At 71.2% G+C, this 56,159-nt stretch carries 52 protein-coding genes (1 of these 52 running past the window's edge); 33 read left to right on the forward strand and 19 right to left on the reverse strand.

The window, feature by feature from the left end; all coding sequences use genetic code 11:
- Window positions 1-323 (reverse strand): helix-turn-helix domain-containing protein (locus ACIREI_RS27565; protein WP_403338051.1); only part of this gene is annotated, 323 nt, incomplete at its 3' end.
- Between the two features lie 441 nt (window positions 324-764).
- Complete coding sequence (locus ACIREI_RS27570; protein ID WP_403338053.1) at window positions 765-1,127, reverse strand: DUF1304 domain-containing protein; 363 nt, start codon at window positions 1,125-1,127, stop codon at window positions 765-767.
- Between the two features lie 222 nt (window positions 1,128-1,349).
- Here ACIREI_RS27570 and ACIREI_RS27575 point away from each other — a divergent pair, with 222 nt between their 5' ends.
- Window positions 1,350-2,657, forward strand: a complete 1,308-nt coding sequence (locus tag ACIREI_RS27575) for a glycosyltransferase 87 family protein (protein ID WP_403338056.1) — start codon at window positions 1,350-1,352, stop codon at window positions 2,655-2,657.
- A 456-nt stretch (window positions 2,658-3,113) separates the two neighbouring features.
- On the opposite strand, the gene ACIREI_RS27580 is transcribed toward ACIREI_RS27575, so the two are convergent.
- Window positions 3,114-3,764, reverse strand: coding sequence for an FMN-dependent NADH-azoreductase (locus ACIREI_RS27580; protein ID WP_403338057.1), 651 nt, complete (start codon window positions 3,762-3,764; stop codon window positions 3,114-3,116).
- Window positions 3,765-3,895: 131 nt separating this feature from the next.
- Between ACIREI_RS27580 and ACIREI_RS27585 the strand changes: the two genes are divergently transcribed.
- From ACIREI_RS27585 to ACIREI_RS27600, 4 genes are all read left to right on the forward strand, one after another.
- The gene (locus tag ACIREI_RS27585) at window positions 3,896-4,258 is read left to right on the forward strand and encodes a winged helix-turn-helix transcriptional regulator (protein WP_403338060.1); all 363 of its coding nucleotides are present in this window, start codon (window positions 3,896-3,898) and stop codon (window positions 4,256-4,258) included.
- Window positions 4,259-4,514: 256 nt separating this feature from the next.
- A complete protein-coding gene (locus tag ACIREI_RS27590; protein WP_403338061.1) occupies window positions 4,515-5,990 on the forward strand; it encodes a DUF2252 domain-containing protein in 1,476 nt (491 codons plus the stop codon).
- A gap of 244 nt (window positions 5,991-6,234) precedes the next feature.
- Window positions 6,235-7,137, forward strand: coding sequence for a hypothetical protein (locus ACIREI_RS27595; RefSeq protein WP_403338064.1), 903 nt, complete (start codon window positions 6,235-6,237; stop codon window positions 7,135-7,137).
- Between the two features lie 153 nt (window positions 7,138-7,290).
- Entirely contained in the window at window positions 7,291-7,638 is a 348-nt protein-coding gene (locus ACIREI_RS27600; RefSeq protein ID WP_403338066.1) for a rhodanese-like domain-containing protein, read from the forward strand.
- 19 nt (window positions 7,639-7,657) lie between these two features.
- On the opposite strand, the gene ACIREI_RS27605 is transcribed toward ACIREI_RS27600, so the two are convergent.
- Window positions 7,658-8,791 (reverse strand): acyl-CoA dehydrogenase family protein, encoded by a 1,134-nt coding sequence (locus tag ACIREI_RS27605; RefSeq protein ID WP_403338069.1) that lies wholly within the window; start codon window positions 8,789-8,791, stop codon window positions 7,658-7,660.
- Between the two features lie 234 nt (window positions 8,792-9,025).
- On the opposite strand from ACIREI_RS27605, the gene ACIREI_RS27610 reads away from it, so the two are divergent.
- The 3 genes from ACIREI_RS27610 to ACIREI_RS27620 are packed head-to-tail and all read left to right on the forward strand — an operon-like array spanning window position 9,026 to window position 11,774.
- Entirely contained in the window at window positions 9,026-9,808 is a 783-nt protein-coding gene (locus ACIREI_RS27610) for a DUF5819 family protein (RefSeq protein ID WP_403338071.1), read from the forward strand.
- On the forward strand, window positions 9,805-11,031 hold the full coding sequence (locus tag ACIREI_RS27615) for an HTTM domain-containing protein (RefSeq protein ID WP_403338074.1): 1,227 nt from the start codon (window positions 9,805-9,807) through the stop codon (window positions 11,029-11,031). Before ACIREI_RS27610 ends, ACIREI_RS27615 begins: the two co-directional genes overlap by 4 nt.
- Entirely contained in the window at window positions 11,028-11,774 is a 747-nt protein-coding gene (locus ACIREI_RS27620; protein WP_403338077.1) for a TrmH family RNA methyltransferase, read from the forward strand. Before ACIREI_RS27615 ends, ACIREI_RS27620 begins: the two co-directional genes overlap by 4 nt.
- On the opposite strand, the gene paaN is transcribed toward ACIREI_RS27620, so the two are convergent.
- Entirely contained in the window at window positions 11,771-13,462 is a 1,692-nt protein-coding gene (gene paaN, locus ACIREI_RS27625; protein WP_403338080.1) for a phenylacetic acid degradation protein PaaN, read from the reverse strand. The two genes, ACIREI_RS27620 and paaN, sit on opposite strands and share 4 nt — an antisense overlap.
- A 160-nt stretch (window positions 13,463-13,622) precedes the next feature.
- On the opposite strand from paaN, the gene ACIREI_RS27630 reads away from it, so the two are divergent.
- The 3 genes from ACIREI_RS27630 (at window position 13,623) to ACIREI_RS27640 (ending at window position 16,158) form a co-directional block, all read left to right on the forward strand.
- Window positions 13,623-15,140: a 3-hydroxyacyl-CoA dehydrogenase gene (locus ACIREI_RS27630; RefSeq protein WP_403338083.1), complete on the forward strand. Its 1,518-nt coding sequence runs from the start codon at window positions 13,623-13,625 to the stop codon at window positions 15,138-15,140.
- Complete coding sequence (locus tag ACIREI_RS27635; protein ID WP_403338086.1) at window positions 15,137-15,727, forward strand: TetR/AcrR family transcriptional regulator; 591 nt, start codon at window positions 15,137-15,139, stop codon at window positions 15,725-15,727. The genes ACIREI_RS27630 and ACIREI_RS27635 overlap by 4 nt, the downstream gene beginning before the upstream one ends.
- A 125-nt stretch (window positions 15,728-15,852) precedes the next feature.
- Window positions 15,853-16,158, forward strand: coding sequence for a hypothetical protein (locus tag ACIREI_RS27640; protein ID WP_403338088.1), 306 nt, complete (start codon window positions 15,853-15,855; stop codon window positions 16,156-16,158).
- A gap of 17 nt (window positions 16,159-16,175) precedes the next feature.
- Here the strand turns inward: ACIREI_RS27640 and ACIREI_RS27645 are convergent, their stop codons facing one another.
- Window positions 16,176-16,676, reverse strand: coding sequence for an Lrp/AsnC family transcriptional regulator (locus ACIREI_RS27645; protein WP_403338091.1), 501 nt, complete (start codon window positions 16,674-16,676; stop codon window positions 16,176-16,178).
- A gap of 175 nt (window positions 16,677-16,851) precedes the next feature.
- Here ACIREI_RS27645 and pdhA (ACIREI_RS27650) point away from each other — a divergent pair, with 175 nt between their 5' ends.
- From pdhA (ACIREI_RS27650) to ACIREI_RS27675, 6 genes are all read left to right on the forward strand, one after another.
- On the forward strand, window positions 16,852-17,988 hold the full coding sequence (gene pdhA, locus ACIREI_RS27650; protein WP_403338094.1) for a pyruvate dehydrogenase (acetyl-transferring) E1 component subunit alpha: 1,137 nt from the start codon (window positions 16,852-16,854) through the stop codon (window positions 17,986-17,988).
- On the forward strand, window positions 17,985-18,989 hold the full coding sequence (locus ACIREI_RS27655) for an alpha-ketoacid dehydrogenase subunit beta (protein ID WP_403338097.1): 1,005 nt from the start codon (window positions 17,985-17,987) through the stop codon (window positions 18,987-18,989). Before pdhA (ACIREI_RS27650) ends, ACIREI_RS27655 begins: the two co-directional genes overlap by 4 nt.
- A complete protein-coding gene (locus tag ACIREI_RS27660; protein WP_403338100.1) occupies window positions 18,989-20,440 on the forward strand; it encodes a dihydrolipoamide acetyltransferase family protein in 1,452 nt (483 codons plus the stop codon). The genes ACIREI_RS27655 and ACIREI_RS27660 overlap by 1 nt, the downstream gene beginning before the upstream one ends.
- Before the next feature lie 67 nt (window positions 20,441-20,507).
- Window positions 20,508-21,491 carry an NTP transferase domain-containing protein gene (locus tag ACIREI_RS27665; protein WP_403338103.1) on the forward strand — a complete coding sequence of 328 codons (984 nt, stop codon included), beginning with the start codon at window positions 20,508-20,510 and terminating at the stop codon, window positions 21,489-21,491.
- The gene (locus ACIREI_RS27670; protein WP_403338106.1) at window positions 21,488-22,861 is read left to right on the forward strand and encodes a molybdopterin molybdotransferase MoeA; all 1,374 of its coding nucleotides are present in this window, start codon (window positions 21,488-21,490) and stop codon (window positions 22,859-22,861) included. Before ACIREI_RS27665 ends, ACIREI_RS27670 begins: the two co-directional genes overlap by 4 nt.
- Window positions 22,858-23,967 (forward strand): potassium channel family protein, encoded by a 1,110-nt coding sequence (locus ACIREI_RS27675; protein ID WP_403338109.1) that lies wholly within the window; start codon window positions 22,858-22,860, stop codon window positions 23,965-23,967. The genes ACIREI_RS27670 and ACIREI_RS27675 overlap by 4 nt, the downstream gene beginning before the upstream one ends.
- 13 nt (window positions 23,968-23,980) lie before the next feature.
- Here the strand turns inward: ACIREI_RS27675 and ACIREI_RS27680 are convergent, their stop codons facing one another.
- Both ACIREI_RS27680 and ACIREI_RS27685 read right to left on the reverse strand, forming a co-directional pair.
- Complete coding sequence (locus ACIREI_RS27680) at window positions 23,981-24,829, reverse strand: ABC transporter permease (protein WP_403338112.1); 849 nt, start codon at window positions 24,827-24,829, stop codon at window positions 23,981-23,983.
- A complete protein-coding gene (locus ACIREI_RS27685) occupies window positions 24,826-25,845 on the reverse strand; it encodes an ATP-binding cassette domain-containing protein (protein ID WP_403338114.1) in 1,020 nt (339 codons plus the stop codon). Before ACIREI_RS27685 ends, ACIREI_RS27680 begins: the two co-directional genes overlap by 4 nt.
- 160 nt (window positions 25,846-26,005) lie before the next feature.
- On the opposite strand from ACIREI_RS27685, the gene ACIREI_RS27690 reads away from it, so the two are divergent.
- A complete protein-coding gene (locus ACIREI_RS27690) occupies window positions 26,006-26,986 on the forward strand; it encodes an NAD(P)H-quinone oxidoreductase (protein ID WP_403338117.1) in 981 nt (326 codons plus the stop codon).
- Window positions 26,987-27,030: 44 nt separating this feature from the next.
- Here the strand turns inward: ACIREI_RS27690 and ACIREI_RS27695 are convergent, their stop codons facing one another.
- Window positions 27,031-27,654 carry a hypothetical protein gene (locus ACIREI_RS27695; RefSeq protein ID WP_403338120.1) on the reverse strand — a complete coding sequence of 208 codons (624 nt, stop codon included), beginning with the start codon at window positions 27,652-27,654 and terminating at the stop codon, window positions 27,031-27,033.
- A gap of 613 nt (window positions 27,655-28,267) precedes the next feature.
- Here ACIREI_RS27695 and ACIREI_RS27700 point away from each other — a divergent pair.
- The gene (locus ACIREI_RS27700; RefSeq protein WP_403338123.1) at window positions 28,268-28,810 is read left to right on the forward strand and encodes a bacterial proteasome activator family protein; all 543 of its coding nucleotides are present in this window, start codon (window positions 28,268-28,270) and stop codon (window positions 28,808-28,810) included.
- Window positions 28,811-28,870: 60 nt separating this feature from the next.
- On the opposite strand, the gene ACIREI_RS27705 is transcribed toward ACIREI_RS27700, so the two are convergent.
- Window positions 28,871-30,508, reverse strand: coding sequence for a protein kinase (locus ACIREI_RS27705; RefSeq protein WP_403338126.1), 1,638 nt, complete (start codon window positions 30,506-30,508; stop codon window positions 28,871-28,873).
- A gap of 374 nt (window positions 30,509-30,882) precedes the next feature.
- On the opposite strand from ACIREI_RS27705, the gene ACIREI_RS27710 reads away from it, so the two are divergent.
- The 4 genes from ACIREI_RS27710 to ACIREI_RS27725 all read left to right on the forward strand — a co-directional run bounded on the left by ACIREI_RS27710 (window position 30,883) and on the right by ACIREI_RS27725 (window position 36,509).
- A complete protein-coding gene (locus tag ACIREI_RS27710; RefSeq protein ID WP_403338128.1) occupies window positions 30,883-32,439 on the forward strand; it encodes a protein kinase in 1,557 nt (518 codons plus the stop codon).
- Between the two features lie 483 nt (window positions 32,440-32,922).
- Entirely contained in the window at window positions 32,923-34,104 is a 1,182-nt protein-coding gene (pdhA, locus tag ACIREI_RS27715) for a pyruvate dehydrogenase (acetyl-transferring) E1 component subunit alpha (protein ID WP_403338130.1), read from the forward strand.
- Window position 34,105: 1 nt separating this feature from the next.
- Entirely contained in the window at window positions 34,106-35,083 is a 978-nt protein-coding gene (locus ACIREI_RS27720) for an alpha-ketoacid dehydrogenase subunit beta (RefSeq protein WP_403338132.1), read from the forward strand.
- Between the two features lie 10 nt (window positions 35,084-35,093).
- Window positions 35,094-36,509, forward strand: coding sequence for a dihydrolipoamide acetyltransferase family protein (locus ACIREI_RS27725; protein ID WP_403338135.1), 1,416 nt, complete (start codon window positions 35,094-35,096; stop codon window positions 36,507-36,509).
- Window positions 36,510-36,598: 89 nt separating this feature from the next.
- Here the strand turns inward: ACIREI_RS27725 and ACIREI_RS27730 are convergent, their stop codons facing one another.
- Window positions 36,599-37,498 (reverse strand): D-alanyl-D-alanine carboxypeptidase family protein, encoded by a 900-nt coding sequence (locus ACIREI_RS27730; protein ID WP_403338138.1) that lies wholly within the window; start codon window positions 37,496-37,498, stop codon window positions 36,599-36,601.
- 206 nt (window positions 37,499-37,704) lie between these two features.
- On the opposite strand from ACIREI_RS27730, the gene ACIREI_RS27735 reads away from it, so the two are divergent.
- Both ACIREI_RS27735 and ACIREI_RS27740 read left to right on the forward strand, forming a co-directional pair.
- Complete coding sequence (locus ACIREI_RS27735; protein ID WP_403338141.1) at window positions 37,705-38,382, forward strand: GntR family transcriptional regulator; 678 nt, start codon at window positions 37,705-37,707, stop codon at window positions 38,380-38,382.
- Window positions 38,379-39,671 carry a nitrate/nitrite transporter gene (locus ACIREI_RS27740; RefSeq protein WP_403338143.1) on the forward strand — a complete coding sequence of 431 codons (1,293 nt, stop codon included), beginning with the start codon at window positions 38,379-38,381 and terminating at the stop codon, window positions 39,669-39,671. The genes ACIREI_RS27735 and ACIREI_RS27740 overlap by 4 nt, the downstream gene beginning before the upstream one ends.
- 49 nt (window positions 39,672-39,720) lie before the next feature.
- On the opposite strand, the gene ACIREI_RS27745 is transcribed toward ACIREI_RS27740, so the two are convergent.
- Window positions 39,721-40,494: an SAM-dependent methyltransferase gene (locus tag ACIREI_RS27745; RefSeq protein WP_403338145.1), complete on the reverse strand. Its 774-nt coding sequence runs from the start codon at window positions 40,492-40,494 to the stop codon at window positions 39,721-39,723.
- A 394-nt stretch (window positions 40,495-40,888) separates the two neighbouring features.
- The gene (locus tag ACIREI_RS27750; protein WP_403338148.1) at window positions 40,889-41,713 is read right to left on the reverse strand and encodes a maleylpyruvate isomerase family mycothiol-dependent enzyme; all 825 of its coding nucleotides are present in this window, start codon (window positions 41,711-41,713) and stop codon (window positions 40,889-40,891) included.
- 202 nt (window positions 41,714-41,915) lie between these two features.
- Here ACIREI_RS27750 and ACIREI_RS27755 point away from each other — a divergent pair, with 202 nt between their 5' ends.
- Complete coding sequence (locus ACIREI_RS27755; RefSeq protein ID WP_403338150.1) at window positions 41,916-42,710, forward strand: carbon-nitrogen family hydrolase; 795 nt, start codon at window positions 41,916-41,918, stop codon at window positions 42,708-42,710.
- A 115-nt stretch (window positions 42,711-42,825) separates the two neighbouring features.
- Here ACIREI_RS27755 and ACIREI_RS27760 read toward each other — a convergent pair whose 3' ends face one another.
- Window positions 42,826-43,323 carry an LURP-one-related/scramblase family protein gene (locus ACIREI_RS27760; RefSeq protein WP_403338153.1) on the reverse strand — a complete coding sequence of 166 codons (498 nt, stop codon included), beginning with the start codon at window positions 43,321-43,323 and terminating at the stop codon, window positions 42,826-42,828.
- Window positions 43,324-43,451: 128 nt separating this feature from the next.
- On the opposite strand from ACIREI_RS27760, the gene ACIREI_RS27765 reads away from it, so the two are divergent.
- Window positions 43,452-43,958, forward strand: a complete 507-nt coding sequence (locus ACIREI_RS27765; protein WP_403338156.1) for a hypothetical protein — start codon at window positions 43,452-43,454, stop codon at window positions 43,956-43,958.
- A gap of 35 nt (window positions 43,959-43,993) precedes the next feature.
- Here the strand turns inward: ACIREI_RS27765 and ACIREI_RS27770 are convergent, their stop codons facing one another.
- On the reverse strand, window positions 43,994-44,980 hold the full coding sequence (locus ACIREI_RS27770; RefSeq protein ID WP_403338158.1) for a GlxA family transcriptional regulator: 987 nt from the start codon (window positions 44,978-44,980) through the stop codon (window positions 43,994-43,996).
- 53 nt (window positions 44,981-45,033) lie between these two features.
- Between ACIREI_RS27770 and ACIREI_RS27775 the strand changes: the two genes are divergently transcribed.
- Together ACIREI_RS27775 and ACIREI_RS27780 are read left to right on the forward strand one after the other, a co-directional pair.
- Window positions 45,034-45,426, forward strand: a complete 393-nt coding sequence (locus ACIREI_RS27775; RefSeq protein ID WP_403338160.1) for a cupin domain-containing protein — start codon at window positions 45,034-45,036, stop codon at window positions 45,424-45,426.
- Between the two features lie 29 nt (window positions 45,427-45,455).
- Window positions 45,456-47,294, forward strand: a complete 1,839-nt coding sequence (locus ACIREI_RS27780; protein WP_403338163.1) for a thioredoxin-like domain-containing protein — start codon at window positions 45,456-45,458, stop codon at window positions 47,292-47,294.
- Here the strand turns inward: ACIREI_RS27780 and ACIREI_RS27785 are convergent.
- The 4 genes from ACIREI_RS27785 to ACIREI_RS27800 form a co-directional block, all read right to left on the reverse strand.
- Window positions 47,282-47,533, reverse strand: coding sequence for a DUF6458 family protein (locus ACIREI_RS27785; protein WP_403338165.1), 252 nt, complete (start codon window positions 47,531-47,533; stop codon window positions 47,282-47,284). The genes ACIREI_RS27780 and ACIREI_RS27785 overlap by 13 nt on opposite strands.
- Before the next feature lie 60 nt (window positions 47,534-47,593).
- On the reverse strand, window positions 47,594-48,892 hold the full coding sequence (locus ACIREI_RS27790) for a M18 family aminopeptidase (RefSeq protein WP_403338167.1): 1,299 nt from the start codon (window positions 48,890-48,892) through the stop codon (window positions 47,594-47,596).
- A 113-nt stretch (window positions 48,893-49,005) separates the two neighbouring features.
- Entirely contained in the window at window positions 49,006-50,832 is a 1,827-nt protein-coding gene (locus ACIREI_RS27795; RefSeq protein WP_403338170.1) for an acyl-CoA dehydrogenase, read from the reverse strand.
- 135 nt (window positions 50,833-50,967) lie between these two features.
- Window positions 50,968-51,807: an intradiol ring-cleavage dioxygenase gene (locus ACIREI_RS27800; protein WP_403338172.1), complete on the reverse strand. Its 840-nt coding sequence runs from the start codon at window positions 51,805-51,807 to the stop codon at window positions 50,968-50,970.
- Between the two features lie 121 nt (window positions 51,808-51,928).
- Here ACIREI_RS27800 and ACIREI_RS27805 point away from each other — a divergent pair, with 121 nt between their 5' ends.
- From ACIREI_RS27805 to ACIREI_RS27820, 4 genes are all read left to right on the forward strand, one after another.
- On the forward strand, window positions 51,929-52,402 hold the full coding sequence (locus ACIREI_RS27805; RefSeq protein WP_031483212.1) for an SseB family protein: 474 nt from the start codon (window positions 51,929-51,931) through the stop codon (window positions 52,400-52,402).
- A gap of 182 nt (window positions 52,403-52,584) precedes the next feature.
- Window positions 52,585-54,528: an Ig-like domain repeat protein gene (locus ACIREI_RS27810; RefSeq protein ID WP_403338175.1), complete on the forward strand. Its 1,944-nt coding sequence runs from the start codon at window positions 52,585-52,587 to the stop codon at window positions 54,526-54,528.
- 113 nt (window positions 54,529-54,641) lie between these two features.
- A complete protein-coding gene (locus ACIREI_RS27815; protein ID WP_403338178.1) occupies window positions 54,642-55,619 on the forward strand; it encodes a pirin family protein in 978 nt (325 codons plus the stop codon).
- Window positions 55,620-55,874: 255 nt separating this feature from the next.
- A protein-coding gene (locus tag ACIREI_RS27820) for an AI-2E family transporter (protein WP_403338739.1) crosses the window boundary here: on the forward strand, window positions 55,875-56,159 show its 5' portion. Its footprint extends 747 nt past the window's final position; the window shows 285 of its 1,032 coding nt (coding positions 1-285); it begins with the start codon at window positions 55,875-55,877; its stop codon lies beyond the right edge, outside the window.

A 56,159-nucleotide genomic window follows, 5' to 3' on the forward strand; every position in this document is an offset into this window, starting at 1 on the left:
AAACGCGCGAGGCCACGGTAGGGCGGGGCGGCCTCGGCCTCCTCCTGCCTCTCCTCCCCGGCCAGCGCCTCGGCCTCCGCCCACCGTGCCTCCCAGGGGGCGGGGTCCTCCCCGCATGCCTGGACGTACGCCCGGAGCACGGCCAACGACGGCAGTCGCTCGCCGCTCGCCGCCTTCGCCAGGGTCGTCACCGAGAAGCCGGCCTTCTTCGCCATGGCCCGGTACGACACGCCACCCGCCGAGCGGCGCAGCTCCCGAAGATCGTGGGCGAGTCGCTGCACGGGACCGGCCGCCGGATCGACCGGTCGTTCGGGACGCCCCATCGCGAAGCCTCTTTCGCACACAAGAAGAAAAAGCTGATCAGCAGCACAAGGTACTTTTCGCCTCCGTCGGGCGAGAACACTTTCCGACTGTGATGTCCGCCGGACAAGTCGTTCGTACCAGCGGTGTCGAGTTTGTTTTCCCTGATGAGAGGGAGGATGAGGGGCAACTCCCGGGTTGCCGGGCTCGGTGCCGCCTTGGCGCTCTCATCGCAGAAAGCAAACGATCCCGCGGAGTCCAGGTCGTTCTCTCCGAGGGCCAGTCCATCTGCGGTGCCGCGCCACCATCGAGGAGTTCGCCCGGATCATGAGCAGATCCCGGCTCACGATGCCGCCTCTTCTGTTGTGCCCGGGGTGCTGTGTTGCGTTCGACACGTGGTGCTTCGGTACGGCGTCCTCGGCGGCCGTGACCTATGACGAAGCTCTCAGGTCACGGCCCGGGAGTCAGCCGGCGGCGATGACCGTGGCGAGGGTCACGGCGGCGGGCAGGGCCTGGGCGAAGAGGATGCGGCGGTTGGCGGTGACAGCGCCGTAGACGCCCGCGACGACGATGCAGGACAGGAAGAAGATCTGGACGCGGTAGCCGGTCGGGTCGTCGGCGATGAGGCCCCAGACCAGGCCCGCGGCCAGGAAACCGTTGTAGAGGCCCTGGTTGGCCGCCAGCGCCGCGGTGGAACGGGCCATCTCGGCGTCGAAGCCGGAGAAGCGGCGGCCCGGGCCGCGCTGCCACAGGAACATTTCCAGGACCAGGATGTAGGCGTGCAGCAGCGCCATGAGGGCGACGAGGACGACAGAGATCAGATGCATGCGGTGATTGTGCCGGTGCGGTGTCTGTGGCCGGTCGGCCGGGCGTCGGGTCCTTCGGTCGCCGGCTCGGTCTTTCGGTTCCGCCGGCCGGTCTCTCGGTCTCCGGGTCGGTCGTTCGGCTGAGCTGCCCGTCGCGTAGGCGGTGAACGGTGGCCGTTCGGCCGAGGTGGCCGCTGGGGCCTCGGCGCGAGATTGGAGCTCCCCTTCCCCAGGAGCCCACCGATGCCGCCCGAGTCACTCGCCTTCGTCGCCGGAGTCAGGCCCGGCGTTGCCCCGCCTGCCCCCGGCCGCGCCCCTGCCCGGCGGGCGTCCCTCCAAGGCCGCCGTAAGCCGTCCGGCAGGACTCCCCGTGTGCGCCGGGACGTGCTGTTCTGGCTCGGCTGCGCGGGCTTCGCGCTGTCGCTCGCCCTGGTCACGACCCTCACCCCGCACCGGATCTGGGGTGCCTGCGCCGCCGTCGGATACGTCGCCGCGGCGGAGCTCGCACGCCGGACGCCGCGTCCCTGGGGCGGGCGCAGTGCGGTCGCGGCGCTGCTCGGAGCCGTCGTGGTCCCGCTGGCCTTCATGATCGTCGTGGGCGCCGCGCAGTCGGAGGTGCGGGTCGTCGAGCACTCGGGCGGTCTGCTGCTGCACTCGGGAAGCCCGTACCTGCCGCATCCGGGCGGCGTCGACGACTACAACCCCTACCTGCCCGGCATGGCGCTGTTCGGGATACCCCACGCCCTGTTCGGGGGCACTCCGTTCGCGGACGCCCGGGTGTGGTTCTGTGCGGCGTTCCTGGCGAGCATGCTCGTCGCCGCCCGGAGTTCAGGGCGCGACTCCCTGGGGGCGGACGGGGACTCGAGGGCGCGCGCCGCCGTTCTCCTCCTCGCGGCCTTCCCGGCCGTGGCGCTGCCTCTGGCTGTCGGTGGCGTCGACCTTCCGGTGATCGGGCTGATGTGCCTGGGGCTGGCGCTCGCCGGCCGGGGCGGTTCCGGTACGGCGGCCGGGCTCGCGATGGGGGCCGCGGCCGCGCTGAAGTGGACGGCTTGGCCGCTGCTGCCGGTGGGGCTGGTGCTGCTCGCGGCGACGGCAGGGCGACGGGCCGCGGTACGGGCCGGTGTGGTCGCCGTGCTGGTGGCCGCGGTCGCGGTGGTGCCGGTGGCCCTGGCCGACCCGCATGCCTTCGTCGAGCACGTGGTGCTCTTCCCACTCGGCGAGGGCGGGGCGCGCTCGCCGGCGGCCAGCCCGTTGCCGGGGTACCTGCTGGCCACGTACGTCCCCGGCGGTTCCGTCCTCGCCATGGCAGCCCTCGCGGCCGCTGCCGTCGGCGTGGCGGTGTCGCTGGCGGTACGGCCGCCCCGGACCGTCGTCGCGGCGGCGGACCGGTTGGCGGTCGGCTTGGGGCTGGCGATGTGCCTGATCCCGGCGACGCGGTTCGGGTACCTGGTCTATCCCCTGGTGCTGGCCACCTGGTTCCGGCGTACGGAACTGGTGGCGGCCGCTCGTCGGGTCGGGTGGTTGGTGTGGGCGCGTGTCGGGCGTGGGTGAGGTGCGGGGCGCCCGTCCGTGGGGAGTGGTGGAGCGCCGGGGCGGGCGTTCGTGGGAAGTGGCGGAGCGCCGAGGCGCGTATTTGGCGCGGGTCACCGTGCTCGCGGTGGTCGGGTTGGTCGTGGCGCTGTGCCTGCCGTCGGTGGGGCAGTACCCGGCGGGGGACTCGCCGGGGAGCCGGGTGGGGACCACGCCGGGCTACTCAACCGGTGTGTCGGTGCGGGGAGTCGATGATGCTCGGTGAAGCGTCGTGGCCGACGCCGACGCCGACGCCGACGCCGACGCCAACTCCAGCTCTGATTCCGGATTCGGCTTCCGGCGCCCCGCTCGGACTGCCCGCCACGCGCGCGTAGGGACGCCTCGGACCCGCACCGCCGGAACGGGCCCCTACGCGCGCGTGCGGCCTGCGACCGTGCCGCGCCGCGAACCTGAGTTACTCCGGCCTCGCGCCGGCGGCTACGCCGCGAGCCGCTGGGCCAGCTGCTTGGCCTTCGCGGCGGCCTCGTCGAGGGCGCGCTCGCGGGAGGCCTCGAAGAGGGGGACCAGGTCGGCCATCTCCGGGTTGACCGGGGCCATCGTGAGCTCCGGGACGATGAAGTCGACGTCGGCGCCGAGGAAGTCGGCCAGGATCGCCGACAGGTAGTTCTGCACGTACTCGTAGCCCTCACGCGGCGTGCCCGGCCCGTAGGCGCCGCCGCGGCTCGCGATGACGGTGACCGGGGTGCCCTTGACCGACTGGGCGTCGCCGGCCGTACGGCCGAACAGGACCACGTTGTCCAGCCAGGCCTTCAGCGTCGACGGGATCGTCAGGTTGTACATCGGGGCGCCGATCAGCACCGCGTCCGCACGCTCCAGCTCCTCGATCAGCCGCACGCGCTCGGCGAAGGCCGCGGCCTGCTCGGGAGTGTGCGTGGCCGGATCGGTGAAGCCGGCTGTGTGGGCGTGGGCGGAGATGTGCGGCACGGGGTTCATGGCGAGGTCGCGGTGGATCACCGTGCCTTCGGGGTGCTGTTCCTGCCAGGTGCGGCGGAAGGCGTCGGTGACGGCGCGGGAGGCGGAGGCGTCGGTGGGGAAGACCGAGGAGTCGATGTGCAGGAGCGTTGCCATGAGGGTCTCCGAGAGGGCGGAAGCGGGCCGGGACTCCGGCCACACACGGGCTGAGAATTCGTACTCGACTATGAATAACACAGTCACTTACTTTTTTTCATCCCCGTACGCCAGGGCAGTACCCTGAAGGCATGGCGGCTGAGCAGAGTCACGACGTAGCGGCGTGCAAGCAGGTCGACGACGGCATCACCCGCGTCTTCCAACTGCTCGGCAAGCGCTGGACCGGCCCGATCGTGTCCGTCCTGCTCACGGGGCCCGCGTACTTCGTCTCCTTGCGCCGGGCGATTCCCGGCATCAGCGAGCGCATGCTCTCCGACCGGCTCACCGAGCTGGCCGCCGCCGGACTCGTCGTGCGCGAGGTCTACGAGGGGCCGCCGCTGCGGGTGGTGTACCGGTTGACGGAGGCGGGTGCCGCGCTGGAGCCGGCGCTGACCGAACTGGGCGGCTGGGCGAAGAAGTATCTGGCGGACGGGGCGGGGCCCGAGGGCTGCTGAGGTCGGTGATTTCGGCGGGGATTCCCCGCGAGTCTCTGCCAGTACGAAGCCGTCGTCGGCGCGGAGCCCCTGCCGGTACGGGCGTTTTCCACAGGCCAGGCCCGCCGAGTCACGTTTTCCACAAGCTGTGGAGTCGTGGACAGTCGTCGAGTTGTCCACAGCCGTGGAGTTGTCCACAGGGTGTGACGCGTTTCGGCCACCGGCTGTACCGTCGGCACGAGTTGATGTTCGTGCGTGAGCGGGGGAGGCGGTCGGTATGACCGAGGTCGGTGGCGGGGCTACGGCGGAGGCGGCCGCAGGGGTCTCCGAATCGGCGCCGGAATCCGCGACGTCGTCGCAATCCGGGGCGCGTCGGCTCCCCCCGGTGCGTGGTTTCGCGCAGTGGCCCGGCGGTGGGTCGCCCAAGGAGGACGGCAAGGCGTTGCGCAGGCGGGTGCCGCGCGGTGAGCACGCGCTCTTCGACCTCGATGCCGCCCGCCCCGACGCCGTGGCGGCCGTCGAGGAGTCCAACCTCGGCCGGCTCCCCGATCTCACCCCGATAAGGGTGGGCCGGATGGCGGCGACGCCCTTCGCGTTCCTGCGCGGCTCGGCGGGACTCATGGCGTACGACCTCGCCCGCACTCCCATGACCCGGATCCGCGCACAGATCTGCGGCGACGCACACGCGGCGAACTTCGGTCTGTACGGGGACGCGCGCGGCGGTCTGGTCATCGATCTGAACGACTTCGACGAGACGCTGTACGGCCCCTGGGAGTGGGACCTCAAGCGGCTCGCCGCCTCGCTCGTGCTGGCAGGCCGGGAGGCGGGCGCGGACGAGGACGCGTGCCGCAAGGCGGCGCACGACACGGTCGGTGCCTACCGCCGCACCATGCGGCTGCTGGCCAAGCTCCCGGTGCTCGACGCGTGGAACGCGATCGCGGACGAGGAACTCGTCTCCCACACCGACGCCCATGACCTGCTCGGCACGCTGGAGCGGGTCGCGGAGAAGGCGCGGGCCAACACCAGCGGGCGCTTCGCGGCGAAGTCGACGGAGCCGACCGAGGACGGCGGCCGCCGCTTCGTCGACGCCCCGCCGGTACTGCGCCGGGTACCGGACGTGGAGGCCGCGGCGGTGGCGGCGTCGCTGGAGGGCTGGGTCACCACGCTCTCCGAGGACCGCCATCCCCTCGTCTCCCGCCACTCGGTGCACGACGTGGCGCTCCGCGTGGTGGGCACGGGCAGCGTGGGCACACGCTCGTACGTCGTTCTCCTCCTGGACCACCGTGGCGAGCCCCTGGTCCTCCAGGTGAAGGAGGCCCGCCCCTCGGCTCTCGTTCCGCACCTGGTGACGGCCGGCTTCGAGGCGCCGGAGGCGGGGCACGAGGGACGGCGCGTGGTCCTCGGGCAGAAGCGGATGCAGGTGGTCAGCGACATACTGCTGGGCTGGACGACGGTCGACGGACTGCCCTTCCAGGTGCGCCAGTTCCGCAACCGCAAGGGCAGCGTCGACCCGGCCGCCCTGGCCGCCGACCAGATAGACGACTACGCCCGCATGACCGGCGCGCTCCTGGCCCGCGCGCACTCCCACAGCGCCGACCCCCGCCTGATCTCCGGCTACTGCGGCAAGAACGAGGAACTGGACGAGGCGATCGCCACGTTCGCCGTCACCTACGCCGACCGCACGGAGGCGGACCACGCGGCACTGGTGACGGCGGTGCGGGCGGGGCGGATCGCGGCGGAGGCGGGGGTGTGACGTAGGGCGGGTGCGGGTGCATCGGCCTGGGCGGGGGCCTGGATGCCTGCGGTGGCCTCTGCGGCGCCGGAGGTACGCGCGGCGCCTATAAGGGGGCGCGGCGCCTACGGGTGGGGTGGGTGCGGCCGGCACCCCGTCGGCCCCAGCCCCAGCAGGGCCTGCGACAACGACGGTGTCTTGCGGGCGGCGGTGCCCGGGAGCTCGGCTCAGCCGACGCGGTCACGGCGTGGCCTAGGCTGGTCGGGTGACGACGCCGGAAGCTGAGCAGTCCCAGGCCGAGCCCGCTGGTGCGGGGACGCGGGGCGGTGCCGAGGTGCCCGCCGGTGGAGCTGAGCAGGGTGGTGAGGCGCAGGTGACCGCCGAGGACGGTGCGGGGCGACCCGAGGAGCGGCTGGAGCGGGCCGTGCGGGCCGCCGAGCAGGCGTTGATCGAGTACGAGATCGCGGTGGAGACGTTCCGCGTCGAGGTGGAGAACTTCTCCCGCCTGCACCACCAGAAGCTCGGCCCCATGTACGCCCGTCTCGACGAGCTGGACGCCCGGATCGCGGAGGCCACGGCCGCCCGCACCGGCGATCCCGAGGACATCCGCAAGGCCGACGAGGCACGTGCCCGGGTGATGCCGATGCCCGGCGTCGAGGAACTGTTCCACGGCTGGATGGACGGCGGGGGGCTGTTCCCGGAGGCCGTCGCGATGCTCACGGACCAGCCCGTCCGGCCCCCGGAGCGGGTGCGTCCCAGCGACGAGGCCCGCAAGCTCTACCGCGAGCTGGCCCGCAAGGCCCACCCCGATCTGGCCCAGGAGGAGGCCGAGCGGTCCCGGCGTGAGGAGTTCATCACCCGCGTCAACGCCGCCTACGCCCGTGGCGACGAGGCGCTGCTGCGGGAGCTGGCCGAGGAATGGGCCGCGGGACCGGCGCCCAAGGAACAGGGCCCGACCCCCGCGGAGGAGCTCTACGCCCGCCTCGAATGGCTCGCCCAGCGCAAGGAGATGCTCGCCCTCGTCGCGAAGGAGCTGGAGGAGAGCGCGATCGGCGCGATGCTCCGCCTGGCCCCGGACGACCCGGACCGCCTCCTGGACGAGATCGCCGATCAGCTCCTGGCCCAGGTCGCGGAGCGCGAGGCGGAGCTGGCAGCACTGCTTGGATAGGCAGGGCGTAAACCGACCTTCAGGATCGATATGCGGCTCCGCCGCGTGGGCGCGACAAGCCACGACGAGACCCGCGCCCTCCAGACGGCCGACCCACCCTCCCCCTTGGGAGCCCCCGACGCCCCCCACACCCGGTCAGGTAGCGTCGAAGTCATGAACTTCGGATCCTCCGTACCCACAGTCGAGGTCACCGACCTCAAGGAAGACGACTTCCTCCTGGACGTCCGCGAGGACGACGAGTGGCAGGCGGGTCACGCCGAGGGCGCCCTGCACATCCCGATCAGCGAGTTCGTAGCCCGCTACGGCGAGCTGACCGAGGCCGCCCCGCAGGACGGCCGCGTCCATGTGATCTGCCGCTCCGGTGGCCGCTCGGCGCAGGTCACGATGTACCTCGTCCAGCAGGGCGTCGACGCCGTGAACGTCGACGGCGGCATGCAGGTGTGGGCAGCGGTGGGACGTCCCGTGGTGAACGACGAGGGGCAGTCCGGGTACGTGCTGTAGGGCACCCGGCGTCCGCTGCTCACCCCAGCGGATGCGCCGCCAGCAGGTCCCCCAGCGCCTCCTCGTGCGCCGCCGCCGGGCCGAGTGCCAGCTCCAGGTACTTGGCCCAGGCGTGGTACCGATGCAGCGGATAGTCGACGTCCGCGCCGAAGCCGCCGTGCAGATGCTGGGCCGTCTGCACGATCCGCCGTACGCCCTCCGAGGCCCAGATCTTGGCCACGGCCACGTCTCCGGAAGCGGGCAGCGCCCCGGGTGCCCCTGATGTGATCCGCCAGGCGGCCTGCCACAGCGCGGCCTCCATCGCGCGCAGGTCGATGTAGCGGTCGGCGGACTGCACGGCGACCGCCTGGAACGTGGCGATCGGATGCCCGAACTGCTCCCGCTTGCCCGCGTACTCCGAGGTCATCCCCAGCACCCGCTCGCCCAGCCCGAGGGCCAGCGCACACGTCCCGGTGGCCAGCAGCTCCCGCAGCCACTCCCACGCCCCCTCCGCGTCGATGACGTCCCCCGCCGCGAGCCGTACCGACTCCAGCCGCAGTTCCCCCAGCCGCTCCCCGCTGGTCGAGAACTGCTCGGCGAGCGTGACCCCCTCCGCGTCGCGCCGCACCAGCGCGAGGACGGTCCGGTCGGCGGCCGTACGGGCCGGAACGAGGACGAGATCGGCGTCGTACGCCCAGGGCACCGCCGTCTGCACCCCGTCCAGCACCCACCCCGGACCGTCCTGCCGCGCGGTCACCGCGAGCTCCGCCGGGTCGTGGCCGGTGCGGCCGTGCGCCGCGACCGTCAGCACCACCTCGCCGCGCCCCGCCCGGGCGAGCAGCTCGGCCTTCAGCTCCGGGCCGCCGTATGCCTGGACCGCCGCCATCGCCGCACTGCTCTCCAGCAGCGGCACCCGGGCCAGTACCTTCGCCGACTCGCGCAGCACCAGGCACAGCGCGATGGCGTCGAGGCCCGCGCCGCCGTACTCCTCGGCGAGCAGCAGGCTCAGCAGGTCCGCGTCCGCGAGGCGGCCCCACAGCGGGCGGTCGAAGCCGTCGGCGACGGCGCCCGGGGTGAGCGCGGGAGAGGGCACCGCGTCCGGCGCGACCCCGGCGAACACTCCGCGCGCCGCCTCGGCCGCCGCCTGCTGCTCCTCGGTGAAAGTGAAGTCCACGATGCCTGCCCTTCCACAGTCACGCACACTCACGGCGATCTGACGGAGCGTCAAGATAGAACAGGTTCTAGAAGAAGGGAATGGTCCTCGTCGGACCCCCGTAAGGTCTCGTAGGACCCCCGTAAGGTGTGGGCAACGGCGGCCCGGCAGGGGCTGTGCCCGGCGGGTGGGCCTGAGTACCGTTCCCGTGCGAGCGGTGAGGGAAGACGAACCGGAATCAGGGAACGGGGCAGAATGGACGCCTACGACGCAGGCTCGGCCGCCCGTCACGGGCCGGACGAGGAGCCGCAGGACGCCCCGACCGCCGTCGCGGCCCCGCCGTCCCCGGAACCCCGCACCGGCGTGGCCGCCCTCTCCCTGCGGTACCAGATCGGCGCCGCGCTCGCGCTCGCGGTCGTGGCGATCGCCGTCTGTGTCCACATAGGCATGGTCTTCCTGCACGTCGCGCCGTCGAACACGGTCACCAAGCAGCACGGCAAGGCGATCGACGACTGGATATACCCGGAGTTCGAGCAGAACTGGAAGCTGTTCGCCCCCAACCCGTTGCAGCAGAACATCGCCGTGCAGGTCCGTGCCCAGGTCTCCGCGGCCGACGGCGGCACCCGCACCACCGGCTGGTACGACCTGTCCGCCCAGGACGGCCGGGCCATCGACGGCAATCTCCTGCCCAGCCACACCCAGCAGAACGAGCTGCGCCGGGCCTGGGACTTCTTCCTCGCCACGCATGACGCCCAGAACCGTCCCGTGGGCCTGCGCGGCGCCCTGTCCGAGACGTATCTGCGGCACATCGTGCAGCTGCGCCTCGACCGTGCGAACGCGGCCGGCGACGGCGGCGTCGTCGAACGCGTCCAGGTCCGCTCCCGCACCACCAATGTGAGTCCGCCGCAGTGGAGCGAGGAGCAGGTCTCGGACAAGCCGACCTACCGCGTGCTGCCGTGGTGGTGGGTGCCGAAGGACGGGACCGGCGGCCCGGGCGTGACCGATGCCGCGGCCGTCGCCGAGGGAGGCGCCCGGTGAACCGCTTCACCCTCGCGATCTCCTCGGGCATCGCCCGCGTCACCGAGTCAGCCCTCGGCCCGTACCAGACGGCCGTGATCCGCATCGGCTTCACCGCGACCTGGCTGCTGTTCCTGCTGCGCGAGTTCCCCCACCGCCAGGAGCTGTACGGCCCGGACGGTCCCTGGGACTTCGACCTCGCGCAGCAGCTGATCGGGACGAACGGCTCGTTCACCGCGCTGATGTGGTCGAGCAGCCGGTTCTGGTTCGAGTCCGTGTACGCCCTCGCCGTCCTGGCCAGCGTGCTGCTGCTGCTCGGCTGGCGCACCCGGACGATGTCCGTGCTGTTCATGGTCGGCGTGCTCTCGCTGCAGAACCGCTCCATCTTCATGGGCGACGGCGGCGACAACGTGCTGCACCTGATGTGCCTCTACCTCGTGTTCACCCGCTGCGGCCAGGTCTGGTCGCTGGACGAGCGCCGGGCGCGGCTCACGGGTGAGGCACACGCGCGTGGCGAGCGGACCGGGCCCGACCGGGTGGGGCCGGCCCTGTGGGGCGTGCTCGGGTTCGCGCTGGTCGCGGTGACCGCGGCGGGCCGCCTCGACGGCGACCTGACGGTGCCGGTGATCCTGTGGGGGGTCTGGCTGGGGCAGGCCGTGTGGTGGATCGTCGGCCGCCGTGCCCGGACCGACGAGCCGCGCATCCTGCTCGACGTCGTCGGCAACATCGTGCACAACGGCGCCCTGCTCGTGATCATGGCCGAGGCCTGCCTCATCTACGCGACGGCCGGCTGGTACAAGATCCAGGGCTCCCGCTGGCAGGACGGCACGGCGGTCTACTACCCGCTGCACCTCGACTACTTCTCGCCCTGGCCCGCCCTCGCCGATGCGCTCTCGTCCAGCGGCACGATGGTGATGCTCATCACCTACGGCACGGTCGTCGTGCAGGTCGCCTTCCCGTTCACGCTGTTCAACCGGCGGGTCAAGAACGTCCTCCTCGCCGCGATGATCACCGAGCATGCCGTGATCGCGGTCGTCCTCGGCCTGCCGTTCTTCTCGCTGGCGATGATCGCGGCGGACGCGGTCTTCCTGCCGACGTCGTTCCTGCGCCGCCTGGGCGAGTGGGCGGCACGCGCGCGTGGACGGCTGTCCCGCCTGGCCCGGCGCGGTGACGACCGCAAGGCGCTCCCCGAGCCGCGCGCCCCGGAGAACCCCGAGCACGCGCACGTAGGCTTCACGGCATGACCGTGACCTCCTGGAACCGGCTCGCCGGCACCTCGGTGCTGCTCGACGGCTTCCACGCCCTCAAGCACGCCGTGCGCTTCGGCGCCGAGGTCCCGGTGGCGGTCACCGTCGACCGGGAAGCCGCACTCGCCCTCGCCGAGGAGCTGGCGCCGGACGTCCGGGACGCCCTGGACGCACTCCTGACCCAGGTCCCGGAGTCGACGTACACGTCCCTCGTGCCGCGCCCGCATCCGACCGCCGTCGCGGGCCTGGCCGTACGGCCGTCCCGGGCCGCCAACATCGAGAAGCTGGCGCACACCCCGCGCACCGCCCCGGTCGTGGTCCTCGACCACCCGCGCAACCTCGGCAACGCGGGCGCCGTGATCCGCCTGGCCGCCGGTTTCGGCGCGACGGGCGTGGTCACGACCGGCACCCTCGACCCGTGGCATCCGACCGTCGTACGAGGCGGGGCCGGCCTGCATTTCGCGACGGCGGTGGAGCGGCTGGACGTGGACGAGCTGCCACCGGGGCCGGTCTTCGCGCTGGACCCGGAGGGCGACGACATCCGGGGCATCAAACTCCCGGACGACGCCGTCCTCGCCTTCGGATCGGAGCGAAGCGGCCTATCGGCCGGACTACGCGCGCGTGCCGACCATTTGGTGTCCTTGCCGATGCGCCCTCAGGTCTCCAGCTACAACCTGGCGACGAGCGTGGCGATGACCCTGTACCACTGGAGCCTCACCGGGGGCGCTTTCCGGGCCTAGGCCTCCCGACGCACCTCGACGACCCGGAACCGGTTGGCGACGAACGCCCCGTCGCACAGCGCCGAGTTGGCCGCCGGGTTGCCGCCCGACCCGTGGAAGTCGGAGAACGCGGCCGTCTGGTTGACGTACACCCCGCCCGTCAGGTTCAGGGAGAGCTGGGCCGCCTCCTCCAGGCAGGCCTCCTGTACGGCCTGCTCGACCTCCTCGTCGGTGGTGTACGCGCCGACCGTCATCGCGCCCTTCTCCCGCACCGTCCGCCGCAGCAACTCCACCGCCTGCGACGCCGAGTCGACCGCGACGGCGAACGAGACCGGCCCGAAGCACTCGCTCATGTAGGCGGCCTCGTCGTCCGGCTTGGCCCCGTCCAGCTTGACGATCACCGGCGTACGGACCACCGCGTCCGGGAACTCCGGGTTGCCGATCTCGCGGGAGGCGAGGGCGACTTCGCCCAGGCCCGCCGCGGCCTCCAGGCGGGCCTTGACGTCGGGGTTGACGATCGCGCCGAGCAGGGCGTTCGCGCGGGCGTCGTCGCCGAGGAGGCCGTCGACCGAGCGGGCGAGGTCGGCGACGACCTCGTCGAAGGTCCGGGGGCCCTCCTCGGTGCGGATGCCGTCGCGGGGGATGAGCAGGTTCTGCGGGGTGGTGCACATCTGGCCGCTGTACAGGGAGAGGGAGAAGGCCAGGTTGGACAGCATCCCCTTGTAGTTGTCCGTCGAGTCGACGATCACCGTGTTGACGCCGGCCTTCTCCGTGTAGACCTGCGCCTGGCGGGCGTTGGCCTCCAGCCAGTCGCCGAACACGGTCGAGCCGGTGTAGTCGATGATCCGGATCTCGGGGCGCAGAGCCAGCGTCTTGGCGATGCCCTCGCCGGGTCGCTCGGCCGCCAGCGCCACCAGGTTCGGGTCGAAGCCGGCCTCGGTCAGCACCTGCCGCGCGACCTGCACGGTGAGCGCGAGCGGCAGCACCGCGCGCGGGTGCGGCTTCACGAGGACCGCGTTGCCGGTGGCGAGGGAGGCGAACAGGCCCGGGTAGCCGTTCCAGGTGGGGAAGGTGTTGCAGCCGATGACCATGGCGATCCCGCGCGGCACCGGCGTGAACTGCTTGTTCAGGGCGAGCGGATCGCGCTTGCCCTGCGGCTTGGTCCACTCCGCCGTGTCGGGGGTGCGGACCTGCTCGACGTAGGCGTAGGCCACCGCCTCCATGCCGCGGTCCTGCGCGTGCGGGCCGCCCGCCTGGAACGCCATCATGAAGGCCTGACCGGAGGTGTGCATGACCGCGTGCGCGAACTCGTGCGTCCGGTCGCTGATCCGCTTGAGGATCTCCAGACAGACCACCGCGCGCATCTCCGCGCCCGCGTCCCGCCACTCACGCATGCCGGACCGCATGGCCGGCAACAGCTGGTCGATGTCCGCGTGCGGGTACTCGACGCCCAACTCGATGCCGTACGGGGAGACTTCACCGCCCACCCAGTCGTCCGTGCCGGCCTGGCCGAGGTCGAGCCGGTTGCCGAGGAGGGCGTCGAAGGCTGCCTTGCCCGCCGCCGCGTCCAGGCTGCCGTTCTCGCCGTAGGCCTTGGGGTGCTCCGGGTGCGGGGACCAGTACGCGCGCGTGCGGATCGCCTCCAGCGCCTGGTCGAGGGTGGGCCGGTGCTTGGCGATCAGCTCGTGGGCGGTCAGTTCGGCGGCCATGCGGGACCAACTCCTCGTTTCCAGAGCTCTCCGTTGAGCTCATGACCTGGGCGCAGACATGGGCAGGAACAGGCAGTCAGAGTTAGAGTAACCGAACGATCGGTCGGTTCAAGGGGGTCCGCCGCATCTGTGGAAAACCCCGTGCGGGAGGATCGCGCACATGACAGCACTCGACCTCAGCAGCCCCGTGGCCGTCGTCGGCACCGGCACCATGGGCCAGGGCATCGCCCAGGTCGCGTTGGTCGCCGGCCATCCTGTACGGCTGTACGACGCCGCTCCCGGGCGCGCCCAGGCAGCGGCCGACGCGATCGGCGCGCGCCTCGACCGGCTCGTCGAGAAGGACCGCCTCACCGGCGCCGACCGCGACGCGGCCCGTGCCCGGCTGCTGCCCGCCGAGTCGCTCGCCGACCTCGCGGACTGCGCCCTGGTCGTCGAGGCCGTCCTGGAGCGCCTGGACGTCAAGCAGGAGCTGTTCCGGGAGCTGGAGGGCATCGTCGGCGAGGACTGTCTGCTCGCCACCAACACCTCGTCCCTGTCCGTAACGGCCATCGGCGGCGCCCTCGCCAACCCGGGCCGCTTCGTCGGGCTGCACTTCTTCAACCCGGCGCCGCTGCTGCCGCTGGTCGAGGTGGTCTCCGGGTTCGCCACCGACGTCACGTCGGCCACGCGCGCGTACGAGACGGCACGCGCCTGGGGCAAGACGCCGGTCGCCTGCGCCGACACCCCCGGATTCATCGTCAACCGCATCGCCCGGCCCTTCTACGCCGAGGCCTTCGCCGTCTACGAGGCGCAGGGCGCGGACCCGGCCACCATCGACGCGGTCCTGCGTGAATGCGGCGGCTTCAAGATGGGCGCCTTCGAACTCACCGACCTCATCGGCCAGGACGTCAACGAGTCCGTCACGCACTCCGTGTGGCAGTCCTTCTTCCAGGACGTCCGCTTCACGCCCTCGCTCGCCCAGCGGCGCCTGGTGGAGTCCGGCCGCCTCGGCCGCAAGAGCGGGCACGGCTGGTACGACTACGCCGAGGAGGCCGAGCGCGACGAGCCGCACACCGCGGAGAAGGGCCGGACGCCCGCCTACGTCGTCGCCGAGGGCGACCTGGGTCCGGCCTCCGAGCTGCTCGCGCTGATCCGCGAGGCGGGCATCCTGGTGCGCGAGGAGGACGAGGACCACGGCACCCGCCTGGTGCTGCCGAGCGGCGGCCAGCTCGCCCTCGCCGACGGGCAGACTTCGGTGGAGTTCCGGGACGTCGTCTACTTCGATCTCGCCCTCGACTACCGCCGGGCCACCCGGATCGCCCTGTCCGCCTCCCAGGACACCTCGCCGCAGACCCTCGCCGAGGCCACCGGCCTCTTCCAGGCGCTCGGCAAGGACGTCAGCGTCATCGGCGACGTCCCCGGCATGATCGTCGCCCGCACGGTCGCCCGGATCGTCGACCTCGCGCACGATGCCGTCGCCAAGGGCGTGGCCACCGAGGAGGACATCGACACCGCGATGCGTCTCGGCGTGAACTACCCGCTCGGCCCCTTCGAGTGGAGCCGTCGGCTCGGCCGCAACTGGGCGTACGCCCTGCTCGACGATCTGCACCTGCGCGACCCCTCGGGGCGCTACGCGCCGTCCCTCGCGCTGTACCGCCACGCGTACGCCTCCGACAAGCGGGAGGGCAACACCTCATGACCACAGCCAAGCGCGACACGTACACGCCGGAGACACTGCTCTCCGTCGCCGTGCAGATCTTCAACGAGCGCGGCTACGACGGCACCTCCATGGAGCACCTCTCCAAGGCGGCCGGCATCTCCAAGTCGTCGATCTACCACCACGTCACGGGCAAGGAGGAGCTGCTGCGCCGCGCCGTCAGCCGGGCGCTGGAAGGGCTCTTCGGGATCCTCGACGAGGAGCACGCGCGCGTGGGGCACGCCGCCGACCGCCTGGAGTACGTCGTACGGCGCATGGTCGAGGTGCTCATAGGCGACCTGCCCTATGTGACGCTGCTGCTGCGCGTGCGCGGCAACACCGACACCGAGCGGTGGGCCCTGGACCGGCGCCGCGACTTCGACCACCAGGTCGCCGAACTGCTCAAGGCGGCCGCCGCCGACGGGGAGGTGCGCGCCGACGTGGAGGTGCGGTTGGCCACGCGGCTCGTCTTCGGGATGATCAACTCGATCGTGGAGTGGTACCGGCCGGACGGCCGCGGCATGAACGAGCGCGAGGTCGCCGACACGGTGGTGCGGTTGGTCTTCGGGGGACTGCGGCAGGCGGGCTGACCACCTCTGGTGCGGCGGCGGGCTGTGTCCACCTCTGGTGTGGACGCGGGCTGAGTACGCGCGCGTGGACGGGTGAGTACGCCGCCCGATGTCCGCGGGTGGCCCCGGCTGGTGAGGTGTGACGCATGATCGAGAACGATGCGCAGCCCACCGCCGCCGACCCGACCTGGCGGACGGCGCCTCTCGTGGCCACGCTGCTCGGACTGCCGCTCCTCGCGTGGGAGTACAGCATGTACGGCGACGACAGCTACATCAGCGCCCCCGAAGTGCTGCTCTGCGGGGGATTCGTCCTGCTCGCGATCGCCTGGGCGCTGCCGCGCCGCCGGTCGGCGCGGATGCTGCGGATCACGGCGGCCTGTTGCGGTCTCCTGTGCGCGGTCCTTCCGCTGGTGTTCCTGGTGACGATGGCAGTGGTCATGGCCTCCGGCTGACGGCCGGGGCGCCCGGCTCAGCCCTGCGGCTCCAGGTCCTCCTCCTCGAACACCAGCAGCGTGCGCGAGCTGAGCACCTCGGGGATCGCCTGGAGCCGGGTGAGGACCAGCTCGCGCAGCGCCCTGTTGTCGGGGGTGTGGACCAGCAGCAGCACATCGAAATCGCCCCCGACGAGGGCGATGTGAGAAGCGCCCGGCAGCTGTCTGAGCTGTTCGCGCACCGTGCGCCAGGAGTTCTGGACGATCTTCAGGGTGATGTACGCCGAGGTGCCCTGGCCTGCGCGTTCGTGGTTGACGCGGGCGCCGAAACCGCGGATGACGCCGTCCTCGATGAGGCGGTTGATACGCGCGTAGGCGTTGGCGCGCGAGACATGGACCCGCTCGGCGACCGACCGTATCGAGGCGCGGCCGTCCGCCTGGAGCATCTGGAGGATGTCCTGATCGATGGCGTCGAGCGGACGCGGGGGCGGCAGGAGGGTGCCGCTCTCCGGGCTCTCGGCCATTTGTTCAGGCGCCATGTCCCCCCACCTTCCTGCCGTGGACGTACTGCGTTCATTGGAGGCTGTGGAGAACCGTTTGTCCACAGCCTGAGGGTGCCTGTAGCCAAAATGTGCCGACGACCGAACAATCGGTAGGTGAGGCGCGTCACTGAAGCCGCGCCTCCCGTAGCCGCTCCCACGAGGAGGTGCCGTCATGACGGTCATGGAGCAGCGAGGCGCGTACCGGCCATCGCCGCCGCCCGCCTGGCAGCCCCGCATGGACCCCGCGCCGCTGCTGCCCGACGCGGAGCCATACCGCGTCCTCGGCACCGAGGCCGCCGCGAAGGCCGACCCGGACCTGCTGCGCCGGCTCTACGCCGAGCTGGTGCGGGGCCGTCGGTACAACGCGCAGGCGACCGCGCTCACGAAGCAGGGCCGCCTCGCCGTGTACCCGTCCACCACCGGCCAGGAGGCCTGCGAGGTCGCCGCCGCGCTGGCCCTTGAGGACCGCGACTGGCTGTTCCCCAGCTACCGCGACACCCTCGCCGCCGTGGCCCGCGGCCTGGACCCCGTCCAGGCCCTGACCCTGCTGCGCGGCGACTGGCACACCGGCTACGACCCGCACGAGCACCGCGTGGCCCCCCTGTGCACCCCCCTCGCCACCCAGCTCCCGCACGCCGTCGGCCTGGCGCACGCCGCCCGCCTCAAGGGCGACGACGTGGTCGCGCTCGCCATGGTCGGCGACGGCGGCACCAGCGAGGGCGACTTCCACGAGGCGCTGAACTTCGCCGCCGTATGGCAGGCACCTGTCGTCTTCCTGGTCCAGAACAACGGCTTCGCGATCTCCGTGCCGCTCGCCAAGCAGACCGCGGCCCCGTCGCTGGCCCACAAGGCCGTCGGCTACGGCATGCCCGGCCGCCTGGTCGACGGCAACGACGCGGCCGCCGTGCACGAGGTGCTGAGCGATGCCGTACGGCACGCCCGCGCGGGCGGCGGACCGACGCTGATCGAGGCGATCACCTACCGCATCGACGCCCACACCAACGCCGACGACGCGACCCGCTACCGCGGCGACTCCGAGGTGGAGACCTGGCGCGGACACGACCCGATCGCCCTCCTGGAGCACGAGCTGACCGAGCGGGGCCTCCTCGACGAGGCCGGCAAGCAGGCCGCCCGGGACGCCGCCGAGGCCATGGCCGCCGACCTGCGCGAGCGCATGAACCAGGACCCGGTGCTCGACCCGATGGACCTGTTCGCCCATGTGTACGCCGAGCCCACCCCGCAACTGCGCGAACAGCAGGCCCAGTTGCGTGCCGAGCTCGACGCCGAGTCGGAAGGGTCGCACCGATGACCACCGTCGCCGTCAAGCCGGCCACCATGGCGCAGGCCCTCACGCGCGCGCTGCGCGACGCCATGGCGGACGACCCCACCGTGCACGTCATGGGCGAGGACGTAGGCACCCTGGGCGGGGTCTTCCGGGTCACCGACGGGCTCGCCAAGGAGTTCGGCGAGGACCGCTGCACGGACACGCCGCTGGCCGAGGCGGGGATCCTGGGCACGGCGGTGGGCATGGCCATGTACGGCCTGCGCCCGGTCGTGGAGATGCAGTTCGACGCGTTCGCCTACCCGGCGTTCGAGCAGCTCATCTCGCATGTCGCGCGCATGCGCAACCGCACGCGCGGCACGATGCCGCTCCCGATCACCATCCGCGTCCCCTACGGCGGCGGCATCGGCGGCGTCGAGCACCACAGCGACTCGTCCGAGGCGTACTACATGGCGACTCCGGGGCTCCATGTCGTCACGCCCGCGACCGTCGCCGACGCCTACGGGCTGCTGCGCGCAGCCATCGCCTCCGACGATCCGGTCGTCTTCCTGGAGCCCAAGCGGCTGTACTGGTCGAAGGACTCCTGGAACCCGGAGGATCCGCAGACCGTTGAACCGATTGGCCGCGCGGTGGTGCGGCGCTCGGGCCGGAGCGCCACGCTCATCACGTACGGACCGTCCGTGCCCGTCTGCCTCGAAGCCGCCGAGGCGGCGCGCGAGGAGGGGTGGGACCTGGAAGTCGTCGACCTGCGCTCGCTGGTGCCGTTCGACGACGAGACGGTCGCCGCCTCGGTACGGCGGACCGGGCGAGCGGTCGTCGTGCACGAGTCGGGCGGGTTCGGCGGCCCGGGAGGGGAGATCGCGGCCCGGATCACGGAGCGCTGCTTCCATCACCTGGAGGCGCCGGTGCTGCGTGTGGCCGGGTTCGACATCCCCTACCCGCCGCCGATGCTGGAGCGTCACCACCTGCCCGGCGTGGACCGGATCCTGGACGCCGTGGGGCGTCTGCAGTGGGAGGCCGAGAGCTGATGCCGCAGGTGTTCGAGTTCAAGCTCCCCGACCTCGGGGAGGGGCTCACCGAGGCGGAGATCGTCCGCTGGCTGGTGGAGGTCGGTGACGTCGTCGCCGTCGACCAGCCGGTCGTCGAGGTCGAGACGGCCAAGGCGATGGTCGACATCCCCTGCCCGTACGCCGGCGTGGTCACCGCCCGCTTCGGCGAGGAGGGCACGGAGCTGCCCGTCGGGGCGCCCCTGATCACGGTGGCGGTGGGGGCGCCTGCCTCCGGCGACGAGACCGAGGGCTCCGGGAACGTGCTGGTGGGGTACGGCACCTCCGAGGCCCCGGCGCGGCGCAGGCGAGTACGGCCGACCGCGTCGGCGACACCGGCGGGGCAGCTCTCGGGTGTGGCGGCGAACGGTGCCGCCGCGCGGGAGGGCACGCCGACCGCCGAGCGCGCCCCCGCCCCGGGCGTCGCGCGGCCCGTCGGCACAGCGGCGGGGCACGGCGCCGTCGGAGGCCCCGCAGGCCCCGGCCATGGCCGTGACATGACGCCGGCCGACGAGGAGCCCCGTAGTGAGGGCCCCGTACCCGTGATCTCCCCGCTCGTCCGCCGCCTCGCCCGCGAGCACGGCCTGGACCTGCGGGAGTTGCACGGTTCCGGGCCCGACGGGCTGATCCTGCGGGCGGATGTGGAGTACGCGCTGCGGGCCGCCTCCGCGCAGGAGCGCGTGGCCAAGGCACCGGCCGTCACCCCGGCACCGGCTCCCCCCGCCCACGCGAAGGCCGCCCCTGAAGGCATCCGCACCCCCCTCAAGGGCATCCGCGGCGCCGTCGCCGACAAGCTCTCCCGCAGCCGGCGGGAGATCCCGGACGCGACCTGCTGGGTGGATGCCGACGCGACCGAGCTCATGCGGGCGCGCACCGCGATGAACGCCGCCGGCGGGCCGAAGATCTCCCTCCTCGCCCTGCTGGCCCGTATCTGCACCGCGGCCCTGGCCCGGTTCCCCGAGCTCAACTCCACGGTGGACATGGAGGCCAGGGAGGTCGTCCAGCTCGACCAGGTGCACCTCGGGTTCGCGGCGCAGACCGAGCGGGGTCTGGTCGTCCCGGTCGTGCGGGACGCGCACGCGCGGGACGCGGAGTCGCTGACCGTGGAGTTCGCCCGGCTGACCGAGGCGGCCCGCACGGGCACCCTCAGGCCCGCGGAACTCACCGGCGGCACCTTCACGTTGAACAACTACGGCGTGTTCGGCGTCGACGGCTCCACGCCGATCATCAACCACCCCGAGGCCGCCATGCTCGGCGTCGGCCGCATCATCCCCAAGCCGTGGGTGCACGAGGGCGAACTGGCCGTGCGCCAGGTCGTGGAGCTCTCGCTCACCTTCGACCACCGGGTCTGCGACGGCGGCACGGCCGGCGGCTTCCTGCGGTATGTGGCGGACTGCGTGGAACAGCCGGCGGTGCTGCTGCGCACGCTGTGACACAACCGCCGCGGCCGGCTGCCTCCCCTGCGTTCCCTGTGATCGTGGAGGCACGCATACTCGGGGGGTGACCGCGTACGAACCGCCGGGCGGACGAGGCGCCGCCGACGCCCAGCAGGAGGCCGGGCACGACGTCGCGTACGACGCCGTCGTGCTCGCCGGAGGTGCGGCGCGGCGGCTCGGCGGCGCGGACAAGCCCGGGGTGCGCGTCGGCGGGCGGGCGCTGCTCGACCGGGTGCTCGCTGCCTGCGCCGACGCGCGGTCCACCGTCGTCGTCGCCGACCCCCGCCCGACCTCGCGCCCGGTCACCTGGGCGCGCGAGGACCCGCCCGGCGGCGGCCCGCTGGCCGCACTCGACGCCGGGCTGCGCCGCACCACGGCGGAGCGAGTCGTCGTCCTCTCCGCCGACCTGCCGTTCCTCGACGACGGCACGGTACGGCGGCTGCTGGCCGCCCTGGGCACCAGCGGCGCCGACGGCGCGCTGCTGACCGACGCCGACGGCCGCGACCAGCCGCTCGTCGCCGCGTACCGCGCGCCCGCGCTGCGCCGCGAACTTCAGGCGCTCGCCCAGGCTGCATCCACCAGCGGCTCCGCCGCGGGCGGCGGCCTCACCGGCCTCCCCCTGCGTCGGCTGACCGGCGCGCTCGGCCTCACCCGCGTCCCCGACCCCGTCGCGTCCTTCGACTGCGACACCTGGGACGACATCGCCACCGCCAGGGCACGCATCAGGGAGCATGGGCACGTGTTGGATGAATGGATTTCCGCAGTCAAGGACGAGCTCGGCATCGAGCTCGACGTCGACACCAAGGTCCTGCTCGATCTCGCCCGCGACGCCGCCCACGGTGTGGCGCGGCCCGCGGCCCCGCTGACCACCTTCCTCGTCGGGTACGCGGCAGCGCAGGCCACGCGAGGAGAGGGCGGCCCGGAAGCCGTCGCCGAAGCCTCCCGCAAGGCCACCGCCCTCGCCCTGCGCTGGGCGCAGGAGGCGGCCTCCGCCAAGTCCGACGCGGCCCCCGACGCCACGCCCGACACCCGCCCGGACGCCGGATGACCGCCCGCGGCGTCCAGGCGGACGAGGACGCCGAGGACCTCGACGTCGAGGAGGTGCTCGCCCTCGTGAACGAACACAACGGCCCCCACGCCCCCGGCGACCACGTGCCCGCACCCGGCCCGCACGCCGCCCCGGGCTCCCCTCACCCGGACCGCCACCACCAGGCCACCCCCTGGCGCGAGGCCCGCGAGACCGCCGCCCGTGCCGCGCGTGCCGCCACCCGGGCCGTCGGCCGCGCTCCCGTCTCCGTCCCGCTCGACGCGGCCCTCGGCCTCACCCTGGCCGCCCCCCTCACCGCCCTCACCGACCTGCCCTCCTTCGACACCTCGGCCATGGACGGCTGGGCGGTCGCGGGCCCCGGCCCCTGGGACGTACGGGAGGAGGGGGTGCTGGCCGGGCACGCCGAGCCCGAGCCGCTCACCGACGGAGAGGCCGTCCGGATCGCGACCGGCGCCCGGATCCCGCCGGACACCACCGCCGTCCTGCGCAGCGAACACGGCCGCACGGACGCCAAGGACCGTCTGCACGCCACCCGGGAGATCCAGCCCGGCCAGGACATCCGCCCCCGCGGCCAGGAATGCCGTAACGGAGACCAACTGCTCGCCGTCGGCACCCTCGTGACCCCGGCCGTCCTCGGCCTGGCCTCCGCCGCCGGATACGACACCGTCACCGCCGTACCGCGTCCCCGCGTCGAAGTCCTCGTCCTCGGCGACGAGTTGCTCACCGAAGGGCTTCCGCGCGACGGGCTGATCCGTGACGCCCTCGGCCCGATGCTGCCGCCCTGGCTGCGCGCACTCGGCGCCGACGTCACCTCCGTGCGCCGGCTCGGTGACGACGCCAAGGCCCTGCACAAGGCCCTCACCCGCTCCGACGCCGACCTCATCGTCACCACCGGCGGCACCGCGGCCGGCCCCGTCGACCACGTCCACCCTACGCTGCGGCGCATCGGTGCCGAACTCCTGGTGGACGGCGTCAAGGTACGGCCCGGTCACCCCATGCTGCTGGCCCGCACCAAGGAGAACCAGCACCTCGTCGGCCTGCCCGGCAACCCCCTCGCCGCCGTCTCCGGCCTGCTCACCCTCGCCGAACCCCTGCTGCGCACGCTCGCCGCCCACCCGTCCCCGGAGCCGTACGCGCTCCCCCTGAAGGAGGCGGCCCACGGGCATCCGTACGACACCCGGCTCATCCCCGTCGTGCTGCGCGGCGACCACGCCGTGCCGTTGCACTACCACGGGCCGGCCATGCTGCGGGGGATGGCGGCGGCCGACGCCGTCGCCGTCGTACCGCCCGGCGGTGTTCGCGCGGGTCAGGAGACCGAACTGCTCGACCTGCCCTGGGCGAGTGCCGGCATCGAGGTGTGTTTCACGTGAAACTTCCGGGCCAGGACGCGATCGCCCGTCGGGCGGACGAGCGGGTCGCGACCTATCGGGTGAAGCTCCCGAAGAAGATCGTGGAGCATCCGTTCCGGCAGGTCGCCAAGCGAGTGACGCTGGCGCTGACACTGCTCGTGGCGGCGGCCTTGATCGTCTACGCCGACCATGAGGGCTACAACGACAACTCCGACGGTTCCGTCGACCTCCTCGACGCCTTCTACTACGCGACCGTCAGCCTCTCCACCACCGGATACGGCGACATCACCCCCGTCAGTGACGCCGCCCGGCTCACCAACATCTTCGTCATCACGCCCATGCGAGTGCTGTTCCTGATCATCCTGGTCGGCACCACGCTCGAGGTCCTCACCGAACGGACCCGGGAGGAATGGCGTCTGACCCGCTGGAGGTCCACCTTGCGTGACCACACCGTCGTCGTCGGCTTCGGAACGAAGGGGCGTTCGGCGATCCAGACCGTCTGCGCGACGGGCCTGAGGAAGGACCAGGTCGTCGTGGTCGACCCGAGTGCCAAGGTGATCGAGGCGGCGGTCGCGGACGGGTACGCCGGGGTCACCGGGGACGCCACACGCAGTGAGGTCCTGAAGCGGGCCGAGGTGCACAAGGCGCGGAAGATCATCATCGCCACCCAGCGCGACGACACCGCCGTCCTGGTGACGTTGACGGCACGGCAGCTCAACCGCGGGGCGAAGATCGTGGCCGCGGTGCGCGAGGAGGAGAACGCGCCGCTGCTGAAGCAGTCCGGCGCCGACGCGGTCATCACCAGCGCCAGCGCTGCCGGCCGGCTCCTGGGCCTCTCCGTGCTCAGCCCCGCAGCCGGCATGGTCCTGGAGGATCTGATCCAGCAGGGCAGCGGGCTCGACATCGTCGAACGGCCGGTCATAAAGGCCGAGGTGGGCAAGAGCCCGCGGCAGACGGACGACCTGGTGGTGAGCGTCGTACGCGGGCACCGGGTGCTCGGATACGACGATCCGGACGTCCGGACACTGGAGTTGACGGACCGGCTCATCACCATCGTGCGGGCTACGCCGGGCACTCAGGTCACACCCGATGACCGGCGTCTGCCCCCAGGGATGAAGCCCATCTGACGGGCCGCTTCGACTACTTGCGGTTGTACAGCCGCATCGTGATCGGCCCGAAGACCAGCACGAACAGGCCCGCCCAGCCCAGCGACCAGGCCACCTCGGCCGCCGGCCAGTCACCGGCCATCAACCCTCGTACGGCCGAGGACAGATGGGTGATCGGGCTGTTGTTGACGAAGGCCTGGAGCCAGCCCGGCATGGTCTTCGGATCGACGAAGACGTTGGACAGGAACGTCAGCGGGAAGATCACCATCATGCTGACGCCCATCACCGACTTCTCGGTGCGCAGCATCAGCCCGAACATCGTCCAGATCCACGAGAACGCGAACGAAAAGGCGACCAGCAGCGCGATGCCCGCGAGCACCCCGAGGACCCCGCCGTCCGGGCGGTAGCCCAGGATCATGCCGACGGTGAGCATCACCACGGACGCGATCGTGTAGCGCAGGGCGTCGCCCAGCAGATAGCCGACCATGGTCGACGGCCGCCAGATGGGCAGCGACCGGAACCGGTCGAAGACGCCCTTCTCGATGTCGGTGTTCACCGAGACGCCCGTGTACATCGTGATCATCACGACCGACATCACCAGGATGCCCGGCAGCAGGAACTGGATGTACTCCTTCGGGGACCCGGCCAGGGCGCCCCCGAACAGGTACGTGTACATCAGCACCATCATGATCGGGAACGCGGTGACGTCGAAGAGCTGCTCCGGTACGTGCTTGATCTTCAGGATCGCCCGCCAGCCGAAGGTCATCGAGGCCGACCAGGCGCTGGGCCGCGGCGGCCGCTCCCCGGCCACGAGCAGCGCGGCGAGCGACTCGGCGCTGACGGGGGCGAGTTCCTTGCTCTCGGTCTGCGTCACGGTGCTCATACCGCCACCTCGTCCTTGTCGTCGTTGCCGCGCTCGTCGTGGGTGTCGTGTCCGGTGAGGGCGAGGAACACCTCGTCCAGGCTGGGCTGGCCCAGCGAGAAGTTGTCGACGGTGATGCCGGTGCGGGCCAGTTCGGCGAGCGCGCGGGCGGCCTGTTCCACCGCGCCCTGGCCATTGGCCGCCCCGGAGCCGACACGCGCGGTGAGGGCCACGGGATCGGGCTCCAGCTGCACATCCGCGTCGAGCGTCCGCCGCAGCACGCGCTCGGCCTCCGGCCGCTGTGCCGCGTCACGCAGCCGCAGATGGACCGAACCGGCGCCGACGGACGCCTTGAGCTCGCCCTTGGTCCCCTCGGCGATCACCTTGCCGCGGTCGATGACCGCGATCCGGGACGCCAACTGGTCGGCCTCGTCCAGGTACTGCGTGGTCAGCAGCACGGTGGTGCCCTGCGCGACGACCGCGCGCACGATGTCCCACACCTGGTTGCGACTGCGCGGATCGAGGCCGGTCGTCGGCTCGTCGAGGAAGAGCAGGTCGGGGGTGTTGAGGATGGACGCGGCGATGTCGATACGGCGCCGCATGCCGCCGGAGTAGTTCTTGACCTGCTTCCCGGCCGCGTCCGAAAGCCCGAAGGCCTCCAGCAGCTGCGCGGCACGCTCCCGGGCGGCGGGCTTGCCGTGGCCGAGGAGGCGGCCCAGCAGGACCAGGTTCTCGGTGCCGGTGAGGTCCTCATCCACGGAGGCGTACTGGCCGGTGAGGCTGACCCGGCCGCGCACCTCGTCGGCCTCGCGGACGATGTCGTGGCCGAAGACGTGGGCCTCGCCGCCGTCGGGTCGTAGCAGGGTGGCGAGCATCTTCACCGTGGTGGTCTTGCCGGCGCCGTTCGGGCCGAGGACGCCGTAGACCGTGCCGGCCGGAACCGCGAGGTCCACGCCGTCGACGGCCCGTGTCTCACCGAACGTCTTCACCAGGCCTGCCGTCTCGATCGCGAGACCGGACGTCGTCTGCGTGCTCATGCTTCGGGTCCTTCCGAGTGGTCCTTCCGCGTTCTTGGGCTGCGCATGGGGAGACTTTTACGGTCGCGCAAACTCATCGGTGCCGCACAGGATTTTCCGACCGAGCCCGCCCAAGGGCCGAGGGACAGGGGGCCGAAGGCCGGGGAGTAGCGTCCGTGCCATGCATGCGATCACGATTCCCGAACCTGGTGGGCCCGAGGCGCTGGTGTGGGACGAGGTCCCCGATCCCGTGCCCGGCGAGGGCGAGGTGCTGGTCGAGGTGGTGGCCGGGGCCGTCAACCGCGCCGACATCCTGCAACGTCAAGGCTTCTACAACCCGCCTCCCGGCGCCTCCCCCTACCCCGGTCTGGAGTGCTCCGGCCGGATCGCCGAGCTCGGCCCCGGTGTCTCCGGCTGGGCCGTGGGCGACGAGGTGTGCGCGCTGCTCTCGGGCGGCGGCTACGCCGAGAAGGTCGTCGTGCCGGCCGGCCAGCTGCTGCCCGTGCCCAAGGGCGTGAGCCTGACGCGGGCCGCCGCCCTGCCCGAGGTGGTCTGCACGGTCTGGTCCAACGTCTTCATGGTCGCCCACCTCCGCCCGGGCGAGACCCTGCTCGTGCACGGCGGCTCCAGCGGCATCGGCACCATGGCCATCCAGCTCGCCAAGGCCGTCGGCGCCAAGGTCGCCGTCACGGCGGGCACCCAGGAGAAGCTGGACCGGTGCGCCGAGCTGGGCGCCGACATCCTGATCAACTACCGGGAGCAGGACTTCGTCGACGAGGTCAAGAAGGCCACCGACGGCGCCGGAGCCGACGTCATCCTCGACAACATGGGCGCCAAGTACCTCGACCGCAACGTCCGGGCCCTCGCCGTCAGCGGGCGCCTCGCCATCATCGGCATGCAGGGCGGCGTCAAGGGCGAGCTCAACATCGGCGCGCTCCTGGCCAAACGTGGCGCCATCAGCGCGACCTCGCTGCGGGCCCGTCCACTCGGTGAGAAGGCGGCGATCGTCGCGGCCGTACGCGAGCACGTGTGGCCCCTGCTGGACGCCGGCCATGTGCGTCCGGTCGTCGACCGCGAGATTCCGATGAACGACGCGGCCGAGGCTCACCGGGTGGTGGAGGACAGCGGGCACGTCGGGAAGGTGCTCCTGGTCGCGCCGTAAGGCTGCGGGCTGCGGGCTGCGGGGGAACGCCCTTGGGGCCTGTCCTAGTCGCGCCGCAACCGTAGACCGACGAAGGCAAGACCCAGACCGAGCCCGATGAGCACCAGCCCGCTACCGAGGGGCAGGACCTGCAGCACGGGCTCGGTCGGGCTCTGGGCCTGCGGGACGGGCTGCCGTACGGGACGGTTCGACGGGGCTGAGGGCGCCGTGGAGGCGTCCGCGGCCAAGTCACCGGCGCCGTCGTTCGGAGGCTCGGCCACACCCCCGCCGTCCTCACCCTCGTCCTCCGGCAACGCCGAGCTTTCGCCGTCCTCGTCGCCCGTGCCGCCGCCAGGCTCCTCCTCCGAGGCTTCGTCGCCCCTCGCCTCCTCGTCCCCCGCCTCCTCGTCCTCCAGCGGCCCTTTCGCCCGCCCCGGCCGTTCCCGCCCCTCACCGGCCCGGCTCCCGGCCCGGGACGGCTTGTCGGAGGGGGCGGGAGGGGAGGCGGTGGGCGCGTGGGCCGGAGCGGTGGCCGAGGCCTGGGACGCCCGGGACTCCGCGGACGGGGTGGCGGAGGCGGGGGCGGAGGAAGTGGAGGTGGAGGCGGAGGGCACCCCCGACGGAGCCTCGCCGACGGAGGAAGGCAGGGGCTCGACCGAGGAACTGGGGGAAGCCTTGGAGTCAGCCACGGGCGCGGAGGGAGACGTGGCCGCGCGGGGGGAGACGGACGAGGGCGAACCCGTGGAGCCGGACCCCGTGGAGCCGGACCCAGTGGAGCCGGAGGAGGGCCGGTGCGGACCCTTGGAGCCGGAGGAATCTCCGGACACGGCAGCTCCACGCGGGCCATCAAGGCCGTACGACGCCCCACCCCCACCCAATCCCACGACCAGCCCGGCCACCAGCACGACCAGCGTCCCCGCAGCCCGCAGAGCCCGCATCCCCCGCACGCCCCACCACACCTCCGACCCCGCCCCGAGCCCATGCGCAGCCCCCGGCGACGACGAGCGCGCGAGCCCGCGCCCCGCGCTCGGCGAGGTCGCGAACCCGGTACCCGGGACGCATCGCCACCCCCGCGTCGCCCCCAGCCATGAAGTCACGGCACAAGCCTCACAGGCCCCCACGCACCCGGCATTCCGGACTCCGCCACCCGACCGAATCCGCCGCACGATCGGGCCTGGTTCGCGCGGCCCGTGCAGGGGGAACAAGGAGCGGCTGACGGAATCTCCCCCGGCGTAAACGGTGGATCACCCCACACGGGGGGCACCACGATGATGAGCTGTACGGGTGCGAGAGAATGGCGGCATGGAGATGCCGAGGAACGAAAGGCCGTCCGAGAGCCCCCAGATCCTGGTCGTGGGCCAGGACGGGATGGCGCTCACCGGCGGCAACGGAGACGAGGACTCCCGCGAGGTCCCGGTGACGGAGCAGGTCGAGCAGCCGGCGAAGGTCATGCGGATCGGCAGCATGATCAAGCAGCTGCTCGAAGAAGTGCGCGTGGCTCCCCTGGACGAGGCGAGCCGGGTCCGGCTGAAGGAGATCCACGCCAGTTCCGTGAAGGAACTGGAGGACGGCCTGGCACCGGAGCTCGTCGAGGAGCTGGAGCGGCTCTCCCTGCCGTTCACGGACGAGGCGACCCCGAGCGACGCGGAACTGCGCATCGCGCAGGCCCAGTTGGTCGGCTGGCTGGAGGGCCTCTTCCACGGCATCCAGACCACGCTCTTCGCCCAGCAGATGGCCGCCCGGGCCCAGTTGGAGCAGATGCGCCGCGCCCTGCCACCGGGAGTCGGCGGCCACGAGGACGGCGATCAGCACCAGGCGGGCCGCACGGGCGGGCCGTACCTGTAAGACCCCATCCGTAAGCGAAGGGCCCGGCAGCCGGTGCTGCCGGGCCCTTTCACACGGGCGTCATTCCGGGTTGCCGGTCGAGACCGTGAACTGCAGCGTCGGCGGGTTGTCCGGGTCGAAGTCGGTGCCCGCGTCGGGGGACTGCAGCAGCACCGTGCCGTCGCCGTACGTGTTCTCGTCCTTGGGGGTCTTCTTGTACTTCCAGTCGGCGGCCTTGAGGCATTCCTCGACCGAAGGCCAGTACTGGTACGAGAAGTCCGGCATCCGTACCTTCTCGGGGTCGAGGAACGACTCCCGCGGCTCGGTGCAGGTGGTCGTCTCGACCGTCCTCGAGCTGTCCCCCTCCCGGTATCCGGCCGCCTTCGTGGCCGGCGCCGACGTGCTCGTGCCGCCGCCGCCCTCGTCGTCCGCGGAGCCGTCGCCGGTCAGTGTCAGTGCCGCGATCAGTCCGCCCACCGCGACGAGGGACACGATGATCGAGCCCATGATCACCGCGCGGTTGTTCTTGCCGCCGCCCGAAGTGGCCTGCGGCTGGGGCGAGATGGTGTACGGCGGCGGGGTCGGATGGCCCGGCTGCGGGGAGTACGCCGCCGGCGTCGGTGTCTGGAAGCCGGGCTGCTGCTGCGGGTAGCCGTACCCCGGCGGGGGTGTCGCGGGCGGCGGGGTGCCGTACGGGTTCGGGGCCGGGGTCGGTTGGTACGGCGCCTGGACCGGGCCCCCGGGCGGTGGCGTCTGGCCGACCGGCGGGAACACCGAGGCGCCGACGCCCTGGCCGCTCGGCGCCTGTGAGCCCGGCACGATGCTCGGCGGGGCCGCCTGGAAGGACGCGGCCACGCGCAGGCACTCGTCGCGCATGGCCTCCGCGCTCGGGAAGCGCTCGTTCGGGTTCTTCCTCAGGGCGCGGGCGACCAGCGCGTCCACGGCCGGCGGCAGGGCGCGGTTGATCGAGGACGGCGCGGCGGGCTCCTCCTGCACATGCGCGTACGCGATCGCCAGCGGCGAGTCCGCGTCGAACGGGAGCCGCCCGGTGACCAGTTGGAACAGCATGATGCCGACCGAGTACAGGTCGGAGCGGGCGTCCACGGCGCGGCCCAGCGCCTGTTCCGGCGAGAGGTACTGCGGCGTGCCGACCACCATGCCGGTCTGTGTCATCGATGTCACACCGGACTGCATGGCGCGCGCGATGCCGAAGTCCATGACCTTGACGACGCCGCGCTTGTTCAGCATCACGTTGCCCGGCTTGATGTCCCGGTGGACCAGCCCCATCTCGTGGCTGATCTCCAGCGCCGCGAGCACGTCCGCGGTGATCTTCAGCGCCTTGTCGGCGGGCACCGCGCCGAACTGCCGTACGTCCTCGTCGAAGACCGAGCTGAGCGGCCGGCCCTCGATGTACTCCATGACGATGTACGGCGTCGTCATGCCGTCGACCTCGTCCTCGCCGGTGTCGAAGACGGAGACGATGTTGGTGTGCGTGAGCTTGGCCACGGCCTGGGCCTCGCGGCGGAAGCGCTCGCGGAACGCCTGCTCGCGGCCGAGTTCGGTGTGCAGCGTCTTGACCGCGACCTGCCGGTCGAGCACGGCGTCGTACGCGAGGTGCACCGAGGCCATGCCGCCTTCGCCGAGCAAGTCGCGCAGCTGATAGCGGCCGCCGGCGAGCGCCCGCCCCGCGTACCGGCCCTGTGCGCCGTCCTGGCTCATGTGCTGCGTCCCCCGTAGCCTCTTAGGCGCCTGCGATTGCCGTGGATTGCTGTGGATCGCCGTGGACCGTGTGTGATCCCGAGTGATCCAAAGTGCTATTCCCGGCCAAGTCTGCCCCACGGCACTGACAGGTCAAGCGCGGTGCCCGTTCCGTGACCGTACGCGAAAGAAGCGTCGCGGAAGAGTTACCGGGGCAGTACGGGCGGTACACAGAATTTGCACGAGCGGACGCGGTACCGGTTTGATGGCCGGTCCGTCTCCCTCCGGTTGGGGCGGCCGTCTCGGACCGACGGCTTGCGTGGAGGCTGTAGCGTGGCCGACGGAGACCGTAACAACACCGCGCGCACCGCGGGCAGAAACGACGGCGAGGACTGATGGCACAGCAGCAGCGCGCTCAGGGCCCGTCCGACCCCGAGGCGGCTGGCGGCGGTATGTCAGACGCGCCGGAGATGTGGGGTAATGGCGGGCTTGTCGGGGACGGCCGTTATCGGCTGACCCGCAGACTCGGCCGGGGCGGTATGGCCGAGGTGTTCGCGGCAGAGGACGTGCGCCTCGGCCGCACCGTGGCGGTCAAGCTGCTGCGTTCCGACCTCGCCGAGGACCCGGTGTCCAAGGCCCGCTTCACGCGCGAGGCCCAGTCGGTGGCCGGCCTCAACCACCACGCGATCGTCGCCGTGTACGACTCCGGCGAGGACTTCGTGGGCGGCCACAGCGTGCCGTACATCGTGATGGAGATCGTCGAGGGGCGGACCATCCGCGACCTGCTCCTCAACGCCGAGGCGCCCGGCCCCGAGCAGGCCCTGATCATCGTCTCCGGCGTCCTCGAGGCGCTCGCCTATTCGCACCAGCACGGCATCGTGCACCGCGACATCAAGCCTGCCAACGTCATCATCACGCACAACGGCGCCGTGAAGGTGATGGACTTCGGCATCGCCCGCGCCCTGCACGGCGCGCAGTCGACGATGACGCAGACCGGCATGGTCATGGGCACCCCGCAGTACCTGTCGCCCGAGCAGGCGCTCGGCAAGGCGGTCGACCACCGCTCCGACCTGTACGCGACGGGCTGCCTGCTCTACGAACTCCTCGCGCTGCGCCCGCCGTTCACCGGCGAGACCCCGCTGTCGGTGGTCTACCAGCACGTCCAGGACATCCCGACGCCCCCGTCCGAGGTCTCCGACGGAGCGCCGCCGGAGCTCGACGGCCTGGTCATGCGCTCGCTCGCCAAGGAGCCGGACGACCGGTTCCAGACGGCCGAGGAGATGCGCGGCCTCGTCCAGTACGGCCTGCAGATGCTGTACGACCAGGGCGGCCACACCGGCACCTGGAACACCGGCCCGGTGACGATGCACGACGGTCGGCACACCCCGGCGGCGGGCTTCGCGAACACGACCGTCATGGGGCACCCCTCGGACTCCGGCTCCGGTACGACGCAGATCCCGAAGCCGATCCTGCCCGCCGGGTACGGCGGCGGGGACGACGGCGGCTTCGAGGGGCACGGCAACCGGGGCAGCGGTCGCGGCAAGCTGTGGATCCTCGCCGTCCTCGCGGTGATCGCGATCGCGGCGGGCGTCGCGCTGGCCCTGAAGGGCACCGGCAACGGTGGGGGCGGCACCGGCACCACGCCGACGCCGACCACGTCGCAGACGACGAAGGACGACCAGGCCAGCGAGACGCCGAGCGACGAGCCGACCGAGGAGCCGACCGACGAGTACACGGACGACGGCACCGGTACGGGCACCGACCCGGACTACACGCCGTCGTACGAGCCCTCGTACACGCCCACCGAGGAGCCGACCGAGGACCCGACCACGGCCGAGCCGACCGAGGACCCGACCACGGCCGAGCCGACCGAGGACCCGACGGAGGACCCCACGGAGGAGCCGACGGATCCGGCGACGCTGCCGACGGCACCGACGGGCGACGGCGCCTGACCGGTCTCCCGGCACGGCTCACCGAGAAGTCACCCCACGCGCGCGTGCGGCCCGGAAACGGGCTCCACGCGCGCGTGCCGTTTACGGCGGGTGGCTGGATCGTTCTGCAGGCATAACCTGATTTATCCGCTTTCGCGCACGAGATCAGTGTCACACCGGTTCAGTGACCTCACTCTCGGCGGCTCTTCCCGTGACCTGGGTCACCGATATAACGTGCCGTTGTTCCGGCCCCCTGCAAGGCTGTGACCAGGAGTTGTTCCGGACTTTGCCGATTTACTTGGAAATCCAAGCAAAATCGCAGGTCAGGAGGGGTTTCACAGAAATGTGGAGCACTGGGTAACGTGCCTATTGCAGGGCGCTCGCCGGGGCACCTGTCACGCCTGTTCCCGCACGAGCCGCACCCACCCTGTGCGTCCGTAGGGCTTCAGGTGAGCCGCACTGGCACCCGGCGAACCCGGGAGCCGGACCGACGGAGGAGCACACGTGACCGTGGAGAGCACTGCCGCGCCGAAGCCGCGACGCAGCGCCGGTACCAAGAGCACGGCCGGCAAGCGCACAACCGCAAAGAAATCGCCAGGCACCGACCCCGAACTCGTTCAGCTGCTGACGCCCGAGGGCAAACGAGTCAAGAACGCCGAGTTCGACAAGTACGTCGCCGGCATCACCCCCGACGAGCTCCGCGGCCTCTACCGCGACATGGTGCTCACCCGCCGCTTCGACGCCGAGGCCACCTCCCTGCAGCGCCAGGGCGAGCTGGGCCTGTGGGCGTCGCTGCTCGGCCAGGAGGCCGCCCAGATCGGCTCCGGCCGGGCCACCCGCGAGGACGACTACGTCTTCCCGACCTACCGCGAGCACGGCGTGGCCTGGTGCCGCGGGGTCGATCCGACCAACCTGCTCGGCATGTTCCGCGGCGTGAACAACGGCGGCTGGGACCCGAACAGCAACAACTTCCAGCTCTACACGATCGTCATCGGCTCCCAGACGCTGCACGCCACCGGCTACGCGATGGGCATCGCCAAGGACGGCGCCGACAGCGCGGTGATCGCGTACTTCGGCGACGGTGCCTCCAGCCAGGGTGACGTCGCGGAATCGTTCACCTTCTCCGCGGTCTACAACGCCCCCGTGGTGTTCTTCTGCCAGAACAACCAGTGGGCGATCTCCGAGCCGACCGAGAAGCAGACCCGGGTGCCGCTCTACCAGCGAGCGCAGGGCTACGGCTTCCCGGGCGTCCGGGTCGACGGCAACGACGTCCTCGCGTGCCTCGCGGTGACGAAGTGGGCGCTGGAGCGCGCCCGCAGCGGCGAGGGCCCGACGCTGGTCGAGGCGTACACGTACCGCATGGGCGCCCACACCACCTCCGACGACCCCACCCGCTACCGCGGTGACGAGGAGCGCCTGGCCTGGGAGGCGAAGGACCCGATCCTGCGCCTTCGCCGCTACCTGGAGGCTTCAAACCACACGGACGAGGCATTCTTCGCGGAACTGGAGACCGAGAGCGAGGCGTTGGGCAAACGAGTGCGCGAAGCGGTCCGCGCCATGCCGGACCCGGACCACTTCGCCATCTTCGAGAACGTGTACGCGGACGGGCATGCGCTCGTCGACGAGGAGCGCGCCCAGTTCGCCGCCTACCAGGCGTCGTTCGCGGACGTAGAGGGGGGTCACTGAGATGGCAGAGAAGATGGCTCTCGCCAAGGCGATCAACGAGTCGCTGCGCCGCGCCCTGGACTCCGACCCCAAGGTCCTGATCATGGGCGAGGACGTCGGCAAGCTCGGCGGCGTCTTCCGGGTCACGGACGGCCTGCAGAAGGACTTCGGCGAGAGCCGCGTCATCGACACCCCGCTGGCCGAGTCGGGCATCGTGGGCACGGCGATCGGCCTCGCCCTGCGCGGCTACCGCCCGGTCGTGGAGATCCAGTTCGACGGCTTCGTCTTCCCGGCGTACGACCAGATCGTCACGCAGCTGGCGAAGATGCACGCGCGCTCGCTGGGGAAGGTCAAGCTCCCGATCGTCGTCCGCATCCCCTACGGCGGCGGCATCGGCGCGGTGGAGCACCACTCGGAATCCCCCGAGGCGCTCTTCGCGCATGTGGCGGGTCTGAAGATCGTCAGCCCCTCCACCGCGTCGGACGCGTACTGGATGATGCAGCAGGCCATCCAGAGCGACGACCCGGTGATCTTCTTCGAGCCCAAGCGGCGCTACTGGGACAAGGCAGAGGTCAACACGGAGGCCATCCCAGGCCCGCTGCACAAGGCGAAGGTCGTCCGCGAGGGCACGGACCTCACGCTGGCCGCCTACGGCCCGATGGTGAAGCTGTGCCAGGAGGTCGCCGACGCGGCCGCCGAGGAGGGCCGGAACCTGGAGGTCCTGGACCTGCGCTCGGTCTCCCCCCTCGACTTCGACTCCATCCAGGCCTCCGTCGAGAAGACGCGCCGCCTGGTCGTGGTCCACGAGGCGCCGGTGTTCTTCGGTTCGGGCGCGGAGATCGCCGCCCGGATCACGGAGCGCTGCTTCTACCACCTGGAGGCCCCGGTGCTGAGGGTCGGCGGCTATCACGCCCCGTACCCGCCGGCGCGCCTGGAGGAGGAGTACCTGCCGGGCCTGGACCGGGTGCTCGACGCCGTCGACCGTGCCCTGGCGTACTGAGGAGAGGGGCATGACGACGATGACTGAAGCGTCCGTGCGCGAGTTCAAGATGCCCGACGTGGGCGAGGGACTCACCGAGGCCGAGATCCTCAAGTGGTACGTCCAGCCGGGCGACACGGTCACCGACGGCCAGGTGGTGTGCGAGGTCGAGACGGCCAAGGCGGCCGTCGAGCTGCCCATCCCGTACGACGGGGTGGTCCGGGAGCTGCACTTCCCCGAGGGCACGACGGTGGACGTCGGTACGGCGATCATCGCGGTGGACGTGGCGGGCGGGGCGGCCCCGGTCGCCGAGGAGCCGGCGCAGGCCCAGGTTCCCGCCGAGAAGCAGCCGGAGGAGGCCAAGCCGCAGGGCCGCCAGCCGGTGCTGGTCGGCTACGGCGTGGCCGCGTCCTCGACCAAGCGGCGCCCGCGCAAGGGGGCCGACGTACCGTCCCAGGAGCCCTCGACGGCGGCGCGCGCCCTGCAGTCCGAGCTGAACGGCCACGGCCCCGCCGCGGCGGTGAAGCCTCCCCGGCCGCTGGCGAAGCCGCCGGTGCGCAAGCTGGCGAAGGACCTGGGCGTCGACCTGGCCACGGTGACCCCCACGGGCCCCGACGGCATCATCACGCGCGAGGACGTCCACGCGGCGGTGGCCCCGCCGGCCCCGGCTCCCGAGCCGGTGTCCCAGCCCGCCCCGGTCGCCGTCCCTGCGGCCACGTCGGCGCCGGTGGCCACGTACGACGCGGCCCGCGAGACCCGTATCCCGGTGAAGGGTGTCCGCAAGGCGACGGCGGCGGCGATGGTCGGCTCGGCGTTCACGGCGCCGCATGTCACGGAGTTCGTGACGGTGGACGTGACGCGCACGATGAAGCTGGTCGAGGAGCTCAAGCAGGACAAGGAGTTCGCGGGTCTGCGCGTGAACCCCCTGCTGCTGATCTCCAAGGCCCTCCTGGTCGCCATCAAGCGCAACCCGGAGGTGAACGCCTCCTGGGACGAGGCGGCCCAGGAGATCGTGCAGAAGCACTACGTCAATCTGGGTATCGCGGCGGCGACCCCGCGCGGCCTGATCGTCCCGAACATCAAGGACGCCCACACCAAGACGCTCCCGCAACTGGCCGGGGAGCTGGGCGAGTTGGTGTCGACGGCGAAGGAGGGCAAGACGTCCCCCGCCGCGATGCAGGGGGGCACCGTCACCATCACCAACGTCGGCGTCTTCGGCGTCGACACCGGCACCCCGATCCTCAACCCCGGCGAGTCCGCGATCCTCGCGGTAGGCGCGATCAAGCTCCAGCCGTGGGTCCACAAGGGCAAGGTGAAGCCGCGTCAGGTCACGACGCTGGCGCTCAGCTTCGACCACCGGTTGGTGGACGGCGAGTTGGGCTCCAAGGTGCTGGCCGATGTGGCGGCGATCCTGGAGCAGCCGAAGCGGCTGATCAGCTGGGCGTGAGCCGCACGCGGTGACGGAAAAGGGGGGCGGCCACTGTCGAGTGGCCGCCCCCCTTTCGTCGAGCCGGGGCGTCAGCGGGTCAGCCGGAGTCAGCTGATCTTCGCGTAGCCGTAGTTGATCAGCTTCTTCACGTCCGTCGTGCGGCTGGCCTCGTCAGGGGCGGTGAGGACGGTGCCCATCACCGACTCCCCGTTGAGCGTGGCGGCGAAGACGAGGCAGTACTTGGCCTCGGTGCCCGAGCCGGTCTTGATGCCGAGCGTGCCGTTCCAGCCGAGCAGGGCGTTGGTGTTCTTCCACGTCGCCATCGTGCGGGTGGAGCCGGTGCTCGTGATCGTCTTCGCCGTGTAGTACTTGGTCTTCACGACGGTCTTGAACGTCGAGCTCTTCATCGCGCTCCGGGCGAGCTTCGTCAGGTCGCGCGGCGTCGAGTAGTTGGAGCCGTTGCTGATGCCGTCGAACGAATCGAAGTGCGTGTTCGTCATGCCCAGGTTCTTGGCCATGGTGTTCATCTTGCCGATGAACGACTTCACACGCGCGTTGACCGTCGTGCCGGTACCGAACTTGTCGGCCAGGGACATCGCGGCGTCGCAGCCCGACTTGAGCATCATCCCGTACAGCAGCTGACGGACGGTGACCTTGTCGCCGACGATCAGGTTGGCCGACGAGGCGCCCTTGGAGACGATGTAGTTGCTGACCTCCTTCTTTATCGTGACCTTGGTGTCCAGGTTCAGGTTCGACTGCGAGAGCACGACCTTGGCGGTCATGATCTTCGTGGTGGAGGCGGTGAGCCTCTTGGTGTCAGCGGCCTTGGTGAACAGCGTCTTACCGGTCGCGCTGTTCATCAGGAACCCGCCCTTGGCGGTGATGGTGGGCGTCGTCACAGCCTGCGCGGGTGCCGCGGTGAGGGCGCCGGTGACGAGCACCGCGCCGGTCGTCACGGCGACGGCTGCGGCTCTGCGGACACGGAAGCCCTTGATGGCGGTTATCAACTGAAATACCCCGATTATGTCGAATGCCCCTGTGTGCGGCCGAGTTGGAGGGGAAGACAGGTGGGCCGCACATGTGTGACACGTAAGTAGCACAGAAGGTTGTGGGGCGAGTGTGGCGGGTCCCCGTGTCTGATTCTTGATCAGGTTTCTCGTCCGTATGCTGGACGGACGCCTTCATGCGTACGTGTTGTATCTATGCTGTGGGCATGTCCTCCGCCCCGCCCGCGCCCGTGAAGCAGCAGTCCATGAAGCAGCCCCCCGCCGCCGACCGCGTCTACACCCACGTCAAGCAGGGCGTCCTGGAGCGCCGCTACGAGGGCGGGACCCTCCTCACCGAGGGCGAGCTCGCCGAGGCCGTCGGGGTCTCGCGCACGCCGGTGCGCGAGGCGCTGCTGCGCCTGGAGGTCGAGGGGCTGATCAAGCTCTATCCGAAGAAGGGCGCACTGGTCCTGCCGGTCTCCGCACAGGAGATCAAGGACGTGGTGGAGACGCGGATGCTCGTCGAGGAGCACGCGGCGCGCAAGGCCGTACCCGCGCCCCCCGGGCTCATCGCGCGCCTGGAGGAACTGCTCACCCAGCAGAAGGCGCAGGCCGCTGCCGGCGATCTCGCCGGAGCAGCCGTCACCGACCGGTGCTTCCACGTGGAGATCGTGCGCAGCGGCGGCAACGAGATCCTGTCGCGGCTGTACGACCAGCTCCGTGACCGGCAACTGCGCATGGGCGTCGCCGTCCTGCACTCCCACCCCGACCGGATCGCCAAGACCCTCGTCGAGCACGAGGAGATCCTTCAGGCCCTGCGCTCCGGGGACGCCGAGGCCGCCGTCGGGACGGTCCACCGGCACATCGGCTGGTTCTCGCACCTGGCGCGGGGTGAAGAGCGATGAAGGCAGTGTTGCCGGGTGACCCTCCGGGCGGCCGCCGCGCCGCCGCCGTCTGGGGCATAGGTGTCTCGGTCTACTTCGTCGCCGTCATCTTCCGTACGTCCCTCGGGGTGGCGGGCCTCGACGCGGCGGACCGTTTCGACGTCAACGCCTCGGCCCTGTCGACCTTCTCGATCCTGCAGCTGCTCGTCTACGCGGGCATGCAGATACCCGTCGGCCTGCTCGTCGACCGGCTCGGCACCAAGAAGGTGCTGACCATCGGCGTGGTGCTGTTCACGGCGGGCCAACTGGGCTTCGCCTTCTCGCCGTCGTACGGCATGGCCCTCGCCTCGCGCGCGCTGCTGGGCTGCGGCGACGCGATGACCTTCATCAGCGTGCTGCGGCTCGGCGGCCGGTGGTTCCCGGCCCGGCGCGGGCCGCTGATCGCGCAGCTCGCGGGACTCGCGGGCATGGCGGGCAACCTCGTCTCCACGCTGGTGCTGGCCCGGCTGCTGCACGGCGTGGGCTGGACGGCGGCCTTCGCGGGCAGCGCGGCGGCGGGCGTCGTCGTACTGGTCCTGCTGCTGCTGTTCCTCAAGGACCACCCCGAGGGGCACGAGCCGGAGCCGCTGCCGCACCTGGGCGCGGCCTACGTCCGCCGGCAGATCGCCGCGTCCTGGCGGGAGCCGGGTACGCGGCTGGGGCTGTGGGTGCACTTCACGACGCAGTTCCCGGCGATGGTGTTCCTGCTGCTGTGGGGGATGCCGTTCCTGGTGGAGGCGCAGGGCCTGTCCCGGGCGACGGCCGGTGAACTGCTCACTCTCGTCGTCCTGTCCAACATGGTCGTGGGCCTGGTCTACGGCCAGGTCGTCGCCCGGCACCACGGGGCGCGGCTGCCGCTGGCGCTGGGCACGGTGGGCGCGACGGCGGCGCTCTGGGCGACGACGCTGGCCTGGCCCGGCGATACGGCGCCGATGTGGCTGCTGGTCGTGCTGTGCGCGGTGCTCGGGGCGTGCGGGCCGGCCTCGATGCTCGGCTTCGACTTCGCGCGGCCGGCGAATCCGCCGGAGCGGCAGGGGACGGCTTCCGGCATCACCAACATGGGCGGGTTCGTCGCCTCGATGACGACGCTGTTCGCGATCGGGGTGCTGCTGGACGCGACCGGGGACGACTACGCCATCGCCTTCTCGGCGGTGTTCGTCCTCCAGGCGCTGGGCGTCAGCCAGATCCTGCGGCTGCGCAAGCGGGCGGCGCGCCGGGAGCGGGAACGGCTGGTCGCCAGCAGGGTGGAGACCGTGCACGTTCCCGCGTGAGCCGGTAAGGCGGTGTGGTTGTTAAGCGGTGTGGTGGTGAGGCGGTGCGTCAGAGGGCTGGGACGAGCGTGAGGTACGCCAGTCCCAGGACCCCGCGGTAGCTCATCCACTGGGCGCGATGGCGGTCGAGGCGCTCGCGTGTCTCGTCCGCGAGCGGGTGGTCGGGGTGCTCGGCCAGCCATATCTCGACGTCCGCCTGGTACGCCGACTCGAACACCTCCCACTCGTCGAGGCTCGCCGTCTCGGTCCACTCCGGGCGGAAGCCGGCGTCGACCGCGAGGTCGAGCAGGGTCGCGAGGTCGTAGTGGTCGGTGGCGGCGGCCTCCGGCCACATGCCGGCGAGTTCGGCGGGGGTCGGGGGGCGCTGCCAGAAGCCCTCCCCGAGCAGTACGCGGCCGCCGTCGGTGACCAGGCGGCGCAGGGCGCGCAGTGCCTCGGTGGTGTGGTCCGGCGGCTGGGCCGTGCTCAGGGCTTGGCTCGCCCCGACGCACAGGACCAGGTCGGCGGGGCCGTGCGAGGTCGCCACGGCGGACTCCTCGACGAACGCGGCCCTTTGCGCCAGCCCTCGGGTCTCGGCGTTGCGGCGGGCGCGGGCCAGGTCCTCGGCCTTGATGTCGATGCCGGTCCCGGTCGCTGCGGGGGCGGCGGCCAGGATGCGGAGCATCAACTCGGCCCAGCCGCAGCCGATGTCCAGGACCGTGGTGGGGTTCGTGCGGGTGAGTCGTTGGACGAGGCCGTGGGCTCGTGCCTCGGACAGGGGGCCGTGGAAGGTCAGGCGGGTCAGGCGTGGGGGTGGGGTGGTTGCTGGGGAGGTGTCGGTCACGGCGGGACGTTAACCTCCGGCGTGGAGTGGGGGACAGTGGTTTTCGCCCCCGCGGCCCCTACCCGTCCCATCCTCGAAGGGGCTCCGCCCCTTCGACCCCGGCCAGGGGGGGGCGCCGCCCCCTGGACCCCCATCGGCCTGAACGGCCTCGTCCTCAAACGCCGGACGGGCTGGAGTATGCGGGCCGGCCTCAAGAGGTGAAGCCCCTTGCGGGTGGGTGGGGGCTGGGGACGGTGCGGCCTTGTTCTCAAGTGCCGGACGGGCTGGAGTATGCGGGCCGGCCTCAAGAGGTGAAGCCCCTTGCGGGTGGGTGGGGGCTGGGGACGGTGCGGCCTTGTTCTCGGACGCCGGGCGGGCTGGCGTGCCCGGACCGGCGTCGAAGAGGGGGTCGGCTCTACGGCGTCACCGTGAAGTTGCGCAGAATCGCTGCCGTCAGGTCCGGGTCGCCCTCTGCCTTGACGCGGTCCGCCGCTGCCTCCGGCGTGACGCGGCCGCAGGCGAGGCGGACGTAGGTTTCCCAGTCGAGGGTGAGGGTGGCGGCGGGGCCCAGGGCCGGGGCCGTTTCGAGGGTGCCTCGGCCCTGGATGTCGACGCGGATCGTGCGGAGGAACTCGATCGGGCCGTGGACGTCGAAGACGATCGCCGAGCTGCGGGGGGCTTCGGCCCGGACGGCGACGATGTCGGGCAGCTTGGCCAGCAGGACGTCGCGGGCGACGTGCGCGCCGGGGGAGTCGAGGTTGCCGGGGCGGCCGAGGGCGGTGCGCAGGTCCTGCTCGTGCACCCAGACGTCGAAGGCGTGGCCCCGCATGGACTCTTCGAGGGTGAGCTCCGTGCCGAGCGGGCCGCGCACCTTGGTGCCGGGGTCACGGGACTCGTTGCGCAGCTGGCGGTTGCGGCGGATGACCGTGTACTCCAGCTCGGACGTCATCTCCGGCGCCGTGTGGTGGCGGCGGACGTCGACCTGCATCTCCATGTAGCGCTGGTGGTCGTTCGTGACGTGGAAGAGGTCGCGCGGGAGCGTGTGGATGGGGCGCGGGTCGCCGAGCATCTCGCAGTCCAGGCCGATGACATGGGACACCACGTCGCGCACCGACCAGCCGGGGCAGGGGGTACGCCGGTTCCACTCGCCCTCCACTAGCGGTGTCACCAGCTCGGATATCGCTTCGATGGAGTGGGTCCAGGCGTCGGCGTAGGGCTGGAGGGTGGGATGCAGACTCACGGAACGGGACCCCTCGGCGGTTGGAACGTCGGTACGCGGGCGGTTTCTGGCGGCGGTGCCAGTGGGCGGCGGCTGCTGTCGGCGGGTGTCTTGGAACGCTAAGTTACGCTGCTGTGAGGCACCCCGGCAGTGCTTTCGTGTGACGATCGTAGGCCTGTGTGGAAGCCCGTGTGGACCGCTCGAATGCCAGGACGGTGGTAGTGTGCGCGCCTCTTTGCTCCAGATCGATGTCAATGAGGGCGAATCGGTCGAATCGCGTCGGGTGAGGGTTGCCTCGCTGGTACGGGAACAGGCCGGGGCGGATCTGGTGGTCCTGCCCGAGCTGTGGACGACCGGGGCGTTCGCCTACGAGGAGTTCGGCAGCGAGGCCGAGCCGCTCGAAGGGCCGACGTACGAGGCGATGGCCAAGGCCGCGAGCGACGCGGGCGTGTGGCTGCACGCGGGCTCGATTCCCGAGCGGGACCCCGAGGGACCCCTCTACAACACGTCCCTTGTCTTCTCCCCCTCCGGTGATCTGGTCGCCGCGTACCGCAAGATCCATCGGTTCGGCTTCGACAAGGGTGAGGCCGTGCTGATGGGCGCGGGCGAGGAACTGGTGACGGTGCGTCTGCCCGAGACGGTCCTGGGTGTGGCCACCTGCTACGACCTCCGCTTCCCCGAGTTGTTCCGCGGCCTCGTCGACGCCGGCGCCGAGACCCTGGTCATTCCGGCGGGCTGGCCGGAGCGCCGCCGGGCGCACTGGACGCTGCTGGCTCAGGCGCGGGCGGTGGAGAACCAGGCGTTCGTGCTCGCCTGTGGAACGGCCGGGACGCACGCGGGAGTTCCGCAGGCCGGTCACTCGATCGTGGTGGATCCGTGGGGTGAGGTGCTGGCGCAGGCCGGCGCGGGGGAGCAGGTCCTCACGGTGGAGTTCGACCCGGCGAAGGTCGCGGTGACGCGGGATCAGTTCCCGGCGCTGAAGGACCGGGTGCTGGGGCTGGCGCCGCCGCGCCGCTGACGGCCGCCGTGGCGGCGGTCGTAGCGGTAGTCGTGGCGGACGTGCCGAACCGTGGCGGAGGCCCCGGTCCCGGTCGTGGCCGAGCACGCGGTGACGGCGGCTCGCCGCCCGCCCCTCAGTCGTCCCCGTGTTCCTTCTCCGCGAGGTGGATCACGCACACCGCCACCGCGATCAGCAGCGCCGGGTCCGCGTCGTCCCGTACGACGTCCACGCCGTACGTCTCCCGGACGTGCAGCCAGCGCCGGGAGACGACGGCCAGCAGTTCGCCGTCGTACTCGACGGCGAACTCCCGGTCGAGGATCTTGCCGCTGACGTCGAGTTCCGTGCTGCCGTCCGCCAGGGACACCCGGTAGTGGTTGCGCAGCAGGGACAGTCGCTTGCGGCGGATCTTCGCGAGTGGCTCGCCGTCCCGCTCGATCACCATCGTGTCGCGCAGGGAGAGCATCTTCTGGTGGATGTCGATGAGGACGCGCCCCTGTGTGTCCTTCAGCTCGAAGGTGTCCCGCAGCCGCATCGCCTTGCCGTCGACGAGGAAGACCTTGTTGCCCCGGTCGTCCTCGATCCAGTAGTCGTCGCCGATGCCGAGGAGCCGGTCGCGTACGAGGAATCTCATGCCGTTACCGCTTCCCCGGCACGACGTGATCATCACAGATCCATCACCTTCGGCCGCTTCGACCGGGAAAGTTGTGAAACTGCCCAGGGGCCGGACGCCGATATCCGGCCACGCAGGGGGAGTCGCAGATGGTGGGACCAAGCGGGCGAGCACAGTTCTCCGGCGCGGTGGCGGCCCTGCTCGCGGCCGTCACGGCCGTCACCGGGTGCTCCGCGCCGAAGGCCTGCGCCGGGGTGGGCGTCGCCTCCGGGGTCGGCGTGATGTTCCCGCACGAGGGGTACGCCGGTCTCGCGGGCGCCTCCTACGAGCTGTGCGCGCGGGGCGCGTGTGCGAAGGGCGAGCTGAAGCAGGAGGAGATCACGAGGGTGAACCTCCCGCTCCCGGACGAGGTGGACCCGGACACCGGGCCGGTCCGTTTCCGGGTGATCCGCGAGAACGACACCAGCCCCCTCATCGACGCGTCCACCGACGTCGAGCTCACCCACCAGTCCGACGGCTGCGGCGGCGGCGCGTACAACCGGGGACTCGCCTTCACCAAGGAAGGGGGACTTACGGCGAAGATCCCCGCGAAGGTCACGCAGGCGTGGCGGGCGCAATTCGCCTCGCTCGCGTCACCGTCCGAGTCGTCCTCCTGAGACACCGCCGAGGCGGTGTGCTCCGGCCGGCCTGTTCAGATCACCGCCTCACCGCCGCCCGGCCCGAAACGCCGCCTGTAGGCCGACGGGCTGAGCCCCGTCTCGCGCCGCACGCGCGCGCGGAGGTTCGCCGCGGTGCCGAGTCCGCTCCTCGCCGCCACCACGTCCAGCCGCTCCTCCCCCCGCTCGATCAGCCGGCACGCGAGCGCCACCCGCTCCCCCGTCAGCCAGGCCAGCGGAGTGGTCCCCAGCTGCGCCCGGAACCGGCGGTGCAGGGTGGCCGGCGACAGCGCCGCCCGGGCCGCCAGATCCGCCACCGTCAGCGGCTCGCCCAGCCGCTCCTGCGCCCACGCCAGCAGCGGCCCCAGCGACTCGTCCGGCACGTCCGGCACCGGCCGCTCCACGAACTGCTTCTGCCCGCCGTCCCGGTGCGCGGCGAACACGAGCCTCCGCGAGACCGCGTTGGCGATCTCGGCGCCGTGGTCGCGTCGTACGACATGCAGGCCCAGGTCGAGCGCCGACGCGCTGCCGGAGGCGGTGAGGATGTCCCCGTCGTCGACGAACAGCACGTCCGGCTCCAGACGGACCTTCGGGAACCGCTCCCGGAACGACTCCGCCCACATCCAGTGGCATGCCGCGCGCCGCCCGTCCAGCAGCCCGGCCTCCGCGAGCGTGAACGCCCCGGAGCAGAAGCCGAGCAGCCGGGCGCCACGCGCGTGTGCCCGGCGGACGACCTCCAGCACCTGAGGTGAGCGGGGTGTACCGGTGTCCGGCCGGTTCGGGACGATCAGCGTGTCCGCGTCCTCGGCGGCCTCCAGCCCCGCGACACCGGTGAGCGTGAAGAAGCCGTCCCGCATACGGGTCAGGGGTCGAGCGGCGCACAGCGCGAAGTCGTACAGCTCCCGGCCCAGTTCCGGCCTGCGCAGTCCGAAGACCTCGATCGCGCAGCTCATCTCGAACGGATTCGAGTTCTCGTCGACCACGAGAACCACGCGATGCGGTTGAGAGGATCCTTGCGGCATATGCGATTTCTAGCACTCGTGCCCGCGCCGGGCCACGGCCGAGCATGACGTACATGACCAGCGAACCTCTCTCCCTCGCCGCCGCCCTCGCCTCCTTCACCGACCGGTGGAGCCCGCGCATCGTCACCACCGTCAACGACTACGACGTACGCGTCGCGAAGGTCGAGGGCGAGCACCTGTGGCACGTTCACGACCACACCGACGAGTTCTTCCTGGTCCTGGAGGGCGAGCTGCACATCTCCCTGCGGGAACCCGCCGGGGAACGCACGGTCGTCCTCCCCAAGGGCTCCGTCTTCACCGTCCCCCGCGGCACCGAGCACAAGCCGTACGCCCCGACGCCCTCCGCGATCCTGGTCCTGGAACCCACCGGCACCCTCACCGTCGGCGACCGCCACGACGACGTACCGGACCACGTGGACGCCACCACGGGACACGCGCTGACGTGACTGTCAGTGCCGGGTGGCACGCTTGAGCCATGACCGAGTCATCCGCGGCCCCGACCCCCCGTCGCGTCCGTGTCCGCGCCCCCGAGCTGATCGGCAAGGGCGGCTGGCTGAACACGGGCGGCCGCCCGTACGGCCTCGCCGACCTGCGGGGACGCATAGTGATCCTGGACTTCTGGACGTTCTGCTGCATCAACTGCCTGCATGTCCTGGACGAGCTCAGGGAGCTGGAGGAGAAGCACCGGGACACGGTGGTGGTCATCGGGGTGCACTCGCCGAAGTTCGCGCACGAGGCCGAGCACCGGGCGGTCGTCGACGCCGTGGAGCGGTACGGCGTCGAGCATCCCGTCCTCGACGACCCCGAACTCGCCACCTGGAAGCAGTACGCGGTGCGGGCCTGGCCGACGCTCGTCGTGATCGACCCGGAGGGCTACGTCGTCGCGCAGCACGCCGGCGAGGGCCATGTGCACGCCATCGAGCGGCTCGTCGGCGAGCTGGAGGCCGAGCACGGGGCCAAGGGGACGCTGCGGCGCGGCGACGGGCCGTACGTGGCGCCGGAGCCGGAGCCGACGGTGCTGCGGTTCCCGGGCAAGGCGTTGCTCCTGCCGAGCGGGAACTTCCTGATCAGCGATACCACTCGGCATCAGCTGGTGGAGCTGGCGGGGGACGGGGAGACGGTCGTGCGGCGGATCGGCTCCGGCATGCGGGCTTTCACCGACGGTACGGCGGACTCGGCGGCCTTCAACGAACCGCAGGGCCTCGCCCTCCTCGACGACGCCTCGGTCGTCGTCGCCGACACCGTCAACCACGCCCTGCGCCGCCTCGACCTCACCACCGGCGACGTCACCACACTCGCCGGCACCGGCAGACAGTGGTGGCAGGGTTCGCCCACGTCCGGTCCCGCGCGCGAGGTGGACCTGTCGTCGCCGTGGGACGTGGCGGTGTTCGCCGGGCGCGTGTGGATCGCCATGGCCGGCGTCCACCAACTCTGGGCGTACGACCCGGCCGACGGCACGGTGGCCGTCGCCGCCGGCACCACCAACGAGGGCCTCGTCGACGGCCCCGGCACGGAGGCCTGGTTCGCCCAGCCGTCGGGCCTCGCGGCGACGCCCGAGCGGTTGTGGCTGGCGGATTCGGAGACCTCGGCGTTGCGCTGGGTGGACCGCGACGGCACCGTCCACACCGCGGTGGGCACCGGCCTCTTCGACTTCGGTCACCGCGACGGCGCCGCCGAACAGGCCCTACTGCAACACCCGTTGGGCGTCACGGCACTCCCCGACGGCTCGGTGGCGGTCAGCGACACCTACAACCACGCCCTGCGCCGCTACGACCCGGTGAGCGGCGAGGTCACCACCCTGGCCACGGATCTGCGGGAGCCGTCGGACGCGGTGCTCGTCGGGGACGACATCGTGGTCGTGGAGTCGGCCCGGCACCGGCTGACCCGGCTGCGCCTGCCGGAGGAGGCCGTACGCGTCGAGGCGGTCGCCCACCGCACGCAGCGCGCCGCCACCGAAGTCGCGCCCGGCGAGCTCCGGTTGGAGGTGATCTTCCAGGTCCCGGCGGGCCAGAAGCTCGACACCCGGTACGGTCCCTCGACCCGCCTCCTGGTCTCCTCCACCCCGCCCGAGCTGCTGCTCGCCGGTGCGGGCGCGGACACGGACCTCGCCCGCACGCTGGAGCTCAACCCGGCCGTCTCCGAGGGTGTCCTGCACGTCTCGGCGATGGCGGCGTCCTGCGACGACGACCCGGCCAACAAATACCCCGCCTGCCATGTCCACCAGCAGGACTGGGGCGTGCCGGTCCGCCTCACGCGGACCGGCACGCCCCGACTGCCGTTGGTGCTCGCGGGGATGGACGCTCAGACGCCGTAACCGTCGCTGTAGCCGTCCCGCCTGTGGCGGTGGCCGGTCTCGTCGACGACCGGCGTCGACGGCGGGACCACCACGCGTCGACGCCTGGCGATGCTGCTGAACGTCGTCACGCCGATCAGCCCGACGATCATCAGGATGATGCCGACGAGGTCGAGATTGACACCCTGCATGTCCCAGTCGGTCGCGAACGTGAGGATGGCTCCCACGGCGATGAGGATGATGCACCCGCCGAGGCCCATGAGTTGTCGCCTCCCTGTCCGGTGGTTCCGGTCAGAGGCGGGTACCCCGGCCCCGCGGGGCTACCCCTCCAAGAACGCCACCAACGAGTTCGCCAGCAGATGCGGGTCGTCCGCACCGCACAACTCCCGCGCGCTGTGCATCGACAGGATCGCCACGCCGATGTCGACCGTCTTGATGCCGTGCCGGGCCGCGGTGATCGGACCGATCGTCGTGCCGCAGGGCATGGAGTTGTTGGAGACGAAGGACTGGAAGGGGACGTTCGCCTTCTCGCAGGCCGCCGCCCAGACCGCCCGGCCCGAACCGTCGGTCGCGTAGCGGTTGTTGACGTTGACCTTCAGGATCGGCCCGCCGTTCACGCGCGGGTGGTGCGTCGGGTCGTGGCGCTCGGCGTAGTTGGGGTGGACCGCGTGGCCCGTGTCGGAGGAGAGACAGACGGTGCCCGCGAAGGCACGCGCCTTGTCCTCGTACGATCCGCCGCGCGCGAACACCGAACGCTCCAGGACGCCGCCCAGCAGCGGTCCGTCGGCACCGGTGTCGCTCTGCGAGCCGTTCTCCTCGTGGTCGAAGGCGGCCAGCACCGGGATGTACGGCAGTGCGGCGCCCGAGCCGGCCACCGCGGTCAGCGCCGCCGCGCCCGCGTGCACGGACAGCAGGTTGTCCATGCGCGGGCCCGCGACCAGCTCCTTGTCCCGGCCCAGGTGCGCCGGCGGCTCCACGGAGTGCACCATCAGGTCCCAGCCGGTGACCTCGCCCGCCGCCAGCCCGGCCGTCTCCTCCAGGAAGGCGATCAGATCGCCGTCGCGCACATCGTTGCCCAGCCCCCAGATGGGCTGCAGATGCCGCTGCTTGTCGAGCTTGAGCCCCTCCGCCGATACGGAACGGTCCAGGTGGATGGCGAGTTGGGGAACGCGCAGCAGCGGACGGTCCACGTTCACCAGCCGCGTCGTACCGTCCCGCAGGGTCAGCCGGCCCGCCAGGCCCAGGTCGCGGTCGAGCCAGGAGTTGAGCAGCGGTCCGCCGTAGATCTCCACGGCCACCTGCCGCCATCCGTGCGCCCCGGTGTCCGGCAGCGGCTTCACCCGCAGGTTGGGGGAGTCCGTGTGCGCGCCGACGATCCGGAACGGCGTGTGGGGCGCCGCGCCCTCGGGGACGTACCAGGCCACGATCGCGCCACCGCGCAGCACGTACTTGCCGCCGCTCGTTCCGTCCCAGGCGTCCGTCTCCGCGACCTGCCTGAAGCCGGCCTTTTCCAGCCGCTCGGCGGTGTTCGCCACAGCGTGGTACGGCGACGGGCTCGCCGCGAGGAAGGACATGAGGTCGTCGGTGTGGCCGCGGTCGAAGCGGGGGGGTTCGCTCATGGGGTTCACCTTAACGACGTACGAGGGCCCGCTCCCGGTCGATCGGGAGCGGGCCCTCGTCGGGGCGATGGGGGTTTCGGCCGCTTGGAACCGAGTTGACTACGACGCGCTGACTAGAACGCCGCCTCGTCCAGCTCCATCAGGTCCAGGTCGATGCCCTCGGCGAGCTTGCGCGCACCGGTGACGCCCGGCAGGACGTTGGCCGCGAAGAACTTCGCCGCCGCGATCTTGCCCGTGTAGAAGGCCTTGTCCTTGTTGGACGCCGTCTGGAGCTTCTCGGCGGCGATCGCGGCGCCCTTGAGGAGCAGGTAGCCGACGACGACGTCACCGGAGGCCATCAGCAGGCGGGTGGTGTTCAGGCCCACCTTGTAGATGTTCTTGACGTCCTGCTCGGTGGCCGCGAGGTCGGTCAGCATCAGGCCGACGATGGCCTCCAGCTCCACGGCCGCCTTCGCGAGGTGCTCGCGGGCGCCGGCCAGCTCCTCGCCGCCCTCGCCGAGCGCCAGGAACTTCTTGATGTCCTCGGCGAGCGAGTTCAGCGCGGCGCCCTGGTTGCGGACGATCTTCCGGAAGAAGAAGTCCTGTCCCTGGATCGCGGTGGTGCCCTCGTACAGGGTGTCGATCTTGGCGTCGCGGATGTACTGCTCGATCGGGTACTCCTGGAGGAACCCGGAGCCGCCGAAGGTCTGCAGCGACTGCGCGAGCTGCTCGTAGCCCTTCTCGGAGCCGTAGCCCTTGACGATCGGCAGGAGCAGGTCGTTGAGCGCGTGCTCGGTCTTGGCGTCCTCGCCGGCCGTCTCCTTGACCGCGATCGCGTCCTGGATCGAGGCCGTGTACAGCACCAGGGCCCGCATGCCCTCCGCGTACGCCTTCTGCGTCATCAGCGAGCGGCGCACGTCGGGGTGGTGGGTGATGGTGACCTTGGGCGCGGTCTTGTCCATGAAGTTCGCGAGGTCCGGGCCCTGGACGCGCTCCTTGGCGTACTCCAGCGCGTTCAGGTAGCCGGTCGACAGCGTGGAGATCGCCTTCGTGCCGACCATCATGCGGGCGAACTCGATGATGCGGAACATCTGGCGGATGCCGTCGTGCTTGTCGCCGATCAGCCAGCCCTTGGCGGGGTGCTGGTCGCCGAAGGTCATCTCGCAGGTGTTGGAGGCCTTCAGGCCCATCTTGTGCTCGACGTTCGTGGCGTAGACGCCGTTGCGCTCGCCCAGCTCGCCGGTCTCGAAGTCGAAGAGGTACTTCGGGACGAGGAAGAGGGACAGGCCCTTGGTGCCCGGACCGGCACCCTCGGGGCGCGCGAGCACGTAGTGGAGGATGTTCTCCTCCATGTCGTGCTCACCGGAGGTGATGAAGCGCTTCACGCCCTCGATGTGCCAGGAGCCGTCCTCCTGCTGGACCGCCTTGGTGCGGCCGGCGCCCACGTCCGAGCCGGCGTCCGGCTCGGTGAGGACCATGGTGGAGCCCCAGGTCTTCTCGACCGCGATCTTCGCGATCTTCTTCTGGACCTCGTTGCCCTCCTCGAAGAGGATGTTGGCGAACGCCGGGCCGGAGGAGTACATCCACACGGCCGGGTTCGCGCCGAGGATCAGCTCCGCGTACGCCCAGATCAGGGACGGGGGAGCGGTGGTGCCGCCGATCTCCTCGGACAGGCCCAGCCGCCAGTACTCGGAGTCCATGAAGGCTTTGTAGCTCTTCTTGAAGGACGCCGGGACCGGCGCGGTGTTCGTCTCGGGGTCGAAGACCGGCGGGTTGCGGTCGGCGTCCGCGAAGGACTCGGCCAGCTCGTTCTCGGCGAGGCGGGTGAGTTCCTCGAGGATGCTCTTCGCGGTCTCGGTGTCCATCTCCTCGAACGGGCCGGTGCCGTAAAGCTTGTCGCGCCCGAGTACTTCGAAGAGGTTGAACTCGATGTCGCGGAGATTCGACTTGTAGTGCCCCATGGCGACGGCTCCGTTAGAGAGATCGGCGAGGCACTGGGTGTGCATCCTCGCGCTAGTTCACGTACCAACAAGTAGCTACGATGATGCTACCCGTCAGTAATAAGACGCAACCCCGATCCCCACATCTGTGACGGGTCACACCGGAACCGTCAGCGTCGCCGTGTATCCCTCCGCCACGCTGCCCTTCAGGGTCGCCATCTGCTGGTCGTAGCCGTCGCTGAAGATGCCGTCGGTCTCCAGGGAGAGGCCACTCAGGTTGCGCACGCTGGCGGCGTAGCCGTCCGAGGCGTACACGGTGTCGCAGACGTCCTTGGGGAAGGCGAGCTGTGAGGTGTTCGTGATGGAGGTGGCGGCCGTGGCGTCGGCCAGGCTGCCGTACACCTCGAAGTGGATATGCGGCCAGCGGCCCTGGTAGCAGCCCGGGAAGACGCTCTTGAAGGTCACCTCGCCCTTGTCGTCGGTCTCCTGGACGCCGCGCAGGTAGTTCTCGTCCGTGACGCCGTCCGAGTACAGGGAGTAGTTGCCTTCCCGGTCGCAGTGCCAGAGGTAGACGGCGGCGCCCTTCTTCGGCGTCCCGCAGCCGGAGGCCGCGTCCACGACCGTGAGCGTGACGGTCAGGGGCACGCCCTCGGCGGTGCCGCCCGCGGAGTCGCCGAAGCTCTTGGTGACGTCGCTGCGGACGACGCCGCTCTCCTTGAGGACGTTCACCCCGTTCGAGCCGTCGCCGGGGAAGGGCCCCGCGGTCTCGTCCGGGATGGCGGCGCACTCGGCGGACGAGGAGGGGCCGGCGGAGCCCTCGGCGGAGGGGGCGGCCGAGGTCCCGTCCTGCGAGGTGCACCCCACCAGGGGGACCAGTCCCATCCCCGCCACCAGCCGGATCATCCGGCGGCGGGCGAGGACCGGAAGGTCGTGGGCGAGCCCGAGGTCGTGCTCGTGGACTTCTCCGGCAACTTCTTCGGCGTGGTCTCGGCGCATGGAAAGACGCTAGGAGCGGCAACGGCGCGAACCCAGGGTCACACGCTGTCAAGTCGCTGTCGGTTTTCCAAGCCACCCGTACCGGCCCGCCGCCCCGGCCGCTCTCGGTACGCTTGCGCCCATGTACGGCTACGACCAGAACGTCGGCGCACAGCAGGGGTACGCCCCGCCGCAGCAGCCCATGGCCGGCGGCGTCGGCGGGTACGGCCAGCAGCCCCCGCTCTACCCCGAGCCGTCCCCGCCCTCGCTCGCGGACGCGGTGCGGGCCTTCACCACCGGGCAGATGTCGGCCGAGGACTTCCAGCAGGTCTTCGCCACGTCGAAGGTCTACTGCCCGCGCGGCGACAACCCCGGCTTCCTCGCCCTGCACAACACCCAGCAGCCGGTGATCCCGATGTTCACCTCGCTCAAGGAGCTGCGGCGGTACGCGGGCAAGGAGTCCAAGTACTTCGTCATCACCGGCGCCGAGGTGATCGACCTGCTGCCGACCGGCTACGGCTTCGTCCTGGACATGGAGGGCGAGCACCGCATGGTCTTCGACGCGAAGGCCGTGGAGCAGATGGTCGAGTTCGCCATGCGGCGGATGTACGGCTGAGCGTCGACCGTCGTCCGGGGCCCGGAAACCCCTCCTCGATTCGCACAGCTATGCCATAGAGTGCCCCCTGGCAGCCGCGCCCCGCATGTCACCGCTCTCCCGCGGTTCACATCCGGGCGTCGCGCGGCGCTCTCGTCTCCCGGCGCTGCCGGGCACTTCCGTGGGGGTTCATCACTGTGCGCATGCGCAGCACTGCGGTCGCGACGTCGCTCGCGGTCCTCTTCAGCTCGGCGGCACTGACCGTCGTGTCGGCCGGCCCGGCGTCGGCCGCGTCGGCCGTTGTCACCCAGCCCGTGGGCCTGGTCGCGGACGGGGCGCTCCAGCGCGTCTTCGTGGCGGACCAGGACAACGGACGGATCCTGGCCACCGACTACAGCGGCACCCTGGTCGACCTGAACGTCGGCTTCGGCCGCCCCAGCGACCTCGCGCTCTCGGACGACGGTCTCACCTTGTACGCGGTGCTGCCGACGACCCACGAGGTCGTGGCTCTCGACGCGGCCACCCTGGAGGTCAGGACCCGCTACGACCTCGGCGCCGGTGTCGACCCGCGTGAGGCGGCCTTCGCGGGCGGGCGCCTGTGGTTCTCCTACCGGGTCACGGGAGACGACGGCTTCTTCCACGGCAACCTGGGCGTCATCGACCCCGCCGCCGCCGACGCGGCCGCCGCGGTGAGCCTCGGACAGCTCCCGGAGGGCGTCGCCCCGTACTACAACGCCGGCGTCCTCGACGCGGACCCGTCCTCACCCGGTCTGCTCGCCTTCCACGACAGCGGGGACCGCTCGGGCGCGATCAACCTCCTCGATGTCTCCGGAGCCGCCCCGCAGGTGGTCGCCAAGACGGACAGCGACCGCTGGACCATGGACATCGACCTCATGCCAGGCGCCTCCCAGGTGCTGTGGAACGGCTACCGGAAGCTGAACTACGCCGACGGCGCCTTCACGGAGGTCGCGGGCCTCACCGAGACCGGCTGGTTCGCCGACGTCTCCCCGGACGGCCTGATCGCCCAGGCCTACGACCGCCACGTCAACGTCTACAAGGCGGGCTCCGACAAGCCGGTGCGCCGCTTCGACGCCGGGACCTCCAGCATGGGCGCGGTGGCCTGGGCCCCGGACTCCTCCCGGGTGTTCGCCCTGGCCGGCAACTCCGACAACACGTACACCCTGAAGGCGTTCACGGGCCCGGCGCTCAGCGTGCCGACCCTCACGGTCAACGCGCCCGCGTCCGCGACCCGCGCCCAGCCGCTCACCGTCACCGGCAAGCTCACGGCGAACGTGCCGTTCGCCGCGGGTACGACGCTCGCCGTCACCCGCACCGACCTGGAGAGCCCGAACGGCAAGGTGCTGCCGTCCGTCACGGTGAAGTCCGACGGCACGTACTCCTTCACGAACACCCCGCCGGCCGGCGGCAAGGTGAAGTACACGGTGAAGTACGCGGGCGACGCCGCGCACACGGCCGCGAGCGCCTCCGACACCGTCGAGGTCTCCCGCGCCTCCACCTCGCTGAGCCTGAACAACAACGGCAAGCTGTACAACTACGGCACCGACGTCAAGTTCACCGCGCACCTCGGTACGACGTACAAGAACCGCTCGGTCGAGATCTGGGCCGACCCGTTCGGCGGTGACAAGCCGAAGAAGCTGATCAAGTCCGGGACGGTCAACTCCGACGGCAACATCTCCGCCTGGGTGGACATGACCCGGGACACCGCCGTCACCGCGGTCTTCAAGGGCGACGCCCGCTACAAGCCGAAGTCGGTGAAGTCCACGGCGTACGCGCGGGTCAAGGTCTCCACGGCCGTCTCCAGGCACTACAAGACGGCGAACATCGGCTCGACGTCGTACAAGTGGTTCCACAAGAACACCGACCCGCTGCTCACCACGACGATGACCTACTACCCGGGCCGTCAGCAGCGCTTCGACCTGCAGGTCTACTACCAGGGCACGTGGTACTCCGGTGACTCGCAGTACTTCCCGCTCGGTACGGACGGGAAGTCGGCCGTCAGCCTGGAGGCACCCGGTGAGTCGGGCATCCGGGCGCGGGTGCGCTCGGTGTACGTCAACGGCTCGTCCGGCGACACCGTGAACTCGACGACGTACGGGGCCTGGAAGTACCTGTACTTCAGCAACTGACGCGGGTTCTGCCGCGCGGCGCAGCCCGGAGGGAATTCCCTCCGGGCTTTCGTCGTTCAGGGTGGCATAAAGTTCAATGCTCAACTAAACTGGCCGCACAAGGAGGTACCGACATGCCTGCAGTGACCGTCGAGAACCCGCTGACGCTGCCGCGCGTCGCCGCGCCCGCGGAGGCAGTGGCCCGTCCCGTGCTCGCCGTCACGACCGCGCCGAGCGGTTTCGAGGGTGAGGGCTTCCCGGTGCGCCGTGCGTTCGCCGGGATCAACTACCGCCACCTGGACCCGTTCATCATGATGGACCAGATGGGCGAGGTGGAGTACGCGCCGGGCGAGCCCAAGGGCACCCCCTGGCACCCGCACCGCGGCTTCGAGACCGTCACGTACATCATCGACGGGATCTTCGACCACCAGGACTCCAACGGCGGTGGCGGCACCATCACCAATGGCGACACCCAGTGGATGACCGCGGGCTCGGGCCTCCTGCACATCGAGGCCCCGCCGGAGGCGCTCGTCATGTCCGGCGGTCTCTTCCACGGCCTGCAGCTGTGGGTGAACCTCCCGGCCAGGGACAAGATGATGGCGCCGCGCTACCAGGACATCCGCGGCGGCAACGTCCAGCTGCTGACGTCCCCGGACGGCGGTGCGCTGCTGCGCGTCATCGCGGGTGAGCTGGGCGGCCACCAGGGCCCCGGTATCACCCACACCCCGATCACGATGATCCACGCGACCCTCGCCCCGGGCGCGGAGATCAGCCTGCCGTGGCGCGAGGACTTCAACGGCCTCGCGTACGTCCTCGCCGGACAGGGTGCCGTGGGTGCCGAGCGCCGCCCGATCCACCTCGGCCAGACCGCGGTCTTCGGCGCCGGCGGCTCCCTGACCGTCCGCGCGGACGACAAGCAGGACTCCCGCACGCCGGCCCTGGAGGTCGTCCTCCTGGGCGGACAGCCGATCCGTGAGCCGATGGCGCACTACGGCCCGTTCGTGATGAACACGCGGGAAGAGCTGCAGCAGGCCTTCGAGGACTTCCAGAAGGGGCGGCTGGGGACCATCCCGGCCGTCCACGGAATGACCGAGGGCGGGCCGCAGAGCTGAGCCGCACGAGGTCCCCGTCCGCGTGGACGGGGACCTCTCCGTGTTTCCAGCGCACCTGCCATGAGGCGGCCGGCTAGGTCTTCCCGTCAAGTGGCCTCCCGGTGACCACCGTCGACGCTCGACGCGTGTCCCGGTCACCCGGGCGGGCCGTCCGCGGGGGACACCGAGCCGAGCGCGTGATCATCTGGAGGCGTGCAGGATTCCACCCCGCTGCTCCCCGACCCTGCCCGGCGGCTCGCCGCCTGGTGTGTAGTCATGCTGTTGGCCGCCGGGGTCGTCTATGTCGGGATCCGGCTGGCCGTGGAGTTCCGTACGGCCGTCGTGCCCGTGCTGCTCGCGCTGCTCGGGACGGCGCTGCTCGGGCCGCTGCACCGGCGGCTGGTGAAGGCCAAGGTGAACCGGTCCGTCGCCGCCGGGCTCACCTGCGTCGCCGTCGTTGCCGTCGTCGGCGGGGCCGTGTACATCGTCGTCGCCGCGATCGTCGACACCGGCGACCAGATCATCGCCGCGCTCAAGCAGGCGGCCGAGGATCTCGCCGAG

It is taken from the genome of Streptomyces sp. NPDC093591 (assembly GCF_044764885.1).
GTDB lineage: Bacteria > Actinomycetota > Actinomycetes > Streptomycetales > Streptomycetaceae > Streptomyces.

Coding starts and splice junctions, on each gene's coding strand:
- ACIREI_RS27570 (WP_403338053.1), bottom strand. CDS start 1,127: ATGCATCTGATCTCTGTCGTCCTCGTCGCCCTCATGGCGCTGCTGCAC.
- ACIREI_RS27575 (WP_403338056.1), top strand. CDS start 1,350: ATGCCGCCCGAGTCACTCGCCTTCGTCGCCGGAGTCAGGCCCGGCGTT.
- ACIREI_RS27580 (WP_403338057.1), bottom strand. CDS start 3,764: ATGGCAACGCTCCTGCACATCGACTCCTCGGTCTTCCCCACCGACGCC.
- ACIREI_RS27585 (WP_403338060.1), top strand. CDS start 3,896: ATGGCGGCTGAGCAGAGTCACGACGTAGCGGCGTGCAAGCAGGTCGAC.
- ACIREI_RS27590 (WP_403338061.1), top strand. CDS start 4,515: ATGACCGAGGTCGGTGGCGGGGCTACGGCGGAGGCGGCCGCAGGGGTC.
- ACIREI_RS27600 (WP_403338066.1), top strand. CDS start 7,291: ATGAACTTCGGATCCTCCGTACCCACAGTCGAGGTCACCGACCTCAAG.
- ACIREI_RS27610 (WP_403338071.1), top strand. CDS start 9,026: ATGGACGCCTACGACGCAGGCTCGGCCGCCCGTCACGGGCCGGACGAG.
- ACIREI_RS27620 (WP_403338077.1), top strand. CDS start 11,028: ATGACCGTGACCTCCTGGAACCGGCTCGCCGGCACCTCGGTGCTGCTC.
- paaN (WP_403338080.1), bottom strand. CDS start 13,462: ATGGCCGCCGAACTGACCGCCCACGAGCTGATCGCCAAGCACCGGCCC.
- ACIREI_RS27630 (WP_403338083.1), top strand. CDS start 13,623: ATGACAGCACTCGACCTCAGCAGCCCCGTGGCCGTCGTCGGCACCGGC.
- ACIREI_RS27635 (WP_403338086.1), top strand. CDS start 15,137: ATGACCACAGCCAAGCGCGACACGTACACGCCGGAGACACTGCTCTCC.
- ACIREI_RS27640 (WP_403338088.1), top strand. CDS start 15,853: ATGATCGAGAACGATGCGCAGCCCACCGCCGCCGACCCGACCTGGCGG.
- ACIREI_RS27645 (WP_403338091.1), bottom strand. CDS start 16,676: ATGGCGCCTGAACAAATGGCCGAGAGCCCGGAGAGCGGCACCCTCCTG.
- pdhA (WP_403338094.1), top strand. CDS start 16,852: ATGACGGTCATGGAGCAGCGAGGCGCGTACCGGCCATCGCCGCCGCCC.
- ACIREI_RS27655 (WP_403338097.1), top strand. CDS start 17,985: ATGACCACCGTCGCCGTCAAGCCGGCCACCATGGCGCAGGCCCTCACG.
- ACIREI_RS27660 (WP_403338100.1), top strand. CDS start 18,989: ATGCCGCAGGTGTTCGAGTTCAAGCTCCCCGACCTCGGGGAGGGGCTC.
- ACIREI_RS27670 (WP_403338106.1), top strand. CDS start 21,488: ATGACCGCCCGCGGCGTCCAGGCGGACGAGGACGCCGAGGACCTCGAC.
- ACIREI_RS27680 (WP_403338112.1), bottom strand. CDS start 24,829: ATGAGCACCGTGACGCAGACCGAGAGCAAGGAACTCGCCCCCGTCAGC.
- ACIREI_RS27685 (WP_403338114.1), bottom strand. CDS start 25,845: ATGAGCACGCAGACGACGTCCGGTCTCGCGATCGAGACGGCAGGCCTG.
- ACIREI_RS27690 (WP_403338117.1), top strand. CDS start 26,006: ATGCATGCGATCACGATTCCCGAACCTGGTGGGCCCGAGGCGCTGGTG.
- ACIREI_RS27700 (WP_403338123.1), top strand. CDS start 28,268: ATGGAGATGCCGAGGAACGAAAGGCCGTCCGAGAGCCCCCAGATCCTG.
- ACIREI_RS27705 (WP_403338126.1), bottom strand. CDS start 30,508: ATGAGCCAGGACGGCGCACAGGGCCGGTACGCGGGGCGGGCGCTCGCC.
- ACIREI_RS27710 (WP_403338128.1), top strand. CDS start 30,883: ATGGCACAGCAGCAGCGCGCTCAGGGCCCGTCCGACCCCGAGGCGGCT.
- ACIREI_RS27720 (WP_403338132.1), top strand. CDS start 34,106: ATGGCAGAGAAGATGGCTCTCGCCAAGGCGATCAACGAGTCGCTGCGC.
- ACIREI_RS27725 (WP_403338135.1), top strand. CDS start 35,094: ATGACGACGATGACTGAAGCGTCCGTGCGCGAGTTCAAGATGCCCGAC.
- ACIREI_RS27735 (WP_403338141.1), top strand. CDS start 37,705: ATGTCCTCCGCCCCGCCCGCGCCCGTGAAGCAGCAGTCCATGAAGCAG.
- ACIREI_RS27740 (WP_403338143.1), top strand. CDS start 38,379: ATGAAGGCAGTGTTGCCGGGTGACCCTCCGGGCGGCCGCCGCGCCGCC.
- ACIREI_RS27760 (WP_403338153.1), bottom strand. CDS start 43,323: ATGAGATTCCTCGTACGCGACCGGCTCCTCGGCATCGGCGACGACTAC.
- ACIREI_RS27765 (WP_403338156.1), top strand. CDS start 43,452: ATGGTGGGACCAAGCGGGCGAGCACAGTTCTCCGGCGCGGTGGCGGCC.
- ACIREI_RS27770 (WP_403338158.1), bottom strand. CDS start 44,980: ATGCCGCAAGGATCCTCTCAACCGCATCGCGTGGTTCTCGTGGTCGAC.
- ACIREI_RS27775 (WP_403338160.1), top strand. CDS start 45,034: ATGACCAGCGAACCTCTCTCCCTCGCCGCCGCCCTCGCCTCCTTCACC.
- ACIREI_RS27780 (WP_403338163.1), top strand. CDS start 45,456: ATGACCGAGTCATCCGCGGCCCCGACCCCCCGTCGCGTCCGTGTCCGC.
- ACIREI_RS27785 (WP_403338165.1), bottom strand. CDS start 47,533: ATGGGCCTCGGCGGGTGCATCATCCTCATCGCCGTGGGAGCCATCCTC.
- ACIREI_RS27790 (WP_403338167.1), bottom strand. CDS start 48,892: ATGAGCGAACCCCCCCGCTTCGACCGCGGCCACACCGACGACCTCATG.
- ACIREI_RS27795 (WP_403338170.1), bottom strand. CDS start 50,832: ATGGGGCACTACAAGTCGAATCTCCGCGACATCGAGTTCAACCTCTTC.
- ACIREI_RS27800 (WP_403338172.1), bottom strand. CDS start 51,807: ATGCGCCGAGACCACGCCGAAGAAGTTGCCGGAGAAGTCCACGAGCAC.
- ACIREI_RS27805 (WP_031483212.1), top strand. CDS start 51,929: ATGTACGGCTACGACCAGAACGTCGGCGCACAGCAGGGGTACGCCCCG.
- ACIREI_RS27810 (WP_403338175.1), top strand. CDS start 52,585: ATGCGCAGCACTGCGGTCGCGACGTCGCTCGCGGTCCTCTTCAGCTCG.
- ACIREI_RS27815 (WP_403338178.1), top strand. CDS start 54,642: ATGCCTGCAGTGACCGTCGAGAACCCGCTGACGCTGCCGCGCGTCGCC.